The organism is Micromonospora sp. NPDC049044, from assembly GCF_040649215.1.
Lineage (GTDB): Bacteria > Actinomycetota > Actinomycetes > Mycobacteriales > Micromonosporaceae > Micromonospora.
The window spans coordinates 1-57,671 of the sequence record NZ_JBEZFA010000002.1; the positions used below are offsets into that span (position 1 = coordinate 1).

The 57,671-nt window shown below is 70.5% G+C and carries 40 protein-coding genes and 1 pseudogene (1 of these 41 running past the window's edge); 11 read left to right on the top strand and 30 right to left on the bottom strand.

Annotated features, from left to right (window positions below):
* Positions 1 to 236, bottom strand: a 236-nt coding sequence (locus tag AB0B85_RS01680; RefSeq protein WP_357402426.1) for a hypothetical protein, incomplete at its 3' end; no start/stop codon positions are given.
* A gap of 279 nt (positions 237 to 515) precedes the next feature.
* Between AB0B85_RS01680 and AB0B85_RS01685 the strand changes: the two genes are divergently transcribed.
* Positions 516 to 935 (top strand): hypothetical protein, encoded by a 420-nt coding sequence (locus tag AB0B85_RS01685; RefSeq protein WP_357402428.1) that lies wholly within the window; start codon positions 516 to 518, stop codon positions 933 to 935.
* 181 nt (positions 936 to 1,116) lie between these two features.
* A complete protein-coding gene (locus tag AB0B85_RS01690) occupies positions 1,117 to 2,181 on the top strand; it encodes a DUF4365 domain-containing protein (RefSeq protein ID WP_357402430.1) in 1,065 nt (354 codons plus the stop codon).
* A 207-nt stretch (positions 2,182 to 2,388) separates the two neighbouring features.
* Here AB0B85_RS01690 and AB0B85_RS01695 read toward each other — a convergent pair whose 3' ends face one another.
* The 5 genes and pseudogenes from AB0B85_RS01695 to AB0B85_RS01715 all read right to left on the bottom strand — a co-directional run bounded on the left by AB0B85_RS01695 (position 2,389) and on the right by AB0B85_RS01715 (position 5,199).
* The gene (locus AB0B85_RS01695; protein ID WP_357402432.1) at positions 2,389 to 2,853 is read right to left on the bottom strand and encodes a DUF296 domain-containing protein; all 465 of its coding nucleotides are present in this window, start codon (positions 2,851 to 2,853) and stop codon (positions 2,389 to 2,391) included.
* A 70-nt stretch (positions 2,854 to 2,923) separates the two neighbouring features.
* Positions 2,924 to 3,373 carry a SitI3 family protein gene (locus tag AB0B85_RS01700; protein WP_357402434.1) on the bottom strand — a complete coding sequence of 150 codons (450 nt, stop codon included), beginning with the start codon at positions 3,371 to 3,373 and terminating at the stop codon, positions 2,924 to 2,926.
* A gap of 13 nt (positions 3,374 to 3,386) precedes the next feature.
* A pseudogene (locus AB0B85_RS01705) lies at positions 3,387 to 3,773 on the bottom strand (hypothetical protein).
* A 210-nt stretch (positions 3,774 to 3,983) separates the two neighbouring features.
* On the bottom strand, positions 3,984 to 4,511 hold the full coding sequence (locus AB0B85_RS01710; protein ID WP_357402436.1) for a DUF6244 family protein: 528 nt from the start codon (positions 4,509 to 4,511) through the stop codon (positions 3,984 to 3,986).
* A 169-nt stretch (positions 4,512 to 4,680) separates the two neighbouring features.
* Positions 4,681 to 5,199 carry a histidine phosphatase family protein gene (locus AB0B85_RS01715; RefSeq protein ID WP_357402438.1) on the bottom strand — a complete coding sequence of 173 codons (519 nt, stop codon included), beginning with the start codon at positions 5,197 to 5,199 and terminating at the stop codon, positions 4,681 to 4,683.
* A gap of 750 nt (positions 5,200 to 5,949) precedes the next feature.
* Here AB0B85_RS01715 and AB0B85_RS01720 point away from each other — a divergent pair.
* Positions 5,950 to 6,903 carry a LuxR C-terminal-related transcriptional regulator gene (locus AB0B85_RS01720; RefSeq protein ID WP_357402440.1) on the top strand — a complete coding sequence of 318 codons (954 nt, stop codon included), beginning with the start codon at positions 5,950 to 5,952 and terminating at the stop codon, positions 6,901 to 6,903.
* Positions 6,904 to 7,268: 365 nt separating this feature from the next.
* Here AB0B85_RS01720 and AB0B85_RS01725 read toward each other — a convergent pair whose 3' ends face one another.
* Positions 7,269 to 7,418 carry a hypothetical protein gene (locus AB0B85_RS01725; protein ID WP_357402442.1) on the bottom strand — a complete coding sequence of 50 codons (150 nt, stop codon included), beginning with the start codon at positions 7,416 to 7,418 and terminating at the stop codon, positions 7,269 to 7,271.
* Positions 7,419 to 7,740: 322 nt separating this feature from the next.
* On the opposite strand from AB0B85_RS01725, the gene AB0B85_RS01730 reads away from it, so the two are divergent.
* Positions 7,741 to 8,526: an AfsR/SARP family transcriptional regulator gene (locus AB0B85_RS01730; RefSeq protein ID WP_357402444.1), complete on the top strand. Its 786-nt coding sequence runs from the start codon at positions 7,741 to 7,743 to the stop codon at positions 8,524 to 8,526.
* Positions 8,527 to 8,600: 74 nt separating this feature from the next.
* On the opposite strand, the gene AB0B85_RS01735 is transcribed toward AB0B85_RS01730, so the two are convergent.
* The 10 genes from AB0B85_RS01735 to sbnB form a co-directional block, all read right to left on the bottom strand.
* A complete protein-coding gene (locus AB0B85_RS01735) occupies positions 8,601 to 9,302 on the bottom strand; it encodes a 4'-phosphopantetheinyl transferase superfamily protein (protein WP_357402446.1) in 702 nt (233 codons plus the stop codon).
* A 4-nt stretch (positions 9,303 to 9,306) separates the two neighbouring features.
* Entirely contained in the window at positions 9,307 to 10,278 is a 972-nt protein-coding gene (locus AB0B85_RS01740) for an ATP-binding cassette domain-containing protein (protein WP_357402448.1), read from the bottom strand.
* Positions 10,275 to 10,493: an MbtH family protein gene (locus AB0B85_RS01745; protein ID WP_357402848.1), complete on the bottom strand. Its 219-nt coding sequence runs from the start codon at positions 10,491 to 10,493 to the stop codon at positions 10,275 to 10,277. The genes AB0B85_RS01740 and AB0B85_RS01745 overlap by 4 nt, the downstream gene beginning before the upstream one ends.
* A 188-nt stretch (positions 10,494 to 10,681) precedes the next feature.
* Complete coding sequence (locus tag AB0B85_RS01750) at positions 10,682 to 12,892, bottom strand: MMPL family transporter (RefSeq protein WP_357402450.1); 2,211 nt, start codon at positions 12,890 to 12,892, stop codon at positions 10,682 to 10,684.
* A gap of 112 nt (positions 12,893 to 13,004) precedes the next feature.
* Positions 13,005 to 14,267, bottom strand: a complete 1,263-nt coding sequence (locus AB0B85_RS01755; protein WP_357402452.1) for a sensor histidine kinase — start codon at positions 14,265 to 14,267, stop codon at positions 13,005 to 13,007.
* Between the two features lie 172 nt (positions 14,268 to 14,439).
* Positions 14,440 to 15,258, bottom strand: a complete 819-nt coding sequence (locus AB0B85_RS01760; RefSeq protein ID WP_357402454.1) for an ABC transporter permease — start codon at positions 15,256 to 15,258, stop codon at positions 14,440 to 14,442.
* The gene (locus AB0B85_RS01765; RefSeq protein ID WP_357402456.1) at positions 15,255 to 22,340 is read right to left on the bottom strand and encodes an amino acid adenylation domain-containing protein; all 7,086 of its coding nucleotides are present in this window, start codon (positions 22,338 to 22,340) and stop codon (positions 15,255 to 15,257) included. Before AB0B85_RS01765 ends, AB0B85_RS01760 begins: the two co-directional genes overlap by 4 nt.
* Complete coding sequence (locus AB0B85_RS01770) at positions 22,337 to 28,579, bottom strand: amino acid adenylation domain-containing protein (RefSeq protein ID WP_357402458.1); 6,243 nt, start codon at positions 28,577 to 28,579, stop codon at positions 22,337 to 22,339. Before AB0B85_RS01770 ends, AB0B85_RS01765 begins: the two co-directional genes overlap by 4 nt.
* On the bottom strand, positions 28,576 to 29,580 hold the full coding sequence (gene sbnA, locus AB0B85_RS01775) for a 2,3-diaminopropionate biosynthesis protein SbnA (protein ID WP_357402460.1): 1,005 nt from the start codon (positions 29,578 to 29,580) through the stop codon (positions 28,576 to 28,578). Before sbnA ends, AB0B85_RS01770 begins: the two co-directional genes overlap by 4 nt.
* A gap of 15 nt (positions 29,581 to 29,595) precedes the next feature.
* Positions 29,596 to 30,645 (bottom strand): 2,3-diaminopropionate biosynthesis protein SbnB, encoded by a 1,050-nt coding sequence (sbnB, locus tag AB0B85_RS01780; protein ID WP_357402462.1) that lies wholly within the window; start codon positions 30,643 to 30,645, stop codon positions 29,596 to 29,598.
* A 162-nt stretch (positions 30,646 to 30,807) separates the two neighbouring features.
* On the opposite strand from sbnB, the gene AB0B85_RS01785 reads away from it, so the two are divergent.
* Entirely contained in the window at positions 30,808 to 31,443 is a 636-nt protein-coding gene (locus AB0B85_RS01785; RefSeq protein ID WP_357402464.1) for a response regulator transcription factor, read from the top strand.
* 28 nt (positions 31,444 to 31,471) lie between these two features.
* On the opposite strand, the gene AB0B85_RS01790 is transcribed toward AB0B85_RS01785, so the two are convergent.
* The 9 genes from AB0B85_RS01790 to AB0B85_RS01830 all read right to left on the bottom strand — a co-directional run bounded on the left by AB0B85_RS01790 (position 31,472) and on the right by AB0B85_RS01830 (position 39,693).
* Positions 31,472 to 32,614, bottom strand: a complete 1,143-nt coding sequence (locus tag AB0B85_RS01790; RefSeq protein WP_357402466.1) for an acyl-CoA dehydrogenase family protein — start codon at positions 32,612 to 32,614, stop codon at positions 31,472 to 31,474.
* Positions 32,615 to 32,618: 4 nt separating this feature from the next.
* The gene (locus AB0B85_RS01795) at positions 32,619 to 33,230 is read right to left on the bottom strand and encodes a hypothetical protein (protein WP_357402468.1); all 612 of its coding nucleotides are present in this window, start codon (positions 33,228 to 33,230) and stop codon (positions 32,619 to 32,621) included.
* Entirely contained in the window at positions 33,227 to 34,045 is an 819-nt protein-coding gene (locus tag AB0B85_RS01800; RefSeq protein ID WP_357402470.1) for a hypothetical protein, read from the bottom strand. The genes AB0B85_RS01795 and AB0B85_RS01800 overlap by 4 nt, the downstream gene beginning before the upstream one ends.
* Before the next feature lie 68 nt (positions 34,046 to 34,113).
* Positions 34,114 to 34,380: an acyl carrier protein gene (locus tag AB0B85_RS01805; protein ID WP_357402472.1), complete on the bottom strand. Its 267-nt coding sequence runs from the start codon at positions 34,378 to 34,380 to the stop codon at positions 34,114 to 34,116.
* A gap of 26 nt (positions 34,381 to 34,406) precedes the next feature.
* Entirely contained in the window at positions 34,407 to 35,696 is a 1,290-nt protein-coding gene (locus tag AB0B85_RS01810) for a type III PLP-dependent enzyme (protein WP_357402474.1), read from the bottom strand.
* Positions 35,693 to 37,063 carry an ATP-grasp domain-containing protein gene (locus AB0B85_RS01815; RefSeq protein WP_357402476.1) on the bottom strand — a complete coding sequence of 457 codons (1,371 nt, stop codon included), beginning with the start codon at positions 37,061 to 37,063 and terminating at the stop codon, positions 35,693 to 35,695. Before AB0B85_RS01815 ends, AB0B85_RS01810 begins: the two co-directional genes overlap by 4 nt.
* A 17-nt stretch (positions 37,064 to 37,080) precedes the next feature.
* Complete coding sequence (locus AB0B85_RS01820; RefSeq protein WP_357402478.1) at positions 37,081 to 37,968, bottom strand: 3-oxoacyl-[acyl-carrier-protein] synthase III C-terminal domain-containing protein; 888 nt, start codon at positions 37,966 to 37,968, stop codon at positions 37,081 to 37,083.
* Between the two features lie 632 nt (positions 37,969 to 38,600).
* Positions 38,601 to 39,149, bottom strand: coding sequence for a transposase (locus AB0B85_RS01825; RefSeq protein WP_357402480.1), 549 nt, complete (start codon positions 39,147 to 39,149; stop codon positions 38,601 to 38,603).
* Complete coding sequence (locus AB0B85_RS01830) at positions 39,073 to 39,693, bottom strand: TetR/AcrR family transcriptional regulator (protein ID WP_357402482.1); 621 nt, start codon at positions 39,691 to 39,693, stop codon at positions 39,073 to 39,075. Before AB0B85_RS01830 ends, AB0B85_RS01825 begins: the two co-directional genes overlap by 77 nt.
* Before the next feature lie 364 nt (positions 39,694 to 40,057).
* Between AB0B85_RS01830 and AB0B85_RS01835 the strand changes: the two genes are divergently transcribed.
* Positions 40,058 to 40,747: a response regulator transcription factor gene (locus tag AB0B85_RS01835; protein ID WP_357402484.1), complete on the top strand. Its 690-nt coding sequence runs from the start codon at positions 40,058 to 40,060 to the stop codon at positions 40,745 to 40,747.
* A gap of 61 nt (positions 40,748 to 40,808) precedes the next feature.
* Positions 40,809 to 42,170 carry a hypothetical protein gene (locus AB0B85_RS01840; RefSeq protein ID WP_357402486.1) on the top strand — a complete coding sequence of 454 codons (1,362 nt, stop codon included), beginning with the start codon at positions 40,809 to 40,811 and terminating at the stop codon, positions 42,168 to 42,170.
* A gap of 33 nt (positions 42,171 to 42,203) precedes the next feature.
* Here the strand turns inward: AB0B85_RS01840 and AB0B85_RS01845 are convergent, their stop codons facing one another.
* Positions 42,204 to 46,040, bottom strand: a complete 3,837-nt coding sequence (locus tag AB0B85_RS01845) for an SDR family NAD(P)-dependent oxidoreductase (RefSeq protein WP_357402488.1) — start codon at positions 46,038 to 46,040, stop codon at positions 42,204 to 42,206.
* A complete protein-coding gene (locus AB0B85_RS01850) occupies positions 46,033 to 50,769 on the bottom strand; it encodes an SDR family NAD(P)-dependent oxidoreductase (protein ID WP_357402490.1) in 4,737 nt (1,578 codons plus the stop codon). Before AB0B85_RS01850 ends, AB0B85_RS01845 begins: the two co-directional genes overlap by 8 nt.
* A 229-nt stretch (positions 50,770 to 50,998) precedes the next feature.
* On the opposite strand from AB0B85_RS01850, the gene AB0B85_RS01855 reads away from it, so the two are divergent.
* Genes AB0B85_RS01855 through AB0B85_RS01870 form a run of 4 tightly spaced genes read left to right on the top strand, consistent with a single transcriptional unit; the run spans position 50,999 to position 54,287 of the window.
* Complete coding sequence (locus tag AB0B85_RS01855; protein ID WP_357402492.1) at positions 50,999 to 51,853, top strand: 3-hydroxyacyl-CoA dehydrogenase NAD-binding domain-containing protein; 855 nt, start codon at positions 50,999 to 51,001, stop codon at positions 51,851 to 51,853.
* A gap of 8 nt (positions 51,854 to 51,861) precedes the next feature.
* Complete coding sequence (locus AB0B85_RS01860) at positions 51,862 to 52,107, top strand: acyl carrier protein (protein ID WP_357402494.1); 246 nt, start codon at positions 51,862 to 51,864, stop codon at positions 52,105 to 52,107.
* On the top strand, positions 52,104 to 53,225 hold the full coding sequence (locus AB0B85_RS01865; protein ID WP_357402496.1) for an acyl-CoA dehydrogenase family protein: 1,122 nt from the start codon (positions 52,104 to 52,106) through the stop codon (positions 53,223 to 53,225). The genes AB0B85_RS01860 and AB0B85_RS01865 overlap by 4 nt, the downstream gene beginning before the upstream one ends.
* A gap of 6 nt (positions 53,226 to 53,231) precedes the next feature.
* Positions 53,232 to 54,287: an HAD-IIIC family phosphatase gene (locus AB0B85_RS01870; RefSeq protein ID WP_357402498.1), complete on the top strand. Its 1,056-nt coding sequence runs from the start codon at positions 53,232 to 53,234 to the stop codon at positions 54,285 to 54,287.
* Positions 54,288 to 54,310: 23 nt separating this feature from the next.
* On the opposite strand, the gene AB0B85_RS01875 is transcribed toward AB0B85_RS01870, so the two are convergent.
* Together AB0B85_RS01875 and AB0B85_RS01880 are read right to left on the bottom strand one after the other, a co-directional pair.
* Positions 54,311 to 55,354, bottom strand: a complete 1,044-nt coding sequence (locus AB0B85_RS01875) for a LuxR C-terminal-related transcriptional regulator (RefSeq protein ID WP_357402500.1) — start codon at positions 55,352 to 55,354, stop codon at positions 54,311 to 54,313.
* On the bottom strand, positions 55,354 to 57,671 hold the end of the coding sequence (locus tag AB0B85_RS01880) for a type I polyketide synthase (RefSeq protein WP_357402502.1). 3,133 nt of this gene lie beyond the right edge of the window; only the last 2,318 of its 5,451 coding nucleotides appear in the window; its start codon lies beyond the right edge, outside the window — the gene reads right to left on this strand; it ends in the stop codon at positions 55,354 to 55,356. Before AB0B85_RS01880 ends, AB0B85_RS01875 begins: the two co-directional genes overlap by 1 nt.

Here is a 57,671-nt window from a genome sequence, read left to right on the forward strand (position 1 = left end):
CCGATCTCCTCGCCGGCTTCTTCGCCAACACCGGCATGACCCTCGACCCCGAACCCCCGTGATAGCCCGAACCTCAGCCTTTCAACCTCTGTAGCAATCTGGAGCGTGGAATCGCCGACTCGCACCTCGACTCGGGACCGCCGTCGCAGCCAGGAGCGCGCCCACTCTACGAGCGTGCCAGACGCAGCCGTCGCGACGAGTCCGAGCACCGCCGCCAAGATTGGCGAGATATCCACAGGTGCCTGTATAGCAGGGGCACGCACCGAGGAGGTTCCGCGCATCCCGCGAAGGCGGCGCACACATCCGGTCACGGTTCGGCCCAGGCAGCCAGGCCGCCGGATCCGGATCTGCCGCTGGCAGTGTTCACCGCGACGGATAACGCCTGCGTTGCCGCCGACGGCATCCGCTTCTGCGGCCGACCGCGCGTCACGTTGCGTGACAGGCGTGGGTGGTCGAACGCTCGGTCGTCCCGAATTGAGGATGCCTGCTGGCGTTCGATCAGGCAAGATCAAGCCATGCCGTCGGAGCCCGGTGCGTACGAGGCCAACGGGTTGTTGGGTCGTCTCGTCGGCTTCCGTCTCTACTCGGTCCAGTTCGTCATGGACTACGTGCAACTGCGCTTCGACGGACCGACGGAGGACATGCCTGTCCTCAACTGCGACGTGTTGCCCGTGGTGGAGGCGCCGGCCGGTCTGGTCGCTCAGGGGCAGCTAGGCTACGCCGACGCCTTGCGCGCATTCATACCCTTCCTTGTTGTGGCGACGGCGGAAGGCGCCGGCCAGGGCCTTCGAATCGAGTTCGCCAAAGGGGCGATCTGCCTGCGTCCAGCGGTCGATGAGGTGTCCGGGCCGGAGATCGCGCTCCTGAGCGGCTTCAAGGATGGGCATTGGATGTGCTGGCGGCCCGGCGAAGACTCCTTTGGAGACCTTGCGTGATGCACCGAAACGGTCTAGCGCACACAATCCATGCTGCCAAACCGCCATGTGGACGGGTAGGTGACCACTCGCGGCTCGCGGCGCGGATCTCGATGTTGTGGAACCCCGTCCTCCGCCTGCAGTGTGGGAGGCTTTAGTCGTGCCAGAGACCGGTGAAAGCGATGCCTTCGAAGCAGCCTACATGGCCGAGCTGAAGGCCCTGCTAACTCGGCACGGGCTGGTCCTCAACTACCAGCATGACCGAGCGGCGATCGATACGGGCCTGCACCTTTTCCTAGAAGGAGAAGGAGCGAGGAAGGCGAGTCAGGTTCGAGTGTGGTTTCAGGCCAAGGGCAGGAGGGCCGGCACGCTGCCGCTGGCGGCGTATCAGGCTGCCCACACCGTGGACGTTAAAGTGAAAGTGGACCACCTTCGGTTCTGGGTGGCAGCACCCGAGCCTGTCTATCTTGTGGTCTACGTGGAGTCCGCTGCCGATTTTATTGCCGAGGACGTCCGGGACATCGTTGAACGGCAGTGGCCGCGCGGCGACTTTTACTCCGCCATCCCTGTCGGCCAGGGCGAGGTTACGCTGCGCGTCGCGAGGTCGATGAAGCTGGATGAGGCACGTATCGTTGCCATGCTGCGGCACCGAAGCATGCGGATCGATGGGCCCGCATTTAGGGGACGGCCTTTGGGACATCGATATGATCCGATCAGGTCTCAAATCGCGCCACCGCCCCCGGCCACATTCGAGCAACTCGTCGAGCGACTGCTCGCCGCACATGATTTCCGAGGGCTGGAGGTCATCGACATTGCACCGGATCTGAAGGCTATCCGAGGACGTCTGTACGAGACGCTGAGCTGGCAGTCGCCGGCCTTCGCCGAGTACGGCTACGGACCCGACGACGACTTTCGCATCGAGCCCTCCTACGAGACCCTGCATGGCGAAGTCGTGATTATCATCGACCGGGCTATCGGACGGAAGAGGCTGGATGACGCCGAACGCACAGCAACCGTAGAGCTCATCGATCGATGTCGTGCCCCCGGCGCGAACCTCGCCGTCATCTTTAATGGTTGTGACCTCAGCGGGACGGGTGGCTTATGGCGCAGCACCCTCCGCGACTCGGGAACCCACGGCTCCTACGCTCAGGTGCGGCAGGCCGGCGTCGAGGCCATCACGTTTCTGCTGCTCGTGACTACCCTCGTGTACCTTGACTTCGCTCCTGAGATTTCCTGGGACCACATCAATTTCCTCTATACGAGCTGAGCCGCCCGATTCGCCGAGCACACGTCGTGGAGCCATCCGCTCATGCCGCGATGATGGCAGCCTGCGAGCCCCAGGTCGGCCCCTCCCGCAGGAGGACTCCGCGTAGGTAGTCCTGCTCGACGAGGGCGCAGCTGCGGCTGCTACCGAGACGCCGTGGCTTAGGGCAGCGATCCGGTGTGCGTGGCGGTCGTGGATGCCACTTGCCTGTCAGTTGTCGCCGATGCGCAACAGCGGTACGTCGTAGAGGCTCGCCTCGGGGATACGGCACATGATGGGCGCAGCGACCTCGATGATCAGCATCTCGGTGAGGAACTGGACCGTGGCGGCGAGCAGGTGACTGGTGTGGCCGGTCGCGCTGTGCTCCTTGAGCCCGACGCTGACGTGGATGTGCGGCGCGATCCGGTCGTGGGCGTCGTCGTAGGCGATGGTGCCGCCGCCGAGCGCTTCGACGTCGGTCAGGTGCACCCGGTCCCAGACCGGGGCTTGGGGGTCGTCCAGAGGCTGGCAGGTGCCGACGATCTCGACCGTGCTGAACCCGGCGATGAAGACGGGGATGTAGCCGTGCTGGATGCCGTTGGCGCGGCAGGCGTCAGCGAGGGCGGTGGAGAAGTCGTCGCCATGATCGAAGATGACGCCGATCATCCGTCCGGGCGTGAGATCGTGGCTGCGCATACTGAGGCACTTCCGGCCGGGTTGGTCGGGGGAAGTGGCTGTGGTGGGTCCAGCCGAGGACGTACGCCCGTCAGGGGTGAAGAATCCTGTCGTAGTCTTCGTCGTACCAGCCGTCGGTGTTGTGCTTCGCGATGGTCCCCGCGCTGCGCGTTAGCATCAGTACGTCGCCGTTGAGGGTCAGGGCCGCATCCTCGGCCCTGCCGGCGAGGATTCTGGCCACGGTCGCCAGCATGTGGGGTTTGCCCTTGTCGGCCAGGGTTTCCTTGCGCATGTAGAAGCTGACGTCGACGTAGGTCTCCGGCTCCCATTCCCACAGAGCGCCACCGTCGTCCTCGGCGCTGTAGTAGCCGTGCCGGCCGCCGGTGATGTCCACGACGTACCCGCGCTCGTCGTTCAGGTCGGCGCTGAGCACCCTGCCGCCGGACGCCGTGGACGTCTCGACCGCTCCGGGAGCAGCTAACGCCGCCACCTGCTCCAGTGGAATGTCGCCCGCCAGCGCAAGCCGGTACTCGACAGCCATTTGCACCCCTTCATCAGTCTCGCCGGATGATCTGAATGATCGCACCGTCGCGCGTTACCGCCGCCAGTTCTTTCAGCCCCGCTACGGGCCAGTCCTGGAAATGCTTGTGCAGGGCGGCGAGGTCTCCTCGCTAGTCGTGGAAATTCACCATCACGCGTTGGGTCTGCTCCGCGTCGACCTTTCTGGACACGGCGCTCCAGACGGCGCGGGGCGGGACGGGAGCAGTGGGCGCGTAGCAGTCGAAGACATGCCCCTCGATGAGGAAGTCGGGTGCCTTTTCCGGCCTCCCAGAATCCCCGGTCTCGCGTCGCGCGTCCGCGACCTCCTGTCTCGTGGGGTTTTGGTGGACCCGGTACCCCTTGCCGGCGACCCTGTCGGCACACTCGTTCTCCAACTCCAGGGCACGGCGCTCCCGTGGCTTTTTCGTTCGCGGAGATCCGGGTTCGACGTCCGGTAGGCGTCCCACCGCCGACGCCGGTGGGACGCCTGGTCCACGGGGTTGCTGCGTCAGGGTCCGTGGAGACAGTCCTGCCCAGGGTGGGGGTCGTCGGGGATGGGCTGCCGGTGGTATGAGGGGTGGGGCTGGCCGGTGGATGACCGCCAGCCCTCGTCAGTTTCCCGACGAGCCCAACTGCCGGGCCTGCGCGATCGCCGCCTCAACGGCCTGCCGGGTCCCGCCGGTGCGCTGAACGACCAGCACCAGGACCTGCTTGATGGCTTCCAGGGCCTGCAACAGCGGCCCGGGCTGCCCGCCCTGCAGGACCACGGCGACGAGCTGCTGCGCCTCACCGACTCCGGTGATGGCCCCGGCTGCCGCGTCACGAGCGGCGTCCACGGCGGTCAGCACGGGCGCCAGCCCTGCGATCGTCTCCTGCGGGGTGGCCTCGTTCGGCACCGCCAGGGTGGCCTTCGTCGCCTCACCGATCGAACCGGCAAGACTCCCCAGGCCACCCTGGATGCCCGTGATCGCGTTGCGTACCCGGGCCACACCCGCCGCCACGGCGACGAGGCCCGCGCCCGCGGCCCGCAACGCCACCTCCTGTGCCTGGCTGTCAGCAGCGGCTGCCAACCCCTGTGCACGTTCGACTCCGGTCATCATCGCGCGAAGTTCGGCGGCGATCTTCTCGATCTGCGACACGTGGCCGGCATCCCCAATCGATGAGGGCGAAAGTGCTCGACAGCTGAACCTACCGGGCTCCTTGCCGGGGGCAACCAGGCACCGACGAGGCGGTCGGCACCGCAGATGACCCCCAAACTATCGGTCGTCTCTGCATCTGCGAACAGATGCCGGGTGTCGTTGTGGCTGGTCAGGGCCCAACGGAGGGTCGGGTCACGAGAGCGGCTGCTGCACCCAGGTCGTGACGCTCGTGGTACGCCGCGACAGAGGCGGTGGCCCCACCGGCGACAGGCACGGCCAGGAAGTGGTGGAATGCGGCGTCGATGGTTTCGCCGTGGCCGACGAGGACGCGCTCACCTACATACCGGGTCATGATCTCGCCGATGGCGACGCTGGCCCGATGCAGGTAGTCCCGCCAGGTTTCGCCGCCGGCCGCGAGCGGACGGTCCGCATCGAGGGCAGGGATGTCCCCGTACTCAGCGACGACGTCGGTCCACGGCCGGCCGCCGGCGGTGCCGTAGTCCTGCTCGGCGAGGTCGGCGACGGTCTCGGCGTCCAGTTGAGGTGAGCGCCCATGATCGCAGCGCTTCCCGGGCTCGGCGCAGCGGCGTGGTGTAGATGGCGAATCGGGCGCTCGTGGTGCTCTTGACCGAGTCGTTGGGCTGGTCGTTCGATCTGGCGTCGGCCTCGGTCGGTCGGTCCGCGACACTCTTGGAGGCCTCCGACCGCTTCATCACTCTCGCCCTGGCCGCCCTCGCCGTCCTGGCTGTCTGCGCCGGCGACGCGACCGACGACTCAACCGACAGCCGGCTGATCAAGCTGACCGTCAACGAGATCCGCCGCCTGATCAACGCCCGCATCATCCGCCCGATCAGCGACCTCGGCCACCGTTTGCACTGGTCAGGCTGGGCGACGGCAGCACCGAGCCCGAGCCCGACGAGCCCACTACACACGCCGCCTCAATCTCGAACTCCAACCATGATCCTGAACGGCGGCTGCCGTGCTAGTCCGATCTCGGCCCATCCACCGAGCGGCCTGGTGCCCGTATCTCCTTTCTGCGCTCACTGGACGCCTCCATATCCTTGGCACCCGCAACGATCGCGGCAGATCAGCCGTATCCGCCGGAAACACAGCCGAAGCCGACGCTCGCCGCCGACAGTGGGAATCGGAGGAATGCCCCCGACCGCTGCATTTCGGTACGCCCACCGGTCGTATCCGGAAGGCGGGACCGTCCACTCTCACGCGCATCCGACGCAACACCCGAGTGAGCAAGTCAGTGCCGACACGTCATGGCACCATTGATCCACACCTCGCCGGATTCGTACCGAATGAAGTTCGACGCCTGAACGTGTGTAACCGCCCAGTGGTGGCACTGCTACTCCCGCACAGCTAGTAGCATCTGGAGGGCTCGCCAACGGGGAGGCAAGTGCACATGTTCGAAGCCTTGGGGCTGAATTCAATGACCGAATCCGTATATCTAGCGCTTCTCGGCAATCCGGGTGCCAAGCTCGACGCCGTCGCCTTGGAAATGCAACTGCCGGAGGAGCGGGTCCGCAACGCCTTCGACGAACTGGTGCAGATGTCACTGGTGTACGAGCCGCCTCAGGACGGTGGCCGGTTCCGCGTGGTCAATCCGGCGACCGGGATTGCCGCGCTGGTCGCCCGCCGCCAGCGCGAGATGGAGGAGTCCCGGGCCGCGCTTGAGCTGCTGGTCGCCAGCCGGACCGTCGACCGTACGCCGACTGTGGAGCCCGGCGTCGAACGCCTGGAGGGCATCGAGGCCATCCGCGCCAAGATCAGCGAACTCGCCGAGTCCTGCGTCTGGGAGAACGCGTCCCTGATGCCCGGCGGCGCGCAGTCCCAGGAGAGCCTGCTGGCCAGCCAGCAGCTGGACGCGGTGGCGATCGACCGCGGGGTCCGGGTGCGCACCGTCTACCTGGACAGTGTGCGCAATGACCCGCACACCCTGAAGTACGCGAGCTGGCTGTCGGACCTGGGCAGCGAGGTGCGGACCGCGCCGACGCTGCCGCTGCGGCTGCTCATCGTCGACCGGCGGGTGGCCGTGGTCCCGGCGCAGACCGAGGATTCCAGGGCGGCTGCGGTCGTGGTGACCAGCGAGGGCGTGGTGGCCGGCCTGGCTGCGCTGTTCCAGTCGGTGTGGCGCACGGCGACTCCGCTCGGCTCACCCAGGCGCCGCGACGACGAGGGACTGTCCGCGCAGGACCGGGACGTGCTCAAGCTGCTCGGTCAAGGGCTGACCGACGAGATGATCGCCCGCCGAATGGGCGTCTCGGTGCGCACCGCCCGGCGGATCGCCTCCGATCTGCTCACCCGGCTCGACGCGCGCAGCCGTTTCCAGGCCGGCGCCAAGGCCGTGGTCCGGGAGTGGCTGACCGCTGATGATCTGGAGTGATCGGTGCGAGGGACGGGAACCTGCAGCTGCCGGTGTTGCCCACTCCCCACGGGTCCCTGAGCGGCGACGATAACGGGGTGTCTGGTGATCCGGTACGGTCCGTTCGAAGCACGTCTCGACCGCAGGCTGCTGAGCCTGCCGTCGGGTCACGCGCGCACGGTTCCTGGCTGGCCTACGGATGCACCACTGCATGGTGGACATGCGGCTGATCGGGCCGGTGCCTGTCAGCCGCCATCGCCGATCACGTCAGGGCCACCGGCGGCGTAATGGCCTGCGGATGCACACCCTCCGACTTTGCCGTGACCGTGACGGAAAAAGCCCGGTCGGATCATAGGATCCGACCGGGCCCGCCCGAGATATTAGTATCAGTCCCAACCGAAGTTGTACTGCGCCGCACCACCGGTCGAGGCCCCCGAGGAAGCCTGCGAAACACCGGATCCGGCAGCTCCAGAAATGGCGGCGGAGGCGCCACCGATAGTCAGCAGTGCGGCGAGGGTGAGGACGGCCTTGCGCATCTTCTCTTCTCCCGTGTCATCAGCGTTCGGGTTCTGCCACAACTCTGGCCGACCGGGTTCGGCAGGCAAACATGTTTGCCCTGGACGGAGGCTGCAACAACCGATGTGGACGCCCCCGCCGAAGCAGGCCGGAATTACCCGGTGCCACGCCTGGCAGGAAAAGGCCACTGGTTCTGCCCACCGTTCGACGTTAGGTTGTCAACGCAGGCACTCGGCCGATCGCCTATTGAAAGGTCGCCGAGTCGGCGGGCATCAGGGGTTCGGCGAGATAGCAGGCGCCGCCTTCGGAAAGCCCTAACGAATTCAACGGGGGAAGACGGAAATGAACCTGCAGATCGGCCTCCTGGGAACGACCATTCTTCGTCACGACGGCCGCGAGACATCCGTGCGACCCAACCAGGCGCGCACGATCCTGGCGCTACTGGCCCTCTCCTGCGGCCGGGTGGTGTCCACCGAGCAGCTCATCGACGAGCTGTGGGCCGATCGGCCGCTGGGCAACGCCCGCAACGCGCTGCAGGCGAATGTCGCCCGCCTGCGACGACTGCTGGCAAGCCTGGTTGGCCTGGACGCTGACCTGGTGCGCGCCGAGGCCAACGGCTACCTGCTGGACCTGCAGCCCGACGCGGTCGACGCCAAACGGTTCGACGACCTGGCCCGGGCCGGTTCGGCGTGTCTGCTCACGGATCCGGCCCGGGCGGCCGGGCTCTTCGAGGCAGCGCTACAGCAGTGGCGGGGCATGCCGCTGCTCGACGTCGCCGGCGGGCACACCTGCCGCGCGGTGACGGTCCGCCTTTCCGAGCGCCGCCTGGACGTCCGCAAGCAGCTCGCCGAGGCGAATCTGGTCCGCGGCGCCACCCACGGGCTGATCAGCGAGATCAAACAGCTGGTCGCCGAGCACCCGTCCGACGAGCAGCTCAGCGAGCTGCTGATGCTGGCGCTGTACCGCAGTGGGCGGCAGAGCGAGGCGCTGGCGGTGTTCCACAACATCCGCAGCTGGCTGGGCGCGGAGTTCGGCCTGGAGCCGGGCCCCCGGCTGCATCAGGTCCAGCACGCGATCCTCAACCAGGACCGCAGCTTCGCCGCGCTGCGGCCCTCCCCGGTGTCGTAGCAGTCACGGGTACGCAAGAGAAGGCCGTCACCGGCACCGAGAGGTATCGGCGGCGGCTTGTTCGTGTGCGCCGCTCACACCTGCGCCAACGCGGCAACCCGCCGATCGTCCACCACCAGCGAGGTGGCACCGATCACCGCCACGGCCGCCGAGTAGCGCGGCCCGGCGTCCAGGTCGGCCAGCGCGATCGCGGCGCCCCCCGGCAGGCCGGGGAACGCCAGCACCGACGTCGGCACCCGATGGCCGGCGACGGTGAGCTGGGTCATCGGCACGACCAGCCCGTGTCCGGTGGCCTTGAGCACCGCTTCCTTGCGACTCCAGTAGATGCCGAACGCCGCTTCCCGGACCTGCGCGGGCAGGGCCGCGAAACGGCCGAGTTCGACGTCGGAGAGCACCTTCGGGGCCAGCCGCTCGTAGTCGCCGGCGCCGACCTGCTGAACGTCGACGCCCGGCTCGCCGGTCTCGCAGACGGCCAGCGCCACCCACGTGCCCGAGTGCGAGAGCGAGAACCGCGTACGGGCTTCCGGCACGTACGGCTTGCCGTGTCCCTGACCGCAGTGCCGGCAGTCCCGGCGGATCGGGACGTCCTCGGGCCGGCAGTTCAGCAACGTGCCGAGCGTGGTCCGCATCAGCGCCCGGCCGGTGAGGAACCGGTTGCGGTCGGCCGGGTTGCGCAGCCGCTCGTACCGGTCGCGTTCCTCCGCGCTGAGCAACCGGTGCGCGCCCGGATCCCACTGCGGCCGCGCCCAGTGGACCGTGCAGATCGCCGCTGCCAAGCGGTCACACCCCGGCCGGTTCGTGAGCGCTGTCCCCGGTCAGGTGCAGGAACACCTCGTCCAGGGTGGGCCGGCGCAGCGCGAACTCACTGACGTCGATGCCGTGGGCGCGTAGCCGGGCCACTGTCGCGGAGAGCCCGTCGAGACCGCCGTCGGTTTCCAGCGAGACGGTGCCCTGGCGTTCGTCGGTGAGGATCTCGCCGACCGCCACCTCGCGCAGCAGTGCGGTGGCGCGCGGAATGGCGGCCGGGTCGGTCAGGCCGATCTCCAGGCGCTGCCCGCCGACGCGGGCCTTGAGCTCCTTGGCGGTGCCCTCGGCGGCCACCCGGCCGCCGTCGATGACCACGATCCGGTCCGCGAGCGCGTCGGCCTCCTCCAGGTACTGCGTGGTCAGCAGCACGGTGGTGCCCTCGGCGACCAGCCCGCGGACGGCCTCCCACAGGCCCAGCCGGTTGGCCGGGTCGACACCGGTGGTCGGCTCGTCGAGGAACAGCACCTTCGGCTGCCCGACCATGCAACTGGCGAGGTCCAGGCGGCGGCGCATGCCACCGGAGTAGGTACCGGCCGGCCGGCCGGAGGCTTCGGTCAGGCCGAAGCGCTCCAGCAGCTCGTCCGCGCGCCGGCGGGCCCCGGCCCGGCCCAGGTGCAACAGGGTGCCGATCAGCACCAGGTTCTCCCGGCCGGTGAGCACCTCGTCCACCGCCGCGTACTGGCCGGCCAGGCCGATGCTGCGGCGCACCTCGCGAGGTGTGCGCACCACGTCGTAGCCGGCCACCCGGACCCGGCCGGCGGTCGGCGCCAGCAGGGTGGCCAGGATCCGTACGGTCGTGGTCTTGCCCGCCCCGTTGGGCCCGAGCAGGCCCAGCACCGTGCCGGACGGCACCTTCAGGTCGATGCCACGCAACGCCTCGTGGCCGGGGTACGCCTTGCGCAGCCCCTCGACCTCGATCGCGTAGTCCTCGGTGTACCCGCTCATGCCAGCACGCTCTCCTGGCCGGCGATGCCCCGCGGGCGCAGGTCGGTCCAGGTCGCGTCGATGTACCGGGCGGCCGCCTCGTGCGTGGCCTCGTCCAGCACGACACGCCAGCCGGCCGGCACCGCGGCGAAGCTCGGCCAGAGGCTGTACTGGCCGTCGTCGTTGACCAGCACGCGGAAGATGCCGTCGGAATCGTCGAAGGGGTTGGTCACGATTACTCCTCTGAGCTGCCGGCGGGAGGGCACTGCCGGCAGGTGCCGACGAGCCGTTGTGACCAAACTTTGACAGTTCGCGCTGACCGTCCGCTGACGTCCTACTGATCGGCTTTGAGGTGCGAAAACGGCCCAGGCCGCGAGGGGCCTGGGCCGTTCTCAACAGGATTTTTGTCTGACTGGATTGATCATCAGCGCGCGGGGGTGAACACCTCCGGTGCCGCGCTCTCGACGCTGGTCTGCACCGGAACGGCCGCCCTGCGGCGCAGGCCGGGCCACCAGTTGGCGTGTCCCAGCAGCGCCATCAGCGCCGGCAGGACGACGACCCGGATGATGGTGGCATCGAGCACGATCGCGACGGCCAAGCCGACACCGATCTGCTTGAGCTCGATGAAGCTGAGCGTGCCGAAGATCGAGAAGACCGCCACCATGACGATCGCCGCGCTCGTCACCACGCCCGCGGTGCGCGTGATACCGGAGGCGATCGCGTTGCGGGTGGTCATCCCGGACACCACCTCCTCGCGGATCCGGGTGACCACGAAGACGTGGTAGTCGAGCGACAGCCCGGACAGCACCACGAACAGCAGCATCGGCACCCAGGAGACCACGTGGCCGGTCGAGGTGAAGCCGAGCAGGCCCTCGGCCCAGGTGCCCTGGAAGACCAGCGCGAGCACGCCGAACGAGGCTGCGGCCGAGAGCAGGTTGAGGAAGACCGTGGTCAGGCCGATAACGACCGAGCGGAACGCCAGCAGCATCACCAGGAAGGTCAGCAGTAGCACCGCGGCGACCACCCACGGCAGCCTCTCGTTGAGGTTGGCGGTGTAGTCCATGTCCGAGGCGGCCTCGCCGCCGACCGCGACCTCGGCGCCGGACAGGCCGCCGACGGTGGCCGGCACGATCGTGTCCCGCAGCCGGTCGACCGCGTCGTGGGCCTGGTCCGAGTCCGCCTTGTACGGGGTGTTCAGCTCGAGCACACCGACCCGGCCGTCCGGGGAGTAGCGGATCTGCGGCGGCAGGCCGGAGCGGAACGCCTCGTCCTGCTGCGCCCGCTCGGCCAGCTGGTCGAACCGGGCCCGCAGCGCGGCGACGTCGCCAGAGGAGATCTCGGCGGCGACCTGGATGGTGTTGCCGGACGACGGGAAGTTCTCGGTCACCCGGTCGTAGGTAGTCATCGTGGACAGGCTGCGCGGGAAGTCGCTGATCTGGGTCGACTTGAGATCCATGCTCGCGGCCGGCACCGCCAGCGCCACCAGGGCGCCGGCCGAGAGGACCAGTGCGATGACCGGGTGCCGCAGAACCGGGCCGAGCAGGGCGTTCCACAGCCGCGGGCTGCGGGTCGAGGTGTTGCTGTCGGGCAGCCAGCGCAACCAGCGGCGGCGCGGCCGCATCATCCGCGGGCCGAACTTGGCCAGCAGGGCCGGCAGCACGGTGATCGAGGCCAGCATGGCGACCGCGATGACCAGGATGGCACCGGTGCTCATGGCCGCGAAGACGGCGTCACCGGCGAGGTAGAGGGCACCCATCGACAGGATCGCGGCGACGCCGGAGACCAGCACCGCGTGCCCGGAGGTGGCCGCGGCGATCTCCACGGCGGCGATGTTCTCCCGCCCAGCGCGGCGCTCCTCGCGGTATCGGCGCAGGTAGAACAGCGAGTAGTCGACGCCGACCGCCATGCCCATCAGCACGACGATGTCCGGCACCATGCCCGGGTCCGGCACCACCTGCGAGGCGAGCGCCCACAGACCCAGCACCGACAGCACCGCGGAAAGCGCGAGCAGCACCGGGACTGCGGCCATCAGCAGCGACCCGAACGCCACCACCAGGATGATCAGGGTCACCGGCACGCTGAACGTGGTGGCCTTGGCGATGTCCTTGCCGATCCACTCCTCGAACTGGCTGTTGATCGAGGCCGATCCGGCCTGCTCGACCAGCAGGTCCGGGTGGGCGCCCTGCACCTCGGTGGTGACCTTCTGCAGCGGGGCCACCCGCTCGCCGGCGGTGTCGTAGTCACCCTTCATGGTGACCTGCAGCAGGACCGCCGCGCCGCTCTCGGCGGGCACCGGCTTGGCGACCGACTCCACCTCGGGGACGGCGCCCAGGCGGCGGGTGAGCTCGTCGGTGGCCCGGGTGGCCGCCACGGTGTCGAGCCGGCCGCCGCCGGTCTTTGTGATCAGGATGTTCTCCACGGCCGGGTCCTGCAGGCTGCCGTCGTCGATGATCCGGGCGGCCGTGGCGGCCTCGCCGACCTGCAGTTCGGCCTCGATGGCCTGGCGGGTCTCGGTGGCGCCGCCGGCGAGCACGGCCGCCACCACGAACACCACCCAGACAATTGTCGCCTTCCACGGATTCAGCGCACTCCAGGTGGCTACCCTGGTCGCGACCGCCGTCTTCTTTCCCGACATTTTCAAGCCTCTCTCTGCGCAGCCCGGCCCGCGCTCCGATTCGCGGAGCGGTGCAGAGCGATTCACATTCGGTTCATTCGGCGGTACGCCGGGGATCGTTGTGCCGGCAGGATTAACTGACGCTGACGATTTCGGTGGGCACCTCGACCGCGACGTCGGTGGTGCCGCCCAACGGGCTGAACACCGTGACGATGCCGTCGAAGGGGAGCAGCCGGCGCTCGATGCCCTTGAGGCCGGTGCCGCGCTCGGGGTCGGTGCCGCCCACGCCGTTGTCGTGCACGGTGACCCGCAGCTTGCCGTCGATGTAACGCATGTCGACGCTGGCGTGGGTGGCGTGGGCGTGCTTGATGACGTTGTTCAGGAGTTCGGAGACCACGAAGTAGACGGCGGACTCGACCGGCGGTGTCACCCGGCCGGGCACGTCCTCGGTGACCTCGACCCTCAGCGGCAGCGACATGGCCAGGGCTCGCACCGCGTCGACCAGACCGCGGTCGGCAAGCACCGGCGGGTGGATGCCGCGGACCAGGTCACGCAGCTCCCGCAGCGCTGTCGCCGAGCTGTTCTTGGCGTCGGTGACCATGACCAGGGCCTGCTCCGGGTCCTTCTTCAGCAGCGTCTCGGCGGCGGCCAGGGTCATGCCCATCGAGACCAGCCGAGCCTGGGCGCCGTCGTGCAGGTCACGCTCGATCCGCTTGATCTCGGCGGCCTGCTGGCTCACCGCGTCCGACCGGGTGACGGCCAGGTGCTGCACCCGCCGGGCCAGTTCGGCGCGGCTGCGGCCGTCGAGCATGGCGCCGGCCCAGCGGCCGTGCACCCGCTGCAGCACCCGGGCCAGGATCACGCCGACGAAGATCTCGACCAGGCCGAGGCCGGCGGCCAGCCACGCGGTGGTCTGGCTGTTCAGCGGGATGAAGGAGAACCAGCTGTTGTCCCAGCCCCAGTCCTTCTCGACGATTTCCCAGGTGAACGGGAGGGTCAGGCCCCAGAGGCCCTCGACGATCGCGACGACCGGCAGGAAGCCGAGCACCGGGCCGACGAACGGGTTGACCAGCAGCCAGCGCAGGTCGCGCCAGGTGGAGCGGTCGCCCAGCATGGTCCAGGCCCGCTGCAGGTCGCCGACGAAGCCGGGGCGGTCCGGCAGCGGGAGGTACTCCTCCTCGGCGTTGACGCCGGCCCACTGGCGGGCCAGTCGGCGCTGCAGGGCGGTCAGCGAGCGGGCTCCGTTGAGCGCCCGGGGCAGCAGCGGCACCCCGACGCCGACCACGGTCAGGCACACACAGAGGCTGATCCACAGCAACTGCAGGGCCTCGACAATCGCCAGGCCGGTCAGTGCGGCACCGCGCAGCAGAGCCGTACCAGAATTGGTGTTTGTCACTTTGTTTCGGCTTTCGTCGGCGGCCATTCCCGGGCCCTCCCCGTCTTTTCTGTGTTGCCTCAATTATGCCGATGGGGACCCTTGGGCACAGTGGTCGTAGAACCACAATCGCGCTGCCGGCCCTCCGCCTGTGAAGCGGAGCGGAGGGCCACCGTTCCGTACGGTTCGGCCGTCAGTCGGCGGCACGCAGGCGCCGTACGCTGAGCCAGCTCGTGGCCAGTAGCAACGCGCCCACCGTGATCATCAGAACAGCGCTCGCGTGGTCACCGGCGAAGCCGGGCACGTCCTGTCCGGGCGCGCCCCACAGCCTGCGGATCACCGTCGCCACGGCGCTCACCGGGTTCCAGTCCACCACCGGGCGCAGCCAGCCCGGCATGGCTGAGGTGGGGAAGACCACGTTGGACAGGAACGTGAACAGCACCACCACCAGCGCACCGATCGAGTCGATCGACTCGACCGACCTCACCAGCAGGCCGATCAGGATGCCCACCCACGCCATCACGTGGATGAACACGATCACCACCCCGAAGCCGGCGGCGACGTCCAGCGCACCGGCGTGCGGGCGCCAGCCCAGGACCAGGCCCACGCCGGTCACCGCGAGCAACCCCGCGATCCCGGCGACGGTGTCACTGATCGCGTGCCCGGCCAGAACCGCGGCCCGGGAGATCGGCAGCGACCGGAACCGGTCCATCAACCCGCCGTGCACGTCCATCGAGGCGCTGATAGCGGTCGGGCCGATACCGGCCAGACCGACCTGAAGCACCACGCCGGCCATCAGGTAGTCGATGTAGCTACCGGTACCGGGCGACACCAGCGCGCCCTCGAACAGATAGCCGACCGCCACCAGCATCACCAGCGGGTTCATTACCATCCCGACCAGCCGGCCGGGACTGCGCCGCAGCCGCCGCAAACGGCGGCCGCACAGCGCCACCGTCTCCACAAACAGTGCGACCGGCCCTGTGGCCGGGACCGTACCCGCCTGCGTCGTCATCGTTGCGCCTCCTTGCCCGCGAGAGCACTCAACTCCCGCGCCACCCAGGAACCGATCCGCGTCTGCGGGCCGGGATGCATCATGAACTCGTGGACGCAGTCCACGTCGAGACGGTGAATCTCGCCCGCCACGTGCCGTTCCCAGCGCCGGGCCCGGTCCGCCAGCAGCGCTGGATCGACCCGTTCGGTGGCCGTGACCAGGTGCAGCGCTCCGGTGTAGACGCCCGGGACGTGGGCGTGGACCAGCTCGGCATGCCGGCGCATCAACGTGAGCATCCGGGTGGCCCGCTCCATCCCGATCGCGGCCAACCCGCCGTCCGAGCTCTGCAGCCGGTCCACGATCCGCGCCAGGGTCATCGGCGGCTCACCGCTGCCCTGCTCCGCGTACCCGAGGTACTCGGCGAGCCGAGCGGTCAGGTCCGCCTCGTCCGGCAGCGGCTCGTCGCGCGCCGCGTCGTAGGGAAAGCTGTCCAGGTCGGCCAGGAAGGCCACCTGCTCGCCGTCGGCCTGCAGCATTCGGGCCATCTCGAAGGCCACCAGGCCGCCGAACGACCAGCCGAGCAGGTGGTACGGCCCGGACGGCTGGATCGCGCGCACCTGCTCCAGGTAGGCCCCGGCCAGCTGCTCGATGCTCTCCGGCAGTCCCGCCGCCGGGTCGTGGTACGGACTCTGCAGCCCGTACACCGGCCGCTCGGCCTCCAGGTGCGCGGCCAGCCCCGCGTAGGTCAGGCTCAGCCCCATCCCGCCGTGCACGCAGAACAGCGGCGGCAGGGTGCCCGACCCGCGGATGGTCAGCACGGGGGCGAAGGCGTCCGTCGAGCCGTCCGCAGCCGTCTGCGGGCCGGCCGTGAGGATCCGCTCGGCCAGCCGTGCCGGGGTGCGGTCGGTGAAGACGTCCACGATGGTCAGCCGCAGCCCGGCCTGTTCCGCGTGGGACACCAGGTGTACCGAGCGGATGCTGTTGCCGCCGCAGTCGAAGAAGTCGTCGTCGACGCCGACCTCGTCGACGCCGAGCACCTCGGCGTACGCCCGGCAGAGCGTGCGTTGCAGCGCGGTCCTCGGCGGACGGCTCGCCGCGCGCCGCCGCTGCGGTGCCGGCAGCGCCGCGCGGTCGACCTTGCCGTTGATCGTGGTCGGCAGCTCGTCCAGCACCACCAGGTCGTCCGGCACCATGTAGTCCGGCAGGCCGCGGCGCAGTCGGGCCCGCAGCCCGGCCTCGTCGTCCACGGCGTGGCCCGGCTCCGGCACCAGGTAGCCGGTCAGCCGCGGGAACCCCGGCCGGTCCTCCCGCACCAGCACGGCGGCCTGGGCGATCGACCCGGCGGCCAGCAGCGCGCTCTCGATCTCGCCGGTCTCCACCCGGTAGCCGCGGATCTTCACCTGATGGTCGGAGCGACCCAGGTAGTCGATGCTGCCGTCGCCGAGCCAGCGGGCGACGTCGCCGGTGCGGTACATCCGGGCGCCGTCCGGGCCGAACGGATCGGCCACGAACCGCTGCGCGGACAGCGCGGGACGGCCCAGGTAGCCCAGCGCCAGGCCGGTGCCGCCGACGTACAGTTCGCCGGGCACGCCGGCCGGCACCGGCTGTAACCGGTCGTCCAGCAGGTAGATCCGGTGACCGGCGACCGGGCGGCCGATCGGCGGGCGCGCGCCGGCCCGCAACGGGTCGCTGACGCTGGCGCACACCGTGGTCTCGGTCGGCCCGTACGCGTTGATCATGATGCGGTTCGGGGCCCACCGCTCGACGACCTCGGGCGGGCACGCCTCACCCGCGACCGCCAGAACGAACCCGTCAGGCAGGTCGCAGTCCTGCGGGAACGCGCCGACCACCACCGGCGGCAGCACGGCGAGCGTGATCCGCTCGGCGTGCAGCAGCTCGACCAGTGGCCGGCCGGCCCGCGCCTCGTCCGCTGCGACCACCATCGCGCCGCCGGAGAGCAGCGACACGCACATCTCCCAGAACGCGGCGTCGAAGCCGAACGAGGCGAACTGCAGCCCGCGGGACTCCGCGCCGACGCCGAACCGCGCGCCGTGGTCGGCGGCCAGATGCACGCCGCTGGCGTGCGCGACCACCACTCCCTTGGGACGGCCGGTGGACCCGGAGGTGTAGATGACGTACGCCGGGTCGTCGGCCCGCAGCGGGCGGCGTCGCTCGCCGTCGGTGACCGCGCCGGGCTCGTGCCGCGCCAGCGCCCCGGCGGTGCCCGCGTCGTCGAGCAGCAGCACGGGCGGCAGCTCCGGCAGTTGGGGCGTGGTGGCGGCGGTGGTGATCAGCAGTACCGGCCGGGCGTCGCCGAGCAGGTAGCCGATCCGCTCGGCCGGGTTGGCCGCGTCGATCGGCAGGTACGCCGCACCGGCGGCGAGCACCGCCAACGCCGCGACCACCGGCTCGGTGCCGCGCGGCAGGGCCAGCGCGACGATGTCGCCGGCGCCCACCCCGCGGGCCAGCAGTTCCCGGGCCAGCCGGTGCACCCGGGCGCCGAGCTGGTCGAAGGTGAGCCGCTCGGTCCCGGCGACCAGCGCCTCGCGGGCACCGCCCTCGGCGGCCCGCCGGGCGAAGAGCCCCGCCAGGTCGCGGTCGGGCAGTGCGGTCCGCAGCGACGAGCGGCTCCACTCGCCGAGGATCTGGGCCCGCTCGGCCGGCTCCAGCGCGTCGATCCGGCTGACCGGCAGCGCCGGGTCGTCGACCAGCGCGGCAAGCACCAGCAGGAACCGCCGGACGACGCGCTCGGCACTGGCCGGGTCGAACAGGTCGGTGTTGTACTCCAGCGCGCCGTCCAGGCCGTCGCCGTCGTGCTCGGACAGCGTCAGCGCCAGGTCGAACGTGGACGCCACCACCCCGGTGTCGTGCGGAGCCGTCGTGATGCCCGGCAGGTCCAGCACCGGCGCGGCGGTGTTCTGCAGCACCAGCGCGACCTGGGCCAGCGGTGGCCGGGCCAGCGAGCGGGCCGGGTTGAGCGCCTCCACCACCTGCTCGAACGGCACGTCGGCGTGGGCGAAGGCGCCCAGGTCGGCCTCGCGGATCCGGGTGAGCAGCTCCCGGACGCTCGGGTCGCCACTCAGGTCGGTGCGCAGCACCAAGGTGTTGACGAAGAACCCGACCAGGGTCTCGGTGGCCCGGTCGGTGCGCCCGGCGACCGCGGTGGCCAGCGCGATGTCGCGGCCGGCGCCCAGCTTGCTCAGCGTGGTCGCCAGCGCCGCCTGCACCACCATGAACGGGGTGACCTCGCACTGCCGGGCCAGTGCGACCACAGCGGCGTGCAGCTTCGCCGGCACGCGCAGCAGCACCCGGTCACCGGCGTAACCGGCCACCGCCGGCCGGGGCCGGTCGGTGGGCAGGTTCAGCTCCTCCGGCAGACCGGCCAGGGTGCGCCGGAAGTAGCCGACCTGCTGGGCGGCCAGGCTGTCCGGGTCATCGGGGTCGCCGAGCAGGTCTCGCTGCCAGAGCGCGTAGTCGGCGTACTGCACCGGCAGCGGCTCGGCCGCCGGGCCGCCCTGGCCGGTGCGCTCGCGGTAGGCCGCGGCCAGATCTTCGGCAAACGGGACGGCGGACCAACCGTCGAAGGCGATGTGGTGGAAGACCAGCAGCAGCAGGCGCTCGTCCGGGGTGGCTTCGAACAGGTACGCCCGCAGCGGCACCTCGGTGACCAGGTCGAAGCCGCGGTGCGCGGCCGCCTGCACGGCTGCCGGGTCGGCGCCGGGCACCACGTGCAGGGTCGCCTCGGCGTCAACGACGTGCTGGCGTGGCCGCTCGGCGTCCTGCGGGAAGATCGTGCGCAGGATCTCGTGGCGCCGGCTCACGTCGGCGACCGCACCGGCCAGCGCGGCGACGTCGAGCGTGCCGCGTAGCCACAGCGCCAGGGTGACGTTGTAACCGCCGCCGGCCGGGTCGAGCCGGTTGAGGAACCAGAGCCGGCTCTGCGCGGGCGACAACGGCAGCCGCTCGGGGCGCGGGGCGCTGACCAGCGGCGTACGCGTCGCGGTGTCCGCGACGTGCAGCGCGGCGGCCAGGCGGCGCGGGGTCGGCTGCTCGAAGACCGTGCGCACTGCCACCTCGACTCCGAACGCGGCCCGCACCCGCACCAGCAGCCGCGCCACCAGCAGCGAGTGCCCGCCCAACTCGAAGAAGTCGTCGTCCGGGCCGACCGAGGCGGCGCCGAGCACCTCGGCGAAGAGCTGGCACACCAGCTCCTGCTCGGGGGTGCCGGGCGCCCGGCCGGCCGTGCGGGTGAACTCCGGCTCCGGCAGCGCCTTGTAGTCGATCTTGCCGCTGGGTGTCATCGGCAGGTCGTCGAGTGGCAGCACCACTACCGGCACCATGTACTCCGGCAGCCGCTGTGCCAGGTAATCGTGCAGTTCGCGGCCGTCCGGCCGGGATCCGCCGGGTGCCAGCTCGGCGTACCCGATCAGCCGGACGCCGGCCGCGCCGGTGCTCGCGACGACCGCCGCTCGCAGCACCGTCGGGTGCGTGACGAGCACCGACTCGATCTCGCCGAGCTCGATCCGGTGCCCACGGATCTTCACCTGCCGGTCCACCCGGCCCAGGCACTCCAGGAGGCCGTCGGCGGCCCAGCGGGCCAGGTCGCCGGTGCGGTACATCCGGGAGCCGGCCGGGCCGAACGGGTCGGCGACGAACCGGCCGGCGGTAAGCGACGGCCGGTTGAGGTAGCCGTGCGCCAGGCCGTCACCGGCGATGTACAACTCGCCGGCCACACCGGGCGGTGCCGGGCGCAGCGCGCGGTCGAGGACGTACACCTGGGTGTTGGCGATCGGTGAGCCGATCGGCGGCGCGCCCGCCCGGGTGATGTCGACCCGCCAGGCGGTGGACCAGATGGTGGTCTCGGTCGGGCCGTACAGGTTGACCACGTCGGCGGCGTGCGCGGTGAGCTGCGCGGCCAGCGCGGTGCCCAGCGGCTCGCCGCCGGTCAGCACCCGCAGGCCGGACAGGCAGGACGGGTGCGCGGCCGCGAGCACCTGCCAGTGGCTCGGGGTGGCCTGCATGACTGTGGCGCCGGCGCCGGTCACCATGGCGGCCAGCGCGTCGGGGTCGCGGGCGGTGGCACGGTCGGCGAGCAGCAGCGTGGCGCCGGCCAGCAGCGGCACGAACAGCTCCAGCATCGCGATGTCGAAGCCGAATGTGGTCACCGCGAGCAGCCGGTCGGCCGGGGTGACCTCGAGGCGCTCGCGCATGTCGAGGACCAGGTTGGTCAGGGCGCCGTAGGGCACCACGACCCCCTTGGGCCGGCCGGTGGAGCCGGAGGTGTAGATGACGTACGCCGGGTCGTCCGCCGCGTACCGGATGGCGACCGGCTCGGCCGGCGTGGCCGCCAGCTCCCGCTCGAACTCCGCGGTTCCGAGGTGGATCGGCCGGGCGGCGCCCAGGTCCGCGTCGAAGCCGCAGGTGGTGAGCACGAGGTCGGCGGCGGTGTCGTCGAGCATGAACCGCACCCGGTCGGCCGGGTGGTCCGGGTCCACGGCCAGGTAGGCCGCGCCGGCCTTGAGCACCGCGAGCGCGGCGACCACCAGGTTGGTGCCGCGCGGCAGCGCGATCGCGACGATGCTGCCCGCGCCGGCGCCGCGCTCCCGCAGCAGCCGGGCGAGCCGGTTCGCCCGCTCGTCGAGCTGCCGGGCGGTCAGCGTGGTCTCGCCGCTGACCAGCGCCGTGGTCTCCGGCCAGGTCTTCACGGTCGCCGCGAGCAGCTCCGGCAGCAGGCCGGCCGGCCAGGCCACGGCGGTGTCGTTGCGTTCGGTGAGCAGCGTCGAGCGCAGCTCGTCGTCGAGCAGGTCGAGCCCGCCCAGCGGCGTGTCGGCCTGCTCCGGCAGGCTGCCGAGCAGCCGCACCAGCAGGTTCGCGATCCGCCGGGCCTCGCCCTCGGCAACGGTGTCCGGCCGGTAGCCGACCTGCAGCTCCAGCTCGTCGCCGGGCACCGCTGTCAGACTCAGCGGGTACTCGGTGGCGTTGCGGACCTCGGCGCCGTCCACGGTCAGGCTGCCGCGCAGCCAGCCGAGCGCGTCGTAGTCGGCCGGGTAGTTCTGGAACATCAGCACCGTGTCGAACAGGTCGGTGATGCCGGCGGCCTGCTGCACCTCGGCGAGGCCCAGGTGCCGGTGCGCCAGCAGCGCGGCCTGTTGCATGTGCAGCTCGGCGAGCGCCTGAGTGACCGGTACGGCCGGGTCGAGCCGGCCGCGTACCGGCACGGTGTTGGCGAACATGCCGACCATCGACTCGGCGCCGGCCACCCCGGCGGCGCGACCCGCGTCGACCGCGCCGAAGACCACATCGGTACGCCCGGTCAGCTGGCCGACCACGATCGCCCAGGCCAGTTGCACCGCGGTGTTGAGCGTCATCCCCTGGCCGCGGGTGAAGCCGGTCAGTCGTCGGGTCGCCGCCGCCGGCAGGCGCACCGTGTGCACCGACGGCAGCACGGGCGTCTGCGGTGCGTCGGGCGCCACCCGGGTCGGCCCGTCCAGGCCGGCCAGCTCGCGGCGCCAGGCCTCGGCGGCCGCCTGGCGGTCGCGTCCGGCGAGCCAGGCGTAGTGCTCGCGGTAGCCGGCCGCGGCCGGCTCCTGCGCAACGCCGGCGTACGCCGCGAACAGGTCGTTCAGCAGGATCGGCAGCGACCAGCCGTCGACCAGGATGTGGTGGACGGTGAGCAAAAACCGCCACCGGTCGGCGCCGTGCCGGATCAGCGTGGCGCGCAGCAGCGGCGGCCGGCTCAGGTCGAAGCGGGCCGTCCGGTCGGCGTCGGTGTGCTGCTCGAGCCGGGCCGCGCGCTGTGCCTCGGGCACCGCGCTCAGGTCCACCTCGGTCAGCTCGATCGGCACCGACGCCGGCACCACCTGCACCGGCTCGCCGGAGCGGCCGGTGCGGAAGCAGGCCCGCAGGCCCGGGTGCCGGTGCAGCAGCTGGGCGTAGGCCTGGCGCAGGCGGGCTGGGTCGAGGTCGCCGCGCACGTCGGCGACCAGCTGTAGCACGTACACGTCGGCGCCCTGTTCGACGCGGCGGGCGTGGAACAGCAAGCCCTTCTGCAGGGGTGTGAGCGGAAGAAACTCGCTGCTCCTCGCGCGGTGGTCGATGCTCATTGCAGCTCCAGATCGAAGTCGAGCTCGTCCATCTCGTCGACGGACAACTCGATTAGCGGCACGGTCGCCGCCGGGGCGGGTTCGTCGCCGACCGCGACGGCCAGAGCAGCCAGAGCAGCCGGTTGCGGCGCGGTGAAGATGTCCTGCGGAGTGATCTCCCAGCCGCGTAGCCGGGCGCGGGCGACCACCTGCACGGCCGCGATGGAGTCGCCGCCGAGCATGAAGAAGTTGTCCGTCGCGCCGACCTGCTCCAGGCCGAGGACCTCGGCGAACACCGCCCGCAGATCGAATTCGGACGGCTGCTCACGGCTCGGCGTGAACGCCGGCGCCGACGTCTCGGGCCACTGCCGCGCGACCGCCGGGCTGATCGGCCCGGCCAGGTCGTCCACCGAGGCGCGCGGATCGGCGCCCGCCACGGTGGTCAGCAGTGCCAGGAACTCCTCGGCAATCTCGGTGGCCCGGTCCGGGCCGATCGCCTCGGGTGCGTGATCGAAACGCAGTTCCAGCTCGGCGCCGGGCTGCACGACCAGGCTCAGCGCATAGTGCCGGGAATCGCGGGCGACAACGTTCTCCACCCTTGGTTCGCCGGTCAGCTCGTCGGGGTCCAGGGCCGGGAAGTTGTCGAAGACCACCGCGGTGTCGTAGGGCTCCCCGACGCCGGCCAGCGCGGGGTTGCCGCGCAGCATCTCGGCCAGGCCGAGGTAGTCGTAGCGGCGCAGGTTCGCCTGCTCGTCCTGGACGCGGCGCAGCAGGCCGCCGAACGCCTCGCCCGGCTGCAAAACGACCCGCACCGGCAGGGTGTTCAGGAACATCCCGACCGTCTGGTCGATGCCGGCCAGCTCGGCCGGGCGGGTGGAGACCGTGCAGCCGAAGAGCAGATCGTCGCGCCCGGTGAGCCGGCCCAGATGCAGGGCCCAGCAGGCCTGCACCACGGTGCCGACGGTGACCTCATGCCGGGCGGCCAGCGCGGTCAGCGCGGCGGTGACGCCAGCCGGCAGCCACCGCGTCGACGAGGCCGTACGCCCGATCGCCATTCGCGGCTTGTGCCCCGCCACCAGCGTCGGGCCGGACGCGCCAGCCAGCGCGGTGTGCCAGGCCCGCCGGGCGGCATCGCGGTCCTGCCGGGCGATCCAGTTCAGGTAGTCGGTGAACTGCGGCCCTGAGATCTCCGCGAGATCCTCGTCCTGGTACATCGCGAGCAGGTCCCGTACCAGGTACGGCATGGACCACCCGTCGACGGCGATGTGGTGCAGCGTCCAGATCAGACGCGTGCGCGCCTCGTCCAGCCGGGCCAGGGTGAACCGCATCAGCGGCGGCCGGTCCAGGTCGAACGGCTGGTCCCGGTCCTCGTCGGCCAGCCGGTCGAGCTCAGCGTCGCCGCTGGCGGTCAGCTCGCGCCACGGCACCTTGCCGTCCGGGCGGACCAGGGCGACCGGGCCGCCGGTGTCCCGATGCAGGTATCCGGTGCGCAGCACGTCGTACTTGCGGACCAGCGCGGTCATCGCCGCTGCCAGCCGCAGCGGGTCGGTCGAGCCGACCAGGTCGGCCGTCACCTGCAGGTGGTAGATCGACCCGGCACCGGCACCGAACCGGCTGTGCGCGAGCATCCCGCGCTGGATGGCGGTCAACGGCCGCACGTCGGTGAGCTTCTGCCCGGCCGACCAGGTGTCCACCTCGTCTTGCTCGACGCTGACCAGCGGGAAGTCCGACGGGCTGTGCCCGCCGACGCCGGGGGTGCGACAGTGCGCCACCAGCAGCCGCAACGCGCTGAACCACGCCTGGGCGATCTCCTCGGCGTCCGGGCGGTCCAGCGCGCCGGGCGCCCAGAGCCAGTCCGCCACCAGGTGCGGGCCGTCGGCGCGCTGCTCGGTGAACGGGGTGACCGCCAGGGTGTGCCGCAGCGGCAGATCCGGGTGGAAGCCGGTGCCGATGCCGGTGCCCGCGTCCAGGGTCCACGGCGCGGACCCGTCCGAGGCGACGAACCGGCCCAGGTAGTTGAACCCGATCCGGGGCGGCTCGCCGGTCAGCAGCCGGGCGGTCTGCGGGTTGAGGTGCCGCAGCAGGCCGTGGCCGACGCCGCGCTGGGGCACCGCGTGCAGCAGCTCCTTGACGTGCTTGAGCAGGTCGCCCACGCCGGAAGGGCCGGACCAGGCAGCGTCCGGGTCGAGGCCGGCGGTGCTCAGCCGCACCGGGAAGACGCTTGTGAACCAGCCGACGGTGCGGGACAGGTCGAGCCCGTCGCGCAGGTCCTCGCGGCCGTGCCCCTCCAGCTCCACGGTGTACTCGGTGATGCCCCGACACTCGACGATCGCCAGCGTCAGCGCGGTCAGCAGCACGTCGTTGATCTCGGCGTGGAAGACCGCCGGTAGCTCGGTGAGCAGCGCCGTGGTGGTGGCGGCGTCCAGCTCCAGCCGCAGCGTCGCGGAGGTGCCGTAGGTGTCGACCGCCGGGTCGGGCGACCGGGTGCCGAGCACGGCGGGCGCCTGTTGGCCGAGCCAGTAAGCCATCTCCGCGACCCGCGACGGGACGCGTGCCTCCTCGGCGAGCGTCGCCGCCCACCGGCGGTAGGAGACCGGCACGGCCTCCAGCCGCGGCGGCTCCCCCGCAGCGACAGCGGTCCACGCGGCCTCCAGGTCGGCGAGCAGGATGCGCCAGGAGACGCCGTCGACGGCGAGGTGGTGTACCACAAGCAACAGCCAGCCGGGCTGGTCGCCGTCGTCGAGCAGCGCGGCGCGCATCGTGGCGCCGCTGGCCGGGTCGAGCCGGTCGCGGGCGGCGGCCAGGTGCCGCTCGATCTCGGCGGGAACGTCGCGGCCGGCGCCGCGCGGCAGTTCGGCGTACGCCAGCAGCTCTCCCGCGTCGACCCGGCCGGCCGGCACGACCCGCTGCTGCCAGAAACCGGGGGACGGGCTGTCGACCGTCATCCGCAGCATGTCGTGGGTGTCCACCAGCGCCTGGAGCACCTGGGCCACCCGCTCGCGCCCGGCGCCTCCCGGCGTCCGGATCACCACGTGCTGGCTGTACGGCCGGGCCGCACCGGACAGGTCGCCCGCGTCCTCCCAGAGCTGGGCGGCGATCGGGGTCAGCAGCACCTCGCCGGTCCCGTCCGCGGCCACCGGCGGCGGCTCGGTCACCTTGGCGGCCGTCAGTGCGATCCCGTGCGGGGTGACCCCGGTGAGCACGTCGCGCGGTGTCACCACGACACCCCGCTGCCGCAGATGGCTGACCATCTGGATCGCGGTGATCGAGTCGCCGCCCAGGGCGAAGAAGCTGTCGGTGGCCGCCACCTGCTCCAGTTGCAGCACCGCGGCGAACACCTCGCGCACCACGGCGACCAGGTCGTAGTCGCCCGGCGCGGCGATCGCGGCCGCTGACGGGATCGTGGTCGTGGTCAGGGTGAGCAGCTTGGTGCGGTCCACCTTGCCGTGCGCGGTCAGCGGCAGCGCGTCCACCACGTGCCACGCCGCGGGGACCATGTAGTCCGGCAGCACGCTCGCCAACCGGGTGCGCACGAGCGCGGCGTCCGCCACCCCGGTCACGAAGGCCACCAGGCGGGTGCCGGCCGGGCCGGCCACCGCGGCCACCGCGGCGTCGACCACCTCGTCGACCGCCCGCAGCGCCGCCTCGACCTCGCCGAGCTCGATGCGGTGCCCACGAATCTTGACCTGGTGGTCGCGGCGCTCGATGAACTCGAGCTGACCGTCGGCGCGGCGGATCACCCGGTCGCCGGTGCGGTACATCCGCGTGCCGGGCCCGGCGAACGGGTCGGCCAGGAACCGGAAAGCGGTCTTGACCGGGTCGCCCACGTAGCCCGGCCCGACGCCGACCCCACCGACGTACAGCTCGCCGGCCACCCCGACGCCGACCGGCGACAGGTGGTCGTCGAGCACGTAGAGCAGCGTGTTGCGGACCGGGTAACCGATCGGCACCCGGGCACCGACCGGATCGCCGGCCCGGATCACCGCGTGCGTCACGTCGTCGGAGCACTCGGTCGGCCCGTACGCGTTGATGATCGGCACCTCGGGGTGCCGGGCGAACCAGCGCTCGCACAGGTCGGCGGGCATCGCCTCGCCGGTGACCATGAGGTGGCGCAGCGTCGGCCGGACCGCCGGCGCGGGCAGCCCGGCGTCCCAGAGGTCCAATGCCGCGCGCAGCAGCGACGGCACCACCTCCAGCACCGTGATGCCGTCCGACCTGACCAGCCCGAACAGCTCCTGCGGGTCGCCCGCTCGGCGGCGGGAGACAGCCCGCACGGTGCCGCCGACGATCAGCGGGGCCAGCATCTGCCACACCGACACGTCGAAGGTCACCGGCGCGTTCTGCACCACCCGGCAGTCGGCACGCAGGTTCAGGTCCTCGACCTTGGCGAGCAGGTGGTTGACCAGCCCGCCGCGATGCACCATGGCGCCCTTGGGCCGGCCGGTCGAGCCGGACGTGAAGATGATGTACGCGACGTCGCCGGGCCGGTCGAGCGGCTCGGTCCATCGGCTGGGGATGTCGGCCTTGCGGGTCACCCGGGTCCGCCGCACCGCGGAGTCGCCGGCCTCGGCCAGGATCCGCTCGGCGAGCTCCGCGCAACGCGGATCGACGAGCAGGTGCTCGACGCCGGCGTCCTGCAACATGGCGACCGACCGGGCGACCGGCGCGTCGATGTCGAGCGGCGCCCAGACCGCGCCAGCGTGCAGGGTGGCCAGCACCGAGGTGATGAACGAGCCACCGGGCGGGGCGAGCACCGCCGCAACCGAGCCGGGCGCCAGCCGCCGGGACAGCGCGTTGGCCCGACCGACCAGCTCGCCGTATGTCATGGTGCCGTCCTCGTCGAGGACCGCCACGTCGTCCGGCCGGCTACGGGCCACCGCGCGGATCCGCTCGAACACGCCGACGAACTCCTCCGGGTGCACCTCGCCCTGCCAGCGGCGCAGCAGCTCGGCCTCGACCTCGGTCACCATCGGCAGTGCGCTGACCGGAGTGTCGGACTCGGCCTGCGCGAACTCCTGCAGGAACGCGGTGTAGCGGGCCAGGTGGTCGTCCAGCTCGCTCTCGGCGTACCGGTCGGCGTTGCCGTTGAGGTGGACCTCGACGGCGTCGTCCGGCGCGTCCAACACGGTGATCATCAGGTCGTCGACGATGCCGGTGGACAGGTTGTGCAGCCGCGCCTCGGCCCCGCCCAGCTCGAAGGAGGGCTCCTGCGGCAGCACGTTGACGAACGGGCCGAACGGGCGGCGGTCCGCGGCGGTCATCCCCAGCTCGGTACGGATCTTGTCGACCCGGTACCGCTGGTGGCGCAGCGTGCGCAGCAGCGTACGCGAGGTCTGCCGCAGCAGGTCGTCGACCGTGGTCGCCGCGGTGAGACGCTGCCGGATCGGCAGGTAGTTGGCGACCATGCCGGGCACCGCGCGGGTGCCGGCACCGACCCGGCCGGCCACCGGCAGAGTGAGCAGCACGTCCTCGCGGCCAGCGGCCCGGCCGAGGTAGGCGGTGGCCGCCGCGAGCACGAAGGCCGGCCAGCTGACCTGGTACGCGGCGGCCCGGTCCCGCAGCTTGCGGCCGGTCATGCCGCCCAAGGTGAGGCTGCGCCGCAGCAGGCCGGTGGCCGGGGTGGCCGGGCGCGCCGACAGGCTCATCGGCTCCGGCGCCGGGCTCATCTGCTCGACCCAGAAGGTGCGGTCGGTGGCGAGGGCGGGCGAGGCCGCGTACGCCCGCTCCGCGTCGAGCAGCAGCCGCAGCGGTGCCAGCGGCTGGCCGCCGATCTCGGTGCCGGCGGCCAGCGCGGTGTAGATGTCGCCGAGCCGCCGGTACAGCACGACCCGGCTGTAGCCGTCGCAGAGCAGGTGGTGCATGGCCAGGTAGCACAGCGAGCGCTCGTCGGCGACCCGGAACACGACGACCCGGAACAGCGGGAAGCCAGCCGGGTCGAACGGGTCGGCCAGGTCCCGCCACATGGCGGCGACGGCCTCGCCGGCCGGGTCCTCGTGCCCGCGCAGATCCACCGAGCGGATCGGCAGGTCGGGCAGGTCGCGGACGACCACCACCGGACCGTCGTCGCCGAGCGAGAACTGCGATCGGGTGCACTCGGCTTCCTCCGCCAGCCGGTGCAGTGCCGCGCGGAACGTCTCGGCGTCGAACGGGCCGCGTACGTCGAGGTAGTCGGCCATGGTGTAGGCCAGCCGGTCGGTGGAGAACGCCTCGTCGAACCAGACGTCGGTCTGGGCCGCGGTCAGGGTCAGTCGCTCGCTCATGCCGACATCCGCTCGCTTCCGGTGCTGCCGGGGGCGGCGTGGTCGCCGTCCATCATCTCGGCGCCGTACAGGTCGGTGAACCACTGCGTCTGGTACACGGTGTCGAGGTAGCGCTCGCCGAAGTCCGGGCCGATCGCCACCGCGGTGCCGCCGGCGGCCTCCGGGTGCTCCTCGTACCAGCGGCTCGCGCCGGCGATCACGGTGCCGGTGGAGCCGCCGAACAGGAAGCCGGAGCGGGCCAGGTGCCAGCAGGCCCGGACGGTGTCGACCTCGGGGACCATCACCACGTCGTCGACGTACGAGACGTCGAGTTGCTTGGACGGGAGGGCTGAGCCCAGCCCCGGGATCATCCGGGGCAGGTTCGGGCCGCCGAAGGTCACCGAGCCGACGACGTCGATCGCGACCACCCTGACCGACGGGCGGTGCTCGCGCAGGTAGCGGGTGGCGCCCATCAGCGTCCCGGCCGTGCCGACCCCGACGAACAGCAGGTCGAGGTCGGGGAACGCGTCCAGGATCTCCGGGCCGGTCCGGGTGTAGTGCGCCGCCTGGTTGGCCGTGTTCGCGTACTGGTCGGGCCAGAAATAGTCGTCGTTGTCGGCGCAGAGCTGGCGTACGCGCCGGACCCGCGCGCCGACCAGCCCGTCCACCGGGTGCGGCTGGGTGACCACGTAGACCTCGGCGCCGAACGTACGCATGATCTGCCGGGCCGTGAGGGTGCAGCGCGCGTCGGTCACGCAGATGAAGTGGTAGCCGCGGCTGACCGCGACCATGCTGAGCGCGACCCCGAGGTTGCCGGAGGAGCTCTCCACGATGGTCGAGCCCGGGCGAAGCGTGCCGGCGCGCTCGGCGTGGTCGATCATCTCGACCGCGGCCTTCAGCTTGATCGACCCGGCGAAGTTGAAGCCCTCGCACTTCAGGAAGATCCGCTGGCCGACCAGCCGGGTGAGGTCCACGAAAACGTCGGGGACGTTGAAACGGTCAGGGGTGGTGACTATCTGCATCTCATCTCCGTCAGATCAGGCCGGGCGCCCAGCGCTCGATCCGTAGCGGTCGAGGTCGTGGAAGAAGCCGTCGACAGTGGTGAGCTGACCGGTGCGGGCCAGCTCGTCGTAGACGAACCTGCCGACCGCGAGGTCCAGCACGCCGAGGCCGAACGGTGAGAACACCAGCGGGCGGCCGGCGTCCGGGCGCACGGCGCCGGTGAGCACGTCGTGAAGGGTTCCGACGAGGAAGTCACGGTTGCCGGTCTGCTGCTCGGCGAGGTGCACCGAGGTGTTCGCGGTGAGGCAGTGATGGACGTCGTCGACCACGTTGGTCGCCGACAGGATCACCTCGGTGCCGAGGTCGCGCAGCGACACGTGCAGGACCAGCGGGTTGTGCGCGAACCAGGAGGGGTCGTGCACGTGCGGAGTGCCGGCGGTGGTGGCGTAGACGACCAGGTCGCTGTCGCGCACCAGCTGCTCGTGCGAGTCGTGCACGACGATCTCGCCGCTCACCCCGGTGCGCCGTAGGTGGTCGCCGAAGGACTGCGCGTACCCGGCGGACAGATCGTGCACGCCGAGCTGCTCGAAGGACCAGCCGGCGGCCTTGAGGTAGGTGTGGATGTAGCGGGCGATCAGCCCGGCGCCCACGAAGCCGATCCGGGTCGGACGAGTGCGGCCCTCGCTGAGCCGGCCGGCGGCGAGTGCCGCCGAGGCGGCGGTCCGGCTGGCGCTGATGATCGAACTTTCCAGGCACCCGATCGGGTATCCGGTCGCCGGGTCGTTGAGGATCAGCACGGCGGAGGCCCGCGGGATGCCCCGCTCCAGGTTGGTCGGGAAACTCGAGATCCACTTGATCCCGTCCACCGGGGCGTCGCCGCCGAGCGAGGCCGGCAGGGCGATGATGCGGGCGGTCGGCCGGTCCGGGAAACGCAGGAAGTACGAGCGCGGATTGATGGTGAGCGCCTCGCCGTGCAGCCGGTAGGCCTGCTCGACCACATCGATGATCGCCTTCTCCTGGCCGTCCAGCACCGAGCTCACCTGCGCGCCCGGGACAACCGAGAAACCCGGCAGATCGACTGACATGACGACTCCCTTGCACGATTGGACGAACTGTCTTTCACGGCAAGATCAGGCTCGCGGAGAGCGCTGACGAGTGACTGACCGCGGGCTGACCGGCCGTGCGGGTGCGCTATGTTCGGCAGGCCCGGCGGAGGAGTGCCGCCGACGACACGGGGGGACACACCGGTGCGCCTGATACTCGCGGAGGACCAGTTCCTGCTCCGTGAGGGCCTGGTCAAGCTACTCGAGGCGCACGGCGACGAGGTGGTCACCGCAGTGACCAGCGGGCCCGAACTGCGGGACGCTCTGACCACTGAGGATTTCGACCTCGCCCTGATCGACATCCGGCTGCCGCCCACGTTCACCGACGAGGGACTGCAGGCCGCGCTCGAGGGCCGGCGGCTGCGTCCCGGCCTGCCGGTGCTGCTGCTCTCGCAGTACGTCGAGCAGCTCTACGCCACCGAGTTGCTCGCCGACGGCGCGGGCGGCATCGGCTATCTCCTCAAGGACCGGGTGTTCGACGGCGAGCAGTTCATCTCGGCGCTGCGGACGGTCGCCGGCGGCGGCACGGTGATGGACGAGGACGTGGTCTCCGGCATGGTGCGCCGCAGCGACCATCTGGCCCAGCTGACCGCCCGGGAGCTGGAGACGCTGGCGTTGGTCGCGCAGGGCCGGTCCAACGCGGCGATCGCCGCCGCCATGTTCGTGACCGAGAAGGCGATCGCCAAGAACATCAACAGCATCCTGGCCAAGTTGCAGCTACCGCCGTCCACCGACGACAACCGGCGCGTGATGGCGGTGCTCGCCTACCTGGGCCAGTGAGCCCGGCCGGAGAACACCGCGAGGAGACTCAGCGCAGGTCGTGCCCGAGCAGTCCCGGTATCACGTTGAGCCGCTGGATGTTCGAGGTGCCTTCCATGAACTCCAGCCCCTGAGCGTCGCGGACGAACTTGTCAAGCAGCGGATGCTCGATCCGGGCCGCCGGGCCGAGCAGCGCCGCCGCGCGCAGCGTCACCGACGCTGCCAGCCGGCAGGCGCTGACCTTCGCCACCGACGCCGGCTGACCGTCGCCGTGGGCGTCGACAGCCCGCGCCGCCCGGTGCACCAGCGCGCGGCTCAGGTCGATGCGCGAACCGAGCACGGCGAGTTCCTCCTGCACAGCGGGGGGCGCCAGCCTCCGCTCGGTCCCGGCGTACTCCAGGGCGGCCCGCGCCACGCCGACCGCCATCGCCGCGACCGTGGGCCGCAGCCGGTTGAAGACCTGCAGGAAGCCCCACATGCCGCGACGGGTCGTCGGCAGGTGCGCACCCAGCAGCCCCTCGACCGGGACCGGGACGGCCTTGAGTTGCAGGTGCGAGATCTGCACCGCGCGCAGGCCGATCATGTCGAGTGGTTCGGCGGTGAACCCCGGGCTGTCGGCCTCGACGATCGCCGCCGACACCCCGAACGGCCCCGGCCCCGTACGGCAGAACACCGCACCGAACGTGGCCCGCGAGCCGTTGCCGATGTAGCGTTTCGCGCCGTCCAGCAGGAAGCCGGACTGTTCCGGTACGGGGGTCAGCGCCGTGGTGATGGCGGTAGCGTCCGAACCGCGGTCCGGCTCGGTGAGCCCGAAGAACGTCCACGTCGGACGCTCCAGCAGGCGGTCGAAGTAGGTCGTCTTCTGTTTCTCGTTGCCGAGCTGGCACAGCAGCACGCCGAACATCGACGGGCCCGGTGCGGCGAGCAGGATGCCCGCGTCGCCGAACGCGAGCTCCTCCAGGGAGACCACCCGCTCGATCGCCGACATGCCGTCGTACCGGTACCCGCCCACGCGCAGCACCGGCCCGCCGAACTCCGGTGGGATGCCCAGCGTCTCCATGTAGGCGACACCGGGCTGCGCCAGCAGCTCGTGCACGCGGGCCGGGTCGGCGTCCACGTCGAGCGAGTGCCGGCGCAGCTCGCGCGCCCATCCGTACACCTCGCGGCGCAGCGCGTACAAGCGGTCGTCCACGGGGTCACCCCCTTCCTTCGGCATAGACGTCGGCCAGCAGCTCGGACACGTGCGCCTCGCCGCCCGGGCCGTCGCGCAGGAAGCCGGCGGCGCCGAACAGGCCGAGCACGGCCCGGTCGGCGGCGGTGATCCGGTCATGCAGGTGCAGGGTCATGGCCGGGCTCAGCGAGATGCCGTCGAGCGCGGCCGCGATCTCCTGGTGCTCCACCAGCACGTCGGCCAGCTGTCCTTTGATCATTTGGAAGCGGAGCAGGTCGCCGCCACCGGAACGGCGCGAGGCCAGCCACCGTACGCAGGTACGGCGCCGACCGGCCGACGATCCCAGCCGCAACCAGAGCAGGCCGAGGCGCCACCGGTCCGGTGCCAGGAAGGGCGCACCTCGTCCGAACGACACCGCGCCGCCCGGCAGGGTGAAGCCGGCCAGCGGCGGGACCCCCGGGACCCCGCCGATGACGCTGGCCGCCACCCCGCCGTCGCGGTGCGCCGGCGGCTCCGCCTCCATCAACACGCTCAGCGCCCGCAGCGCCGGGACGATCCCGTCCTGCTCGGCGGCCCGGAACACCGGCTCGTAGAGGCCGGCGTCCAAGGCGAACGGCGTGCCCCGGCGGGTGTTCATCGCGGCGGCGCTCCGGTGTCGAGCCGGCATCCGGACAGGTCGCCGGTACTGGGATCCAGATCGATCAGCACCACAGTGCCGCGCGCCGTACCGGAGTGCCGGGCCGCGGCTTCGCGCCACAGTCCGGTGCCCGGCTGGCCCGGAGCCACGTGCCGGACGTCCACCGCGCTGATCGGCAGCGACCAGGCCGGATCGACGCCCGGCCCGAACAGCACCGGGGTGTCCTCGTCGTCGGCAAGCTGCTTCCACAGCCGCCCGATCCGCTCGGTGAACTCCGCGGCCGGCACGCCGCTGTCCTGCTGGATCTCGTAGCCGCCCCGACCGTCGTCCGCACCGGGGCGCTCCAGTACCAGCACGACCACCGCGTCGCCGTCGACCCGCACCGCCGGGGAGTCCGGCACCTCGTACGGGAAGCTGGCCTGGTCCAGCAGTAGCACCACGATCCGTTCGAGGCCGGTACGGGCCGCGTACAGCTCGGCCAACGCCAGCGCGGTGAACGGTGCCGCGACGCCCTGATCGGTGACCGCGAACGCGGACGGGTTGCCGGGCAGGACCGCGGTGGCCAGCGGGCCGGCCACCGCACCCGGCACGGCGTCCGGCGTCGCGTACGCCAGCACGACCAGGTCGACCGGTCCGCGCAGCTCGGCGAACGCCGGGCTGAGGCGCTCAATCATCGCGGAGTAGGTGTTACCGGGGCGCTCCAGCGCCCCGGGCCGGAAGGCGAGGCCGCCGCTCGCGACCACCGCCGGCAGAAACGCCGTGGTGACCGGGTCGTCCAGGCGGGTGCCGCCGGTGTCGAAGGTTTGGCTGATCATCTGCGTCACCGTGAGGACCGGCCGCCGGTCGGTGAGCCGCGGTGACGCCGCAGTCGTCCGGAACACGACTACGACATCTCGGTGTGGATGAAGTCGGCGAGCGCCCCGACGGTGAGGAAGTGGCTCATCTCCAGGTTTTCGGTGTAGAACTGCATCTCCAGGGCTTCCTCGAGGTACATCATCAGGTCCAGGACGCCGGTGGAGTCCAGCCCGATCTCCTCGAAGAGCTTGGTGTCGCGGTCGATCTCGCCGATGTCGCGCTCCAGGACTGCGCTGAGCGCCTCGGCGACCACGTCGATGACGCGGTCTGTGCTCGGCTGCGCTGCGATGGTCATGACAAGGCCTCTCTCGATTCGTCGCATCAGGTGCCCGCGACGGCCACGGCGGCCGGCGCGGGTAGTTGCTGGCGGGCCAGCAGGTCGGTGGGCTGGTCGCGGCGGCTCACCAGGTGCGCGACGCCGTCCAGGACCAGCACCTCGGCGGGGTAGCCGTGGCTGAGGAACAGCACCGGCGAGGCGGTCGGCCCGTACGCGCCCGAGCGCAGAACGCCGATGAGGTCGCCGGCCTTCAGCGGCGGCAGGTTCACCTTCTTGCCGACGGTGTCGTTCGGGGTGCACAGCGGTCCGGTGATGTTCCACGCCTCGGTCGCCGGCCGGTCCATCGCGGTCAGCGCCACGATCGGGAAGTTGCGCTTGACGAACGATCCGATGCCCACGGCCGCCATGTGGTGATTGGTGCCGCCGTCGGCGATCGCGAAGTTCTCCCCGTACGACTGCTTGGTGTAGCGGACCCGGGTGACGTAGACGCCGGCCGTCGCGGTGAGGTAGCGGCCCAGTTCCATCAGCATCCGGGTGCGCGGGTGCGCGTCGGCGAACGCGGCCAGCACCGGGTTGAGCAGCGCGGCCAGGTCGGGCACCGACAGGTCCCGCTCGTTGTCGAAGTAGGCGACGCCGAGGCCACCGCCGACGTCGACCATCTCCAGCTCGAAGCCGAGCACGCCGGCCAGGTGCACCGCCATGGAGAGGATCTGCTCGGTGTTGCGGGCGATCGACTCCTCGCTGAGGATCCGGGTGCCCAGGTAGCACTGCACGCCCATCAGCCGCACGTGCGGGAACCGGGCGGCCAGGCCCGGATCGTCGAGCAGATGCTGCTCGTCAATGCCGAACTGGCGGGCCTTGCCGCCCATGGTCAGCCCGGAGCCCTTGGTCTGGAAGCTCGGGTTGACCCGCAGCGCGACCGGTGCCCGCGTACCGCGCCGCCCGGCCAGCGCGTCGATCAGCTCCAGCTCGGCCGGCGACTCGCAGATGATCGCGTAGATCCCGTGGTCGAGGCAGGCCTCGATCTCCTCGGCGCTCTTGCCGGGCCCCAGGAACACGATGTCCCGCGGGTCGACGCCGGCGCGCCGGGCGGTGAGCAGCTCGGCGAGCGAGGAGACCTCGGCGCCGGCGCCGGCCCGGTGCAGGGTCGCGCAGACGGCGACGTTCGGGTTCGCCTTGAGGGAGTAGACGACACCGAGGCGCTCGTGCAGCGCCGCGGCGAGAGTGGTGAGCCGCTCGCTCAGCACGTCGCCGTCGTAGACGTACAGCGGAGTGCCGAACTGCTCGGCGAGCTCGGTGATCCCGATTCCCTGGACTTCGTACTCGCGAATCATCGCCCGCCTCCCGCAATCTCGTCGACTCGTTCGCTGATCGCCCGGTCGAGCCCGCTCAGCCGCTCGGCGGTGGGCGCCACCAGGAAGGTGTAGAGCCGCCCGTCGAACTCCTCCGCCGTACCGGCGGCGGCGTTCACTGTGGCGAAGTTCGCGATCACGACACCCTCGCCACCGGGTCCGGTCAGCAGCAGGTCGCCGAGGGCGGTGCGGAGGCCGGAGAAGGGCAGGGGCTGACGCAGGCGTACCGGATAGTGGCGTGCGAGCGCGGCGTGACCGCCCGGCAGCAGTTTCTCCTGCAGTGCCACCTGGTAGGTGGACATGTTGTTCCGTGCGTTGATCTCCAGCACCGGGTAGAGCCCGTCGTCGTCGGTGCGGATGGCATCGATGCCCACCACGCCGAAGAAGCCGTCGGCGGCGAGCTTCTTGCCGAGCGCCTCCGCCGTGTCCCGCACGATCTGCAGGTGCCGGTCGCCGAGCTGTGCCGGGATCCGGTGACCGCGGTGCACGCCGCCCTCGGTGAGCGCGGTCTTGACGAAGTCGAAGTGGACGCCGCCGTCGCGGGAGACGGTGAACTGGTAGTTCAGGTCGCCGCGGTTGCTGACCCACTCCTCGATCACGAACGCCGCGTGGTCCGCGCCGGACCGCTCGACCTTGGTCGCGATGATCTGCTGCAGGCGCCGCAGCCGGGCCACCTTGTCGACCACCGCGATGCCCTTGCCGGAGACGCCGAACGCCTCCTTGACCACTACCGTGCGGCCCTGCTCGATGAGCGCGGCGGCCTCCGTGCATGCCTGCTCCAGCTCGGCCAGGTTGCTTGCGGCCCAGCCGCGCGGCTGGACGATGCCGAGCTCGTCGGCGGCCCGACGGCTGTACACCTTGCTGTTTACCGCTTTGCAGACCTCGGCGGCCGGTGCGGCCGCGGCGATGCCGGCCCGCAGGGACAGGTGCTCCTCGTCCGTGGACATGCCGTGTGCCAACAGGTGGGCGCCCGCGGCGCCCAGGCGGCCGAGCGTCTCCTGCAGCCGCTTGTCAGCCAGCGCGTCCTTGGTCACCGTACGCATCGGATCCTGCTCGGCAGGCGTGTGGATGGTCGGCAGCGGCAGTCCCAGCGAGCGCAGGTGCTCCAGATGGTCCTCGTCCGGTGCCGCCTTGACGATCACGTGATCCTCGGCGCCGCCCAGCAGCACCGCGAACTCGTCCATGCGGTTGACCATCGCGGCACCGGACGCCGAGGTGAGCCGGGGCAGGGCGACCTCGCCTCGCGCCCACTGCTCCTCGACCTCGAAGTTGCCCACGAAGATCAGGGGCGCCCGGTCGGCGAGGACCGCGGTCCTCAGTCGTTCGACAAAGGGTGTCTCGTGCGACATTCTTCTCGCTTCCGTCATCAGTGTTCAAAGACCATCGCGGAGAACGTGGCGCCGAGACCGACGGAGGTCATCACGTACTTGTCGCCGGGGCGCAGCAGCCCCTGTGCGGCCACGGTCCAGTGGTTGAGGAACGGGTCGGCGCCGAAGCAGTGCCCGGTGCGCGGCACGTTGTCCAGGAAGACCCGCTCCAGCGGCAGGCCCAGCCCGGCGGCCAGGCCGATCCAGGCCACCCGGTTCACGTTGTGCGGCAACAGCAACGCGATGTCGTCGACGGTCACCGCGGCGTCGTCGAGCGCGGCGCGCAGGACGCCGATCAGTGTGGGTGCGTACGTCTTGCGGAACACCTGGTAGTCGTCGTGGCCCATCACCATGCCGGCGGCGGGCATCGGGACGGTCTCGGAGGCGTACGACAACAGTCGGTCGGTGGACCCGCTGCCCGAGACGAGCACCGCCGCGGTGCCCTCGCCGGTCACCGCGACACCGGGGACCACCTGGCTGTACCGCTGGACCGCCTTCTCACCGGCGAGCACCAGCGCCAGCGCGGTGGGGTCCGGGTCGGCAGCCAGCAGCATGCCGGCGAGGTCCAGGGCGAGCAGCCCCGACGCGCAGGCGTGCTCGGTCACCGCGAACGTCTGCGCGTGCCGCAGGCCGAGCGCGGCGCGCACGTCCTGCAAGGGGCTCTGGGGGTACGGCGACGGCGAGCGCACCGTGCGGCCGCGTACCACGTATTTGACGCGCTCGTGCTGCCCTTCCAGCTTGGACAGGGACCGCGCCGCCGATGTCAACAGGTCAGCCTCGGAACGTTCCTGCTCCCACAGCACTTCGCGCAGGCCGAAACCGCGCTTGTATCGGCGGAGCTCGACATCGGACAGACCCAGGGCCTCCTGGCGTTCGCCTATCTCCACGGCGGCGGGCCAACACGTTGCTATCTCAACGATTGACGTCACGAGCAATCAGGCCGATCTCGGTAGAGGGTCGGTGGAACGATCCCTTCGTGGGTCGTTGCCGAAAAGCTACGGAGCGGCGTTGACGAGTCGCTGACCAACCGCTGACAAGGACCGGGGGCCCTCAGCCGAGGCGTTGTCGGCGTCGTATCGGGGCGTGCACTCGCACATGATTGCCCCGAGCGGTCTCTGGCCCACCCTCTGGCTGCCACCTAAACTTCGCTCGTGCGGGGAGGACACTTTCCCGGACTCACCCGGCACGCGACATAGCGGTAGACTCCTTGCAAGACGCCTCAGAGTTTCCGCAAATCGAACAACGAGGGGCCGATTTCGAACGCAGTCTTGCCGCACATCGAATGCGAACGCCCCCGCAGATCGAAACCGAAGCCGGTCACGATTCCGCCTTGCGTGGGCTCTCCGAGGGCGCTCGATGCTTGTCCTCGGCAGCCGCCGTCCACGTATCGCCGCTCCACAGAGATGAAGCCCTCCTCGCCCTCGCCGAGCCGCCGACAGTGGTTTCGACAGGCGCGTCTTCGCCGACGCGCTCGGTCAAGCCACCCGGCTCGATTGCGAGGACTTCGCCCAGTACGGCGTTACGGGCCGAGCACTGGACAAACTCCGAAGCCGATTTGCGGAGTGGCGCCGCGAACTGCTCGACGACAAGGCAGGATGACTCGGCTCTCGACTCGCGGCAGCGTCAAGCCCGCACCCTCAAGACCGACACCGTTCCGGCTGATCTTCGGCAAGCGATCGCAGCGAGCCCGCGAAGCGACCGACACACGAAGGCGCGAAATAAGAAGTCCAGGGATGTCGGACCGCAGGCGGATGGTCTGGGCGATGACCACCGCGTCGCGGGCGTCGGTCTGGTTCTCACCGGCAAAGGCGGCGGCCAGGTGGAACGCGACGGTCCCGGAGACGTAGCGACCCTGAACCTGGCGCCGCCACAGCAGGGTCAACAGCAGGGCGGAGAGGCCGGTGGTGACGTCGACCGCCCAGCAGACCGGACGGCCCACGGCGGAGACTTCGGCCATGACGGCAAGGAGGGCAAGATCCGCTGGCTGCGGTTCATGTGGCAGCCGACGCCGGACCGACCACACCGTGCAGGAACACGTCAACAAGCGTCTCGACGGGAGTCTCCGCACTGCCGTGCCCTCCTCGACGGCCCATGAGAATGCCGAGGAAAATGACGGCGAGTTGTTCGATCGGCAGTCGCAGCGCGGCCCGGTCGGGTTCGAGCAGTCGAATCACCGCCCGGTCAGTGCGCTCGGCCGCCGCTGCCCGACCGCCGGTCGCACTGCTGTCGACCGGCCCTCGACGCTCCCCTCGGCGGCCACTGACCCGCAGCGCCCCGGTCACCGCGCCCATCCGATCCAGGTAGGCATGCAGGGTCGCTGCCGCCTCGGTCAACCTGGCGGCCAGGGGCTGATCCAACGGCACCGCGTCGAGTTCGGCCAGAACATGGTCGTTACGCAGGGCAGCCGACATGCATGCGACCAACAGCTCGTCCTTGTCGGCGAAGGCCCGAAAGACGGTCGCCTCACCGATCCCGGCCGCTTTCGCTATCTGCAGGGTGGTCACCGCCGAGCCGTGCTCGACCAGCAGCGGCAGTGCCGCAGCCACGATCATCTCGCGTCGATCTTCCGCACTCATCCCCGGCGCTCTGCGCCGGCTGGGCGTCTCAGTCATGCCGATCAATCTACGGAGTGAGTACTCACTCCGTCAACGGCGTTTACTGCAAGAGATCGAACTCGACGCCAGGAGTCCGAGTGCGGTGCCGATCCCGGGAACGCGGGGGTCGACGGGACACCCTCCTCCGATCCCTTTCGGTGCGTACCACCTCCTTCATAGGCGCATAAAACGCCCACTGTCTCACCCTCTGCCCTGATTTCGGGCTTAAGTAGTCGCCCGGCTATTTAGCGTAAAAACCGACATCTCTCCTCTAGAGGGATTTGGCCTTTACGGGCGCTTGCCACAAGTTGGTAGTGTGATACACGTCACAGTCATTTCCCGCGCCTGGACTACCCCTTGCGTCAGGGGTGGGGGTAGAGGATTGTTCGCAACGATCTTTTCGGCTGACACGGGGGTTCAGTTGACCATAGAGGTTGTTCCTGTCCACGACGGCTCTGTTGCGATGTACGGCGCCGTCGAATTGTTACGAGCCCATGAATCCTTCACCTTGCTTGATGCAGCTCAGACGACGCGTGACCTACCGGCTCTGGGCGGCGGTGAACGGGTAGTCCTCCTCGTCGACCCGTTCAGCACGTGCGACGTGCACCTCAACGACATGCCCGACGTGCCGAAGCGGTACGCCGTACTCGCCATGTCGGCCCGCACCCATCCCGACACCGTGCGGCAGGCGCTTCAGGTCGGTGTCGCCGGCTACGTCAGCAAGGCGGTCGACGCCGCGACGCTCCTGGACGCGATCAGCGCGGTCGGGGTCGGCGGCATTTACCTTGGCCAACTCCTGAACGATCTGTTCAAGGACGAGACCACTCCTCCGCCGGCACCCCGCGCGGCCCTCGACAAGCTCACGCCGCGCGAGCGCGACGTGCTGGCGATGGTGGCGATGGGACTCACCCACCGGCAGATCGGATCCAAGCTTCAGCTCTCGAAAGCGACTGTCGACACGTACGTGCACCGCGTGCGGCAAAAGGCCGGAACTGTCAACAAAGCCGGTCTCACACGGCTGGCCATGGATCTCGGGCTGCTGTATCCCGAAACCGTACAGAGCAGCGCCTGACGATGCATGACACAGCATTATGACATTGATCGACCATATCGGCTGTGGCAGCGTCGGTCGCATGTCGACCGAAGATGAACGGGCCACCCCAGCCGCCGAGACCGCCCTGTCGCCGAACGGTCCGGAACTCCCGGACAGCGCCGCGCAGAGCGAACGGGTGCGGGCCATCGCCGCGCACGGACCGGTTGGCCACCTGCGGCACTGCCTCACGGTCGGCATCGAGATCCGCGGCCCGGTCGACGAGGACGAGCTACAGGCCCGCCTCGTCCGTCTGGTGGCCCGGCGCCCGGCGCTCGGCTGCGTGTTCACCGACGGTGGCAAGCACCTTCTCACCACCGGCGCGAAGCCCCAACTGCTCCGTCGGCAGGTGGAAGCGCCGAGCGCGGTCGCCCGATGGGCGATCGCGCACGACATCGCGGGCTTCGAGGCGGAGCGACCGTTCGCGCTCGGCGAGCACCCACTGGTGCGGGCGACCCTGCTCAGCGCGGAGCCGGACCGGCACCTGCTCGTGGTCAACCTCGATCAGCTCGTGTGTGACGCCTGGTCGGCGAACCTCGTGGTGACCGACCTGCTCAGCGCGGACACCGACGAGACGCCCGACGCGTACCCGGCGGCGCGGCGGGCGTTGGCGGAGTGGACGAACGGGCCCGAGGGCACGGCGGCGATCGACCGCCGGCGCGAGCACATCGCCGACGCGTGGAACCGCTGGCCGGTACGGGTCGAGAACGATCCCGCCGACCCACACGAAGCGGTCGAACGGTTCCTCGCCGTCGACGACCGGATCACCGGGTTGCTGCGCGAGCGGGTCCGCACCGCACGCGGTTCCCTGCTGGCGGCGGGCGCCCTGGCCCTCGCGACCGCGATCACCGACGACGCTACCGTGCCGCTCGCGCTGCGGACCACCCTCGCCGGACGCCAGTCGACGGCCGAGGAGACGGTGGTCGGCTGGTTCGCCAACGAGGCGGTGCTCCGGCTGCCACCTCGGGCCGGGACCATCCACGAGTACGCCACAGCTCTGCGCGGGGAGATCTTCGCGGCCCTCGCCGATCAGCGGGTCCCGTACCCGCTGGTGTCGGACGCGTTGTCTGATGGTGACGAATCCGGGCCGTCGTGTGCGCTGGTCTTCCTGCCACGCGGGCTCAGTGGCGGCGAGCAGGCCGGACAGCGCCTCGGCGATGCGATCGCCACCCGTACCGCCGTTTCGATCTGTCCCACCGGCGCGGACGTCGACTTCTTCATGATCGAGGACGCGCCGCCGATCGAAGGTAGTCCGCGCGCGATGCTCACCGTCGGTGCCACGACCCGTCGGGCCATCGCCGACCCGGCGGCCGTCGACGACCTGCTGGACCGGTGGATCGCGGCCTTGGACGAGCTGACCCGCCACGACTGGACCACCTACCCGGTGACCCGGATCGGCGGCTGACCGCTACCCGGTCAGCCGCCGATCCACAGGGCTTCACCCGCCCGTCGGCCCGCTGTCGGCGCTCATCTCGTCGATCTGGGCGGCCAGACCACGCACGGTCGGGAAGCCCATCACGGCGGAGGTCGGGACGGGCACCTTCAACGTCTTGCGGATGCGGGCGACCAGTTCGATGGCGAGCACCGAATTGCCGCCGAGGCGGAAGAAGTCGTCGTCGAGTCCCACCATCTCCAGGCGCAGCACCCGCGACCAGACCTCGGCGAGCTGCACCTCGGTCCCTTCCCGGGGAGCGATGTACGGCGTGGAGAGGTCCGGACGAGGGTCACGCTCGCCGTCGTCGTCGGAGAGCGCCGCGCTCATGCCGCCCCGCTCGACGACCCACTGCTGGTACCGGGCCGGCAGGGAGCCGGTGGAGATGACCACGTGGTCGACCTGGTCGATCGCGGCGAGCGCCCGGTCGAAGACCGCCACCGCCTCGTCCGGGCTCATGTCGAACTCGCCAGCCTCCTCGCCGTTCGACTTACCCCAGGTGTCCCAGTCCACGGTGATCCAACGGATGCCTTCGCGCTCGCGCGCCAGCAGCACGTACGCGTCGAGTGCCGCGTTCGACGCCGAGTACGGGCCGAGGGCGAGACCGCCGAGCACTGCCGACAGCGAGGACAGGGTGATGCCCGCGATGTCACGGCCGGTCAGTGCCGTACGGAGGTTCGCCAGGCCGGTGATCTTGGCGTCGAAGTGGGTGTCCGCGTGGGTGTGGGCGACGAGATGGGCCGGCCCGAACGCGCGTGGGTCGGAGATGCCGGCGGCGTGCACCACCAGGTCGAGGCCGCCGAACCGCGCGTCGATCGCGTCGATCGCGGCCCGGGCCTGCTCGCCGTCGGTGAGGTCGGCGGCGACGGGCAGGATCTCCGCGCCGAGCGCCTCGAGTTCGAGCAGGGTGGCCACGATCTGCGCGGTCCGTGTTTGACCTGTCGCGTGCTGTGCCCACTCCGCGTGCGGTGGCAGCGTGGTGCGCGCGACGAGGGCGACCCGGCATCCTCGTGCCACGGCGAGGTGTCGGGCGAGGAGCAGTCCGACGTACCCGAGGCCACCGGTGATCATCACCCGTGAGCCGGGCGGCAGCGGCTGCTCCGGCTCGGGCAACGCGAGCGGCGTGAACGTCCGGACCCAGCGGCTCGTGCCCCGCAACGCGACCTGGCCCGGGTACGGGGCGACCGCCTCGGCGACGATGGCGCTGGCCTGGTTGGCGACGGCCCGCTGGTTTCCGGGCACTGCATCGACATCGACGTGCCGGGCGAGCCAGCCCGGGTTTTCCTGGGCCAGGGTCGGCAGTAGGCCGGCAAGCGCGGCCTGGGCCGGCCGGGTGGGCGCGACGCCCGCGAACCCCACCGCCCCCGCGGTCACGGCGAGCAGGTTCAGCTCGATGTCCGGCGCCTCCCTGGAGTACGCGATGGTCACCGCGACCGCCGCGTCGTAGCCGGCGGCCTGGTCTCGGGTGACCTCGTCGGTGCGGTCACCGAGGGTGTGGGCGAGGACCACGGTGCGTGGGATGGCGGCGCGGGAGGAGAGCAGTTGGCCCAGGTCGTCGGCGCAGTCGGCCTTCACCTCGTAGTCACCGTTGCCGACGTCCCGGAACCCGGGACCGATGCGGGCGACGGCCACGTCGGCCCCGATCTCACGCAGGTGGGCTGCGATCGCCTCACCTCGTTGGTCATCGGAGAGCACGAGCCATGGACCCACCGAGCGCAGACTCTCCGTCCGGTTCTCGACCGGCAGGGGTGCGCTGCGCCACGTCGGGAGGTACGTCCAGGAGTCGAGATCGTCGACCCGCCCATCGGGTTCCGCCGCGGCTGCCGGGTCGAATCCCGACTGCCGTTCGACCCAGAACCGCTTGCGCTGGAACGGATACGTGGGCAGCGGCACGCGCCGGGGACTACCGGTGTGCAACGCGGCCCAGTGTGGTTCCGCGCCGGCACACCAGAGTCGGGCGATCACCCGGTGCAGCCAGTGGGCCGTCGACGCGCCGTCCGGCGCCAGGGCCACCTCGGCCTGGCACTCGGTGTCCTGGTTGAGGCCCAGCTCGACGGCGAGCTTCGCGACCTGCTCGGCGGCGCTGTCCGGGCCGCTGATCCGCCCGACCGACAGACCCACGTGGCGCAACGCGTGCGCGACGGCGAGCGCCGCCTCGTACAGCGTCGCATCGGCAGGCGGCTGGTCGGTTCCGGTGAGCCGGCCGGCGGCGGACCGCACGGTGGCGCACCAGGCGAGGTCGACCGCTGCCGGGTCGGGCAGCGTCAGCGCCACCTGCGTAACCCGTTGGCGCACCTCACCGACGATGTCGGTGGCCGTCTCGGCGAGCCCGTCCCGTCCGTCCGGCAGGTCGTCGCAGACGACGGCGCGCCGGACCGGGAAGTACGACCGGGACTGTTGCAGGGTGTACGCCACGTCGGCGATGTTGAGCGCGGGAGACCGGTCCAGGTGAGTGGCCAGGTCCGCGGCGGCCTGCTGCACGGCGGCGTCATCCCGGGCGGAGACGGTCAGCAGATGGGGACCGGGGCGCTCGGGTGCCGGCGGCAGGGTAGGCGGTTCCTCGATCACCACGTGCGAGTTAGTGCCGCCGAGACCGAACGAGCTCACCCCCGCCCGCCGCGGCTCGCCATTCTCCGGCCAGGGCTGCGTCTCGGTCCGCACTGTGAACTTCTTGCGTTCCGCGGTCAGCGCCGAGTTCGGCGTGGAGAAGTTGGGGGTGCCGGGCAGTACGCCGTGGCGTACCGCCAGCGCGGCCCGGATGAGGCTCGACGTGCCGGCCGCCCGATCGAGGTGACCGATGGATGCCTTGAGCGAGCCGAGCACCAACTGGTTGTCCGGGCGGTCCGGGAAGACCCGCGCCATGGCCGCCAGCTCGATGGAGTCACCGAGCACCGTGCCGGTGCCGTGGCACTCCACGTAGCCGATGGACCGGGGCTCGACACCGGCGAAGCTGATCGCGTCCGCGATGACCGTGGCCTGACCGTCGACGCCAGGGGCGGTGTAGCCCGCGCAGGCGCTGCCATCGTTGTTGACCGCCGAGCCGAGGACCACAGCGGTGATGTGGTCGCCGTCGGCGATCGCGTCGGCGAGCCGCTTGAGCACCACAGTGGAGACGCCGCTCGCCGCGACGCTGCCTCGGGCGCCAGCGTCGAAGGCACGGATCTTGCCGTCCGGGGAGTAGATGCTGCCCTCCTCGAACATGTATCCGGTGTCCTGCGGCAGGGGAATGAACGAGCCGCCGGCGAGGACGTACTCGCACTCGAAGTTCAGCAGCGCCTGGACCCCGAGGTGGACGGCCACCAGCGACGAGGAGCAGAAGGTCTGGACCGTGACGCTGGGTCCGCTCAGGTTCAACTTGTACGACACCTGAGAGGTGAACGAGTCGCGCTCGGTGCCGATCCCGAGCATCAGGGCGCCACCGGCTTCCGCGCCGAGGCTCATCACGTTCCACAGGTACTCCGGGAAGCCGCAGCCGCCGAAGACACCGACCCGTCCCGGCATCCGGGTGGGCGGATAGCCCGCGTTCTCCAGTGCGGCGTAGCAGCACTCGAGAAACAGCCGGTGCTGCGGATCCATGGTCTCCGCCTCGCGCCGGCTGACGCCGAACAGCGTCGCGTCGAACCTGTCGTACCCGTCGATGCTGCCGCTGGTACGCACGTACGACGGATCGGCGAGTTGTGCCGGGCTGACCCCGGCGGCAATCAGCTCCTCCTCGGATAGCTCACGCAGCCCGGACACACCGGCGAGGAGGTTGTTCCACAGCCCGTCCACGCTGTCGGCACCCGGGAATCGCCCGGCCATCCCGATCAGCGCGACGGCGGAGTCGTAGTCGACGTCACTCATTATCGGATCCCTTGACGTTGGCCCGGCGACGGGCGAGCCGCTGTTGGCGTTGCGCTGCCCGGGCGTCGCCGGACTCCTGCTTGGTCGGTTCTTCCTTGGTGCTCGTCACGGTGGCTGCGAGCGCCGACACGGTGGGTGCCTGATAGAGGAGATGGGCCGGAAGGTGGTCGAGATCCAGCGCGCGTCGGATCGCGTCCATGAGGCCGACACCGATCAACGAGTTACCACCGAGGTCAAAGAAGTTGTCGTGCAGACCGACCTGTTCGATACCGATCCACTCGGCCCAGAGGTTCGCGATGGTGGCCTCCGTCTCGTTCGACGGCGCCAGAAACGGAGTGGACAGATCAGGTCGCGGATACCGGGCTTCACCCCGGCCCTTGCGCGCCCCCGCCTGCAGGTCGTGGACGGTGTAGCTGCGGCTGCCCTCCACCGAGGCCGCGAAGTCCTGGGTGTTGACGACCAGGTACGGCTCCGGGCGATCGAGGATCTGTTGCAGGCAGCGCCACCCGGCGTCGAACCCGATACCGAACACCTTGCGGTGGTGGATGTACAACTCGCGTAGGACGGGTTCGTAGCCCTCCAGGCCGTCGGCCCAGCCGTTCCACGTCCACTCACCCCACCCGATCGACACGACCTTCGCCTGGGGCAGTGCCCCGCTGCGGGCGAACGCGTCGAGAAAGGAGTTCGCGGCGGAGTAGTCGGCCTGTCCGAGCGCACCGGTCCACGAGGCCACCGACGAGAACAGCACCAGGAAGTCGAGTGGCTCGTCGCGCAGCACCTCGGCCAGCGCGAGCGTCCCGCCGACCTTCGACGCGAGCACCCGGTTCATGTCGTCGACGGTCTTGAACTGCATCATGCCGAGCGCCGGCACACCGGCGGCGTGCAACACGCCGTGCAGCGCCCCGAAACGTGTCCTGGCCGCCTCGACCGCACGCCGGACCGCCTCGACATCGGACACGTCGCCGGAGACCAGTTCGAACTCGATGCCCTTGGACTCGAAGTGGCGCAGACCCTCGATCCGACGCCGGACCTCCGCGCTCACCGTGGGATCGGCCAGGATCTCGTCCCAACTCTCCCGAGCCGGGACCGGCGTGCGTCCGAACAGCACCAGCTTGCCACGGTAGGTGTCCGCGATGCGCTCAGCCAGGGCCATGCCGATGCCGCCGAGGCCACCGGTGACGAGGTACACCCCACCCTCGCGGAACCGACCGGTCGGCACCGGCGGCTCCTCGTCGGCGTCGGTCAGCTCCAGGACGTCGAAGTCGGGGATCCACCGGCGTCCCGACCGCAGCGCGATGATCTGGTTGCCGGGGTCGGTGCGCAGTTCGGCGAGTACGTCACCGACGGGTGCTGGTGCGTCGTCGCGCAGATCGACGAGGCGGACGGCGGCACCGGCGTACTCGACCGGCAGGATCGTGCACGGTCCTTGGGTGGTGGCACGGGCCGGCACGATCGGCTCGTCGCCGGTGACCTGGAACGTGCCGGCGGTGACCACGTCGAGTTTCCAGTCGCCGAAACCGACCTCGTGCGCGGCGCGGGCGATGGCGACAAGCGTGTGCAGGCCGCGGCTGATGTCCTCGGTCGCGGACGTCCCGCTCAGTGTCCACATGTGCACGACCCGGTCCGGCACGCAGCCCCGTTCCTTCAGGGCGGCGAACAGGTCGAGGGTGTCCTCGATGTTGCCGGGTCTGATCCGGTACCCCTCGCCGTCGAACCCGTACGCCGCCCCAGGTCGGACGAGCGTCACCTGCGCCTCGCCGGTGTGGAACGCCTCGACAATCGGGCCGGCCAACGCGTCGGCCCGGCCCTCGTCGGTGAAGACGACCCACTGGCTACCCGGGTCGGTCATCGGGGGCTTCGGTGCGCGCTCCCGCCAGACCTGGAGGTTGAGCCATTGCCGCTCGGGCAGCAGCGGGAGCTTCGCGTACTCGCTGAACATCTCCTCGCGGCTCTTCGAGTCACCGGAGTCGAGCAGGGGCGTACCGCCGACGGTGTCCTCGTTGAACCAGTACGGCTGCCGCTCGAACGGGTAGGTCGGCAGCGGCACGCGGCCCGGGCACCACACCTGGTTCGTCTGGTGGTACGCCGCCCAGTCCACGTCGACGCCGTTGAGCCACAACTCGGCGAGCGCGGTGGCGAGGGCCCTGGCACCGGAGGTGCTGTCCTCACCGGCGCCCGGCATGGTCGCGATGATGAACGGCCACCGGGCGCGGTCGCACTCCGGATGCGACCGGGCCATCGCGCCCAGCGACCGACCCGGCCCGATTTCGAGCAACGCGTTACTTGTCCGTTCGAAGGCTGTGGCGAGGCACGCGGAGAACTGCACCGGGCGGCACATGTGCTCGGCCCAGTAGCCGGGATCGGTGACCAGCTCGGCGGTGGCCAACTCGCCGGTGACGTTGGAGACGTACGGCAGCGTCGGCGGGTGCAGCGTGATGTTGTCGGCGATCCACCGGGTCAGTTCGGCGGCCACCGGCTCCAACATCCGGGTGTGGAACGCATGGGTGGTGTCCAGCTCACGACAGACCACGCCGTTCTCGCGCAACCAGACGGCCAGCTCGGCGACGGCCGCGGTCGGGCCGCCGACGACGACCTGCCCCGGCGTGATGGCGGCGAGGTCGATGTCGCGCTCGGCGAGGTCCGCCCGCAGCGCGCTCAGCTCCTCCCAGGTTTTGCCGACGGCGAGCATCGCACCGGGCGGCATGCCGGCGATCAGGTCGGCCCGGTGGGCGACCAGCCGTACGGCGTCCGGCAGGGTCAGCACACCGGCGAGGCAGGCGGCGACATATTCGCCGACGCTGTAGCCGAGCACCAGGTCGGGCGCGACGCCCCAGTCCATGAGGGTGCGGGCGAGCGCGTACTCGGCCAGGAAGACGCCGGTCTGCGCGACCCGCGTGTCGCTGAACGGGCTGGGCCCGGTCGCCTCTCCGGTGCGCCGGCCGAGCAGCGCGGCGAGGTCGTTCGTACCGGCACCGGCCTGTCGTTCGCCGGTCAGCAGCGGCACCACCTCCAGCGACGCCGCCGCGGAGAGGAGCTTCTGACCCTCGTCGAGGTGGAGACGGAAGTTGGGTTCGGTGCGGTACAGCTCGGCGACCATACCGGCGTAGTGCTCACCCACCCCGGCGAACAGGAAGCTGGAGCGGGTGCCCCGCACCTTGACCTGCCGGGCCAGCAGGTTGGCGTCGGGTGTGACGTGCATGCCGAACGCGGAGGCGGCCGACCCGGCGTCGCTCGCGACCACGACCCTGCGGTGCGGCAGCAGGGTTCGGCCGACCTGGAGCGTGTACGCGACGTCGCCGAGTTCCTGCTGGTGGTCGCCACCGAGGTGGGTGGCCATGCGCTCGCAGTAGGTGGCGGCGGCGCTCTCCGTCTTGGCGGAGAGCGGCAGCACCTGCCAGCTGCGACCGTTCGCCGTGCGCGGCGCCGGTTCCGGTGCCTCCTGCAGGACGATGTGCACGTTGGTGCCGCCCATGCCGAGGCCGTTCAGGCCGGCGATGCGCGGTCTGCCGCTCTGGCGGGGCCACGGCACCGGGTCACCCGCCACGTAGAACGGGCTGCGCTCGAAGTCGATCTCGGGGTTGGGCGACTCGTAGTTGAGCGACTTGGGAATGAGCTCGTGGCGCAGGGCCTCGACGACCTTGACCATGCCAGCGATGGTCGCGGCCCGGTCGAGGTGGCCGATGTTTGTCTTCACCGACCCGACCGCGCAGTACTGCCGATCGCGTAGGTCAGCGCCGGAGCGGGCCACCTCGGCGGCACGGAAGGCACGTGTCAGCGCCGCGACCTCGATCGGGTCGCCCAACTCCGTCGCCGTGCCGTGGGCCTCGACGTAGGAGACGTCGGCCGGTGCGACGTCCGCGTCGGCGAGGGCGTCGGCCACCGCCGTCGACTGGCCGACCACGCTCGGCGCGGTGTAGCTGAACTTCGCGGCGCCGTCGTTGTTCATCGCCGAGCCGCGGATGACCGCGAGGACGTGGTCCCGGTCGGCGATCGCCTTACGCAGCGGCTTGAGCAGCACCGCAGCCGACCCGTCACCGAAGATGCCGCCCTGGGCCTTCGCGTCGAAGGTGCGGATGTGACCGTCTGGCGAGGCCATTCCACCCTCGACGTAGACGTGTCCGATCCGGTCCGGCACCCGGACACAGACACCACCGGCCACCGCCATCTCGCACTCGTTGCGACGCAGGCTCTGACAGGCCATGTGGATGGCGACGGCGGAGGTCGAGCAGAACGTCTGCACGGAGACGGCCGGTCCGGTCAGGTCCAACCGGTAGGCGACCACTGTGGTGAGCGCGTCCTTGTCGTTCCCGATGATCATTTCGTACGGGTCGACCCGCAACAACGTCTCGGGATCGTTGAACCTGTCGATCATGTACGTGCTGACGTTGTTGCCGGCGAAGATGCCGACCCGGCCCCGCTCGCCGGCGCGGCCGTACCCGGCCCCTTCCAGCGCCTCGTGTACGCATTCCAGGAAGATGCGCTGCTGCGGGTCGGCGACCGCCGCCTCCCGAGGGCTGTAGCCGAAGAACCCGGCGTCGAAGCCCTTGATGTCGTCGAGCACGGGCCGCACCCGAACATAGTCCGGATGGTTGGCGAAGATTTTGTGGTACCCCGAGTTCGCGATGTCCTCGTCGGTTATCTCGGCGAACGACTCCACACCGTTACGCAGGTTTTCCCACAGGGTGGGGACGTCGGGCGCGCCGGGGAACCGGCCCGCCATTCCAATCACGGCAATATCGTGGTTACGTAGCGGTTGTTCGTGCATCACATTCCCCAATCGCACCGCCTCGGCAGTCCGGTCGAGTTGATCCCGTCTGCCGTGGCGCGTCCACCCCTTCGCCGCTGACAGCAAGGTGCCGTCCATTAGTTGCCAGGCACACGCACTACGACAACGGGGCCGGGTGACCGACGATCGTGAGTCGACGGGACATGCGCGGATCCACCGGAGGGGAGCATCAATGGCCGTGACAGGCGTCGCCGGCGCCGGCGTGATGGGTGTCGGAGTGGCCCAGAACCTCGCTACGGCTGGTCACGAGGTAATTCTCATGGACGTCGACACCGGGGCGCTCGACCGCGCCCGGGCCGACATAACGCGCAACTGCCGATCGAGTCGACTGCTCGGCGGGCCGGCTGTCGATCCGGACGCGGTACTCGGCGCGATAACCTTCGGCGTCGGCGCCCCGGCGCTGGCCAAGGCCGAATTGGTCATCGAGAACATCGTCGAGGACTGGGCCACCAAGCGCACGCTGTACGGCGAGATGGACGAGATCTGCGGGCCGGGAACCATTTTCGTGGCGAACACCTCGGCGATCCCGATCACCCGGATCGGCGCCGCGACGAGGCGACCGGAAAAGGTCATCGGCGTGCACTTCATGAACCCGGTCCCGCACAAGGCCGTGGTGGAGTTGATCCCCGGGCTACTGACCAGCACCGACACAATCGATCGCACCCGTACCCTGCTCGCCGAGATGGGCAAGCGCCCGGTCGAGGTGAAGGACTCGTGCGGGTTCGTGTCCAACCGGGTGCTGATGCCCACCATCAATGAGGCCGCGTTCCTGGTGCACGAAGGCGTGGCCTCGGCCGCTGCGGTCGACGAGGTGTTCCGCGGCTGCTTCGGGCACCCGATGGGCCCGCTGGAGACCGCCGACCTGATCGGGGTCGACACGATCCTCTACAGCATCGAGGTGCTGTACGAGCACTTCGGTGATCCCAAGTACCGGCCCTGTCCGCTGCTGAAGCAGATGACCGACGCCGGCCTGCACGGCCGCAAGACCGGCCAGGGCTTCTACCCGTACTCGACGCCAGGAAGGTGACCAGAACCGTGGAAGACGCACACATCCACAAGGCACTGTTCGAGTTCATCGAGGGTCGCCACCCCGACATCCGGTTCGGTCCGGCGGACGACATCTTCGCACTCGGCTTCGTCAACTCGCTCTTCGCCATGGAGCTGGTGCTGTTCCTGGAGAGCACGTTCGAGTTCACGGTGCCGGTCGATGCCCTGCGGTTGGAGAACTTCCGTACCGTCGAGGCCATGGCCGCGCTGGTCAACAAGTACGCGGCCGCATGACCGTGACGGCGCCGGCCGTCGACGTCACGGCCGCTCGAGAGTTCGTCGATCGCCACGTCATCGGCGAGGCGGACGCCTGGGACCGGCAGGAACGGATTCCCGAGGCCGTCCTCGACGCCGTGTCGGCGGCCGGCATGTGGGCCCCGTTCCTCTCCCCCGAGGTGGGCGGATCCGGCCTCTCGTGGCGAGCGTTCGGGCAGCTGCACGAGGAGTTCGGCAGGGGCTGCTCATCGCTGCGTAGCCTGCTGACCGTCCATTCGATGGCGGCCTGGACGGTGATGCGGTGGGGGTCATCGGCACTACAGGCCGAATGGCTGCCCCGGTTCGCCACCGGCGAGGCGCTCGGGGCCGTCTGTATGACCGAGCCGCAGGCGGGCAGCGACACTGCCGGATTCGACACCCGCGCCACCCGCAGCGCCGACGGTTGGCGGTTGTCGGGTGTGAAGACCTGGATCACCGGAGCCCTCCGCGCGGACGTCTTCCTGGTGTACGCCCGTAACCGGCACGGGCTCGCCGCGTACCTGGTGCCGCGCGACAGCGCGGGACTGTCCGTCGAGCCGGTTCCGGACCCGCTCGGCACCCGGGCGAGCATGATCGGCACCGTTCGCCTGGACGACGTGCGGGTCGCCCCGGACGCCCTGGTGGGACCGGAGTCGTTCCTGTCCGGCGCGGTCCTCACCGGCATGCTGGACATTGGACGGCTCAGTGTGGCCGCCGGGTCTCTCGGCATCCTGCAGGGTTGCCTCGACGCCTGCGCGACCTACACCACCGAACGCACGGTCGGCGGTACCAGGCTGCGTGACCTGCAACTGATCCGAGCGAAGGTCTCCGACATGGTGACCGACGCGGCGGCGGCCCGGCTGCTGGTCACCCAGGCCGCGGAGCTCAAGGACGCGGGCGACCCCGAGACAATCATGGCGACCTGGATCGCGAAGTACTTCGCCTCGGTCGCCGCCGCCCGGCACGCCCGGGAAGCCGTCCAGGTCCACGGCGCGCACGGCATGAGCTCCCGGTTTCCGGTTGCCCGCCTTTACCGCGACGCCAAGGTCATGGAAATCATCGAAGGCAGCACCGAACTGCAACAGCTGACCATCGCCGACTCCGCGTACCAGAGGTGATACCGAATGACGATCGATGACGACAGCCGGCGCGGCCGGATCAAATGCGTGGTCTGGGACCTCGACAACACCCTGTGGGACGGGGTGCTGCTCGAGGGCGACGCCGGCGGCCTGCGCCCCGAGATGAAGACCGCGATCGACGCACTCGACGCCCGGGGCGTCCTGCAGTCCGTGGCGAGCAAGAACGATCCGGACACCGCCCTGGAGCGCCTGCGGGCGCTCGGCCTGGCGGACATGTTCGTGTACCCACAGATCGGGTGGAACGCGAAGTCCGAAGCGGTGGCGCACATCGCCAAGTCGCTCAACTTCGGCATCGACGCCATCGCCTTCGTCGACGACCAGGAGTTCGAACGTGCCGAGGTGGCGTACGCGCACCCCACGGTCTGGTGCCTCGACCCGGCCGAGGTGACCGCGGCGCTGGCCGCCCCGGAGATGAATCCGCGCTTCATCACCGAGGAGTCGCGCCAACGCCGGCAGCTGTACCTGAGCCAGATCGCGCGGGACGAGGACGAACGGGCCTACACCGGTACGAGTGCGGAGTTCCTCGCCTCACTCCAGATGACTTTCGTCATCCGCGAGGCGAGCCGTGACGACCTGCAACGAGCCGAGGAACTGACCGTCCGGACAAACCAACTCAACTCGACCGGACGGACGTACTCCTACGACGACCTCGACGCGCTGCGCAGCAGCCCGGACCACCTGGTGCTGGTCGCCGAACTCGAGGACCGGTTCGGTGCCTACGGCACGATCGGGCTGTCACTTGTGGAGCGGGGAGAGGAGTACTGGCACCTGCTGCTACTCCTGATGTCCTGCCGAACCATGTCCCGCGGGGTGGGCACCATCCTGCTGAACCACATCATGGCCCAGGCCCGGGACGCGGGAGTGCGGCTGCGTGCCGACTTCGTGGAGACCGGCCGCAACCGGATGATGCAGATCACCTACGCGTTCGCCGGGTTCGTCGAGGTGGCGCGCAGCGGATCGCAGGTGCTGCTGGAGTCCGACCTGACAAACGTGCAACCGCCGGCTCCGTACGTGAAGGTGGCGACGGTGGCCAACCGGTAACAGCCGATCCGGCGGCGTACGGCTCAGCCGGCGACGCGGGAGATCGGCAGCGTGGTGACGCGCAGCCGGCGCGGATCGATCATGCCGGCTGCGGTCGCCATGACACCGGCCTGGAATCGGCTGACCGCGTCGAGATCCGCCAGCATGCCGGCGATGTGCCGACGGCAGGTACGGACCGAGATGCCCAGACGTCGGGCGATCGCCTCGTCCGTGAAGCCGTTGGCGAGGAGCTCGACGATGCTCTGTTGCATGCTGTCGGCCGCATCGTGGTATCCGATTCCCACCGGCGAGTAGGCCTGCGCCGCGTCCCAGGTCGGTTCGGCCAGGTCGCGCAGCAACCGGACCGTGTCGGCATGCCGGATGACCACCCCGATCGGCCCGGCCGGCGACTCGTCGTGCAACAGGAACGCCACCTCGTCGTCGAAGACGATCAGCTGCTGCGGCAGTGGGCCGGTCGTACGGATCTCACCCCCACCGGCGACCAGATCCTTGAGCTGAGCCCGGACGCGCAGGTCGGAGCGGCGCACGTGGGACAGCAGCAGCCGGACGGACACACCCTGGCGGGCAAGCTCGATGGCGCGATCCAGTCCGAGCCAGCCCTCCGGACGGAAGCCGAGGATGTCGCGACGACACCGCTGTAGCGCGAGGTGCAGGTGCCCGGCCATCTCGTTGGCATCGTGCAGAGCCACGATTCCGCCGCCCGCCGCCGCCCCCGTCCGCAACCGGTCGTACTGGGGGCGGAACTCGTCGAGCTGAGCCCGGATGCGACTGATCTCGGCCCGGCGGCGGTGGATCTCGTCGCCGATCGGGGCGATGAGCGATGCGGCCGCCACCTCCGGGCTCACCGGCACGTACCGCACCCGCCCACCCTCGCGGTCCTCCCGCAACAGACGCAGCGTCAGCAGGTCGGCCAGCGCCCTGGCCAGGAGGGTGGGTGACAGCTCGAGTTCGGCACCGACCTGGTCCTGCTCGTCGGCCGCGATGCCGCCCTGGCGCACTGTGTACGAGTAGACGGCCATCGACTCGGCCTGGATACCGACGTCTGGTGATTCGGCGAGTCTGGTCATCACGACCGACCGGCGGCGGCTTCGGAGTCGATGAAGTCCGCCAGGGCGCGCACCGTCGAGTACTCAAGCACTGCGACGCCCGGTACGTTCACCCCGAACCGCTCCCGGATCCGCACCGCCAGTTGCACCGCCACCAGCGAATTGCCGCCGAGGTCGAAGAAGTCCTCGTCGAGGCCGAGGTTGCTGACCGCGAAGGCGTCCTCCCACAGCGGTAGCAGCGCCTCCTGGGTGGGTGTCTGCGGCGGGCTATCGGGCCGGTTCGCCGGTACCACCCGAGCCGCGGCGTTGGCGATCCGCCCGCTGCCGGCAGCGGAGATCATCGCGGCGAGGCGGGCCGCGATGCCGGCCAGCCGCTTCGTCTTGGCGGGAATCGACTCGACAGTCACCACGTACTGGTGCTCCGTCCGGCTGTCGAGCATGCGCCAGAGCAGGTCGAGGGCGTGTGCCGGCTCGATCAGCAGTTCCTCCCGACCCAACGACGGGCGGGCCGGTGTCGCCTCGCCGGTGTCGAGACCGGTGTGCACGGCTTCGATGTCGATCAGACGCACCGAGAAGCCTTCGATGCTCACCAACTCGCGGCCGTCGTCATCGATCAGCGACACGTCGTAGGACAGGATGCCGCTGGTGGCCGCAGCCGAGCGGCGGTTACGCACGTGGCTGTGAAAGCGCGGCGGCAGTTGGCCCCGGACGACGATCCGGTCGTAGGCGATCGGCAGGATGCTGCTCTCACCGCCCACCGCCTCTGGCACGTAGAGCGAACAGGCGGTCGCGCCGTCGAGCAGTGCCGGGTGCAGCTGGTAGGCGGAGGTGTCGTCGTCGACATCGGCGGGCAGTTCGAGGCGGGCGATCTGCTCCTGCGTACCGAGCCGTACATCCTCGACGCCCTGCCAGCGCGGTCCGAAGACCACCACGTTGTCCGGGCCGTCGAGGTCGGGCTTCCAGCGCAGGACGTCGCAGCGATCGATGATCGCCGGCACGTCGACGCGGGCGGGCTCGCCCGCGTCGATGGGCGCCGCGCTCGCGTCGGCGTGCCGTTCCCACTGGGCGCCGGCCTCCGAACGGCGCGAGGAGACGGTGAACTGGTAACCGCCCGAGCCGAGCGGAGTGCCGGAGACCCGCAGCTCGCGTGGGCCGTCGATGGGAATCGGCTGGCCGAAGATCACGTCCCGGACCTCGACCGAGTCGGCCCCGGTGCTGGCCCGGCAGGCCGCCACGATCATCTCGACGTACGACGTACCGGGGAAGACCGAGCGACCCGACATTTGGTGGTCGGTGAGCACCCAGTGGAAGTCCGGTCCGATCGCGTTGGAGTAGATGACGTCGGTGGTGTCGAGTACGCGCCGGCCCAGCAGCGGATGGACCACCTCACCCAGCCGTACCGCCGGCTCCGGCGGCCCGGCGGGAGTGTCCTTCAACTCCTCCGCGAGCATGCCGATGCCCTCCCAACCGCACCAGTTCACGGTCAGCGTGTGCATCCGACCGCCGGCTCTGGCCTGGGCGTAGGCGTCCATGAACGCGTTGCCGGCGCAGTAGTCGATCTGGCCGTACCCACCGGTGACCGCGATGATCGAGGAGAAGAGCACGAACAGGTCGACCTCGTCGCCGAGCAACCGGTCGAGGATGAGGGTGCCGTCCACCTTCGGAGACAGCACGGCGTCGGATTGCTCCCGGCTGCGCATCGAGCTGAGGCCACCGCCGGCGACCCCGGCGGCGTGGAAGACACCGTCGATGCGGCCGAAACGGTCCCGGGCCGCGTCGACGGCCACGCGCATGGCTGCCTCGTCACGCACGTCGGCCGCGACGGTGAGCACCTCACCGCCGAGGGCCTCGAGTTCGCGGACACCGCGGATGGCCGCGCTGATCTTGTCGGCACCGTGCTCGGCGAGGTAGTCGTCCCAGGTGTCGCGCTGCGGCAGCCTCGTTCGTGCGGTGAGCACGAGCCGGGCGGACACGGTCCGGGCGAGCTCCTGCGCCACCCGCAGACCGATGTCGCCGAGCCCACCGGTGACCAGGTAGACACCCCGTCGGCGGAGCAGGTAGGGGACCGCCACCGGCTCCTCGGGCAGCTTCGCGGGCTCGAAGCCGGCGATCCAGCGCCGGTCTCCCCGGTACGCCACCACGCGGTCGGCGACCGGCGCCGTCACCTCCTCGAGCAGCGTCTCGACGCCGGTGGTCGCGGACAGGTCGATGAGCTGGCACGCGAGTTCGTTGGTCTCGATCGGGATCACCCGGGTGGGACCCAACAGCAGGGCCTTCGCCGGCTCGATCCGCTCGGTGCCGGAGACGTCGGCCGAGCCCGTCGTGGCGATGCGCAGCC

What these genes read in the sequence shown, in the direction of transcription:
- AB0B85_RS01685 (WP_357402428.1), top strand. Translation starts at nt 516, where the DNA reads ATGCCGTCGGAGCCCGGTGCGTACGAGGCCAACGGGTTGTTGGGTCGT.
- AB0B85_RS01690 (WP_357402430.1), top strand. Translation starts at nt 1,117, where the DNA reads ATGGCCGAGCTGAAGGCCCTGCTAACTCGGCACGGGCTGGTCCTCAAC.
- AB0B85_RS01695 (WP_357402432.1), bottom strand. Translation starts at nt 2,853, where the DNA reads ATGCGCAGCCACGATCTCACGCCCGGACGGATGATCGGCGTCATCTTC.
- AB0B85_RS01700 (WP_357402434.1), bottom strand. Translation starts at nt 3,373, where the DNA reads ATGGCTGTCGAGTACCGGCTTGCGCTGGCGGGCGACATTCCACTGGAG.
- AB0B85_RS01720 (WP_357402440.1), top strand. Translation starts at nt 5,950, where the DNA reads ATGACCGAATCCGTATATCTAGCGCTTCTCGGCAATCCGGGTGCCAAG.
- AB0B85_RS01725 (WP_357402442.1), bottom strand. Translation starts at nt 7,418, where the DNA reads ATGCGCAAGGCCGTCCTCACCCTCGCCGCACTGCTGACTATCGGTGGC.
- AB0B85_RS01730 (WP_357402444.1), top strand. Translation starts at nt 7,741, where the DNA reads ATGAACCTGCAGATCGGCCTCCTGGGAACGACCATTCTTCGTCACGAC.
- AB0B85_RS01740 (WP_357402448.1), bottom strand. Translation starts at nt 10,278, where the DNA reads ATGAGCGGGTACACCGAGGACTACGCGATCGAGGTCGAGGGGCTGCGC.
- AB0B85_RS01750 (WP_357402450.1), bottom strand. Translation starts at nt 12,892, where the DNA reads ATGTCGGGAAAGAAGACGGCGGTCGCGACCAGGGTAGCCACCTGGAGT.
- AB0B85_RS01760 (WP_357402454.1), bottom strand. Translation starts at nt 15,258, where the DNA reads ATGACGACGCAGGCGGGTACGGTCCCGGCCACAGGGCCGGTCGCACTG.
- AB0B85_RS01765 (WP_357402456.1), bottom strand. Translation starts at nt 22,340, where the DNA reads ATGAGCATCGACCACCGCGCGAGGAGCAGCGAGTTTCTTCCGCTCACA.
- AB0B85_RS01770 (WP_357402458.1), bottom strand. Translation starts at nt 28,579, where the DNA reads ATGAGCGAGCGACTGACCCTGACCGCGGCCCAGACCGACGTCTGGTTC.
- sbnA (WP_357402460.1), bottom strand. Translation starts at nt 29,580, where the DNA reads ATGCAGATAGTCACCACCCCTGACCGTTTCAACGTCCCCGACGTTTTC.
- sbnB (WP_357402462.1), bottom strand. Translation starts at nt 30,645, where the DNA reads ATGTCAGTCGATCTGCCGGGTTTCTCGGTTGTCCCGGGCGCGCAGGTG.
- AB0B85_RS01795 (WP_357402468.1), bottom strand. Translation starts at nt 33,230, where the DNA reads ATGAACACCCGCCGGGGCACGCCGTTCGCCTTGGACGCCGGCCTCTAC.
- AB0B85_RS01800 (WP_357402470.1), bottom strand. Translation starts at nt 34,045, where the DNA reads ATGATCAGCCAAACCTTCGACACCGGCGGCACCCGCCTGGACGACCCG.
- AB0B85_RS01805 (WP_357402472.1), bottom strand. Translation starts at nt 34,380, where the DNA reads ATGACCATCGCAGCGCAGCCGAGCACAGACCGCGTCATCGACGTGGTC.
- AB0B85_RS01810 (WP_357402474.1), bottom strand. Translation starts at nt 35,696, where the DNA reads ATGATTCGCGAGTACGAAGTCCAGGGAATCGGGATCACCGAGCTCGCC.
- AB0B85_RS01815 (WP_357402476.1), bottom strand. Translation starts at nt 37,063, where the DNA reads ATGTCGCACGAGACACCCTTTGTCGAACGACTGAGGACCGCGGTCCTC.
- AB0B85_RS01830 (WP_357402482.1), bottom strand. Translation starts at nt 39,693, where the DNA reads ATGACTGAGACGCCCAGCCGGCGCAGAGCGCCGGGGATGAGTGCGGAA.
- AB0B85_RS01840 (WP_357402486.1), top strand. Translation starts at nt 40,809, where the DNA reads ATGTCGACCGAAGATGAACGGGCCACCCCAGCCGCCGAGACCGCCCTG.
- AB0B85_RS01845 (WP_357402488.1), bottom strand. Translation starts at nt 46,040, where the DNA reads ATGAGTGACGTCGACTACGACTCCGCCGTCGCGCTGATCGGGATGGCC.
- AB0B85_RS01855 (WP_357402492.1), top strand. Translation starts at nt 50,999, where the DNA reads ATGGCCGTGACAGGCGTCGCCGGCGCCGGCGTGATGGGTGTCGGAGTG.
- AB0B85_RS01865 (WP_357402496.1), top strand. Translation starts at nt 52,104, where the DNA reads ATGACCGTGACGGCGCCGGCCGTCGACGTCACGGCCGCTCGAGAGTTC.
- AB0B85_RS01870 (WP_357402498.1), top strand. Translation starts at nt 53,232, where the DNA reads ATGACGATCGATGACGACAGCCGGCGCGGCCGGATCAAATGCGTGGTC.
- AB0B85_RS01875 (WP_357402500.1), bottom strand. Translation starts at nt 55,354, where the DNA reads ATGACCAGACTCGCCGAATCACCAGACGTCGGTATCCAGGCCGAGTCG.